The following is a 57,671-nucleotide window of genomic DNA, read 5'->3' as shown; positions in this document are numbered from 1 at the left end:
CCGTCAGCGAAGTTCGTTTCAGTATAGAAGTCTTGCTGTGCCTTCTCCATACTTTCCACCGCAATCGACATTGAGGTATAGATGAGCAAGCCTAAGGCAATGACCATGATACAAGCGAGATAAACTCCCATATTTTCTTTGATATCTCTCCAAGTCTTTCTTCTCAACATTACCATGATATATCCTCAGGACAAAGTGGTTTTTCTATGACTTTGACATCATCCAGTAAGCCGTCTTTTAAATAAAAAACTCGATTCGCCATTTTGGCGATTTCCACGTTATGCGTAATGATCATGACGGTCTTATGGTATTCATGATTTAACTTCTGCAGCGCTTTTAAAACCTGAATCCCTGTTTGAATATCTAAGGCACCCGTCGGCTCATCGCAAAGGAGAAGTTCAGGGTTTTTGACAATGGCCCGAGCTATAGCCACTCGTTGCTGCTGACCACCTGAGAGTTGAGATGGAAAATGATCTGACCAGTCTTCGAGACCGACTTCACGTAAGATGTCTGTGACAGAGAGCGGATTTTGGGCGATTTCCACGGCCAACTTTACATTCTCATAGGCTGTGAGATTGGGCATTAAGTTGTAGTTTTGAAAGACAAAACCCACTTCATTGCGGCGATAGAGAGTAAGTTCTCGGTCATTAATCATATGCAGGGGCTGCCCTTTGTAATAAAGCTCGCCCGATGAAGCCTGGGTCATCCCACCAATAATATTCAGCAACGTGGTCTTCCCAGAACCACTTTGGCCCAATACGACAATAAATTCTCCGTAGAAAATCTGGAAGTTGATTCCCTTTAAGACCTCGATTTCGACTTCACCTGTCCGATAATGTTTGCGGAGATCTTTCCCGTCCATAAGAACGTCCATAATCTCACCTCCTTACACCATACATCCCATACTTTAAAATTTCTAAATACTCGTTATACTCTTCCATAATCTTATCGTAGTTCTGGAATAACTCTTGTTCCTTACCTTTAAAATCATTGAGATATTTTTCTCCAAGTGCGCCTAGAAACAGTATAATGACTTGAATTGCCTTAGAGGGTTCCACTCCACTTCGGAAATCCGAATAATCAATATCCTCAAAGAACATCGGCATAATATCCTTTGAGACTTGGAGATACTTTTTTTCGATCTCAGATCTCAAATCCTGAGGAGACTTTGTAAGTCCTTCCATAAATAATTTGATAATATACGGACGAGCCTGGGTTATCTTCAATTTGATCACTGCTAGTTCACTTAACCTTTGAAAGATATCCCTAGTCTCTGTCAAAGGGTATTTCTTATATTCCGTAATCATTTCCAGAATGCAGTGATCCAAGATATATAAAAATAAATTCTTTTTATTCTTGAAGTAATGAAACAAAATCCCTTTGGAAATCCCTGCTTCCTTAATAATTGAGTTAGTTGAGGCTTTATCATAGCCTTTATCGGCAAATTCATAGATACATACATCTAAAATCTTTTTCTTTTTATCCTCATTTAAGTTTTCAAAGTTATTGTACATAGATGCTCCTTCTAGAACTTCGCTTTAACTATCGTTAGGATCAATGATGACAGGATTATACACTTTTTTTGACCAAGTGGTCAATCGAAAAGAACTTCAAAATCTGTCTCTTAGCAAAGGTGTACTTAAGTCAAGTTATTAGGGCATATATTCTGTTAATAAGTATGTATTATCGGCATGAAATTTCCCGGCTAAAGACACCTTTATGTGGAAATAACTAAATGTTAAATGAAACTAAAGGGGGCTAAATGCTTGAAAGAGATATTTGTATCCGACCGCATCTTTGATTTAGGTCCTGTAAACCTAGTAATTGTATCGCAGTTGGATTCTACTTCAAATGTCATAAAGCTTAAGGTTTACGAACGAGAGCACTACTTTCTAGACCTTAGTCCAACCGATAATCTCGCTCATATCGCTCAATATTCAATTTGCCCGAGTTGTTTTACTCAAGCTGTTCATGAAATTCAGGAACTGTACGCAGGATGGTCTAAAATCGATAAAACCCAGTCCCTGAAAATAATAGGTATTCATAATCAAGATCCCAATACTCTCTTAATTCAATTTTCACACGGTGAACGATATTTTATCTATCAACGATGCCCTAAGGCAAACATAGAAATGGTGCGTGAAGAACTATTTGGTAAGAAACATTACTTACGTCAGCGGTCTTTAAGTTATGACGATGAACAATATCTTATCTCTTTGTTAAGGTTTATGCCTAAAACGAAAAAAGCCATTAGCTTTTATCCTCATAAACCCTCTTCCAGACTAACTCGTGCCCGAAAACATCTCTCTTTAACTCATTCTAGTTAAAGCCTATAATCCATCTTTCAACATAAGTAACTTGCTACGGCTTATTATCTGCCTTTCATATTCCAGATATATGAGCATTGGGCATGAGCAAAGGACGGGGAACCCATTTTGTCCTCGTCCTTTATTTTCACGTTCAAGACTCTAAATTAGAAGGGTTGTTATTATTTATTGAAATTCTGTCATTAATTCTTAATCTGGCTATACGTGTCGATTCCATCTTTAGTGGTAACTTTCAATTCCCCTTGATAGGTTAAATATACGAGGTGAGCTAGGGTCTCCGCCATAGCGAAACGCAGCTCATGATAGCTAAGGTCCTGTCTGAAAACTTGTTTACAGACTTGATAAGCTGTCGCACCACTCCCTACACACTCTTTCATTTCCTGCAATCGTGCTTGGTGATGAGCCTCAAGTTGACTTATTCTCTCTTCGATCGTAGAGAACGGCTTACCATGAGCAGGTAAAGCCAATTTACAGTTTAAGCTCCGGATGCTGTCGATGGCTTTTAAAAAGTTATGCAAAGGGTTAGGATCTGCGCCAGTTTGGGGCCACAAGCTAATATTAGACGAGATTTCGGGCAAAAGGTGGTCCCCTGATAAGAGCACCCCTTGATCGATATTATAAAAGCAGATATGTCCATCCGTATGCCCTGGCGTTAAAATAACTTGGTATTCAAAATCCCCTATGATCACCACTTGACCCGCCTTCAAGGTTGTTAGTTTCGGATGAGGAGATGTATAACGAATTAAGTTATTAACGGAACCAATCGTCTCTCTGACAATCTCATCAGGCATACCATTGTCTCTATACATGATGTCTAGGGCTCTGAGGATATTGTTTTTACTTTTCCAGTAGCGATTTACCCGATCAGCGTCAATTTCTCCAATATAAACTGGGGCGCCGGAATACTCCTGAAGCCATCCTGAGCATCCGTAATGGTCTGGGTGAAAATGCGTTATATAAATTCCTTTAATATCGTAAGGTCTAATAGCATGCTCTTCAAAAAACTGCCGCCACCCCTCAATGGTGGCCTCCCGATTGAGACCTGCATCGATCAGCCACCAGCCTTTAGTTCCTTTTACAGCATGACAATTGACGTGATTCAATCTAAAAGGTAAAGGTAACTTTACTTTATAAATCCCCAGTGGTTCGTAAATCATGATCTCATCACCTTCTTTCTTACAACGTTTGACAGAAAAGTCTAACTACTTATTTCTCCATGACAGGTTAAATACCTTCCATTTTCTAAAATGAATTTGAAATCATTTCTTTCTTAGGGAATTGGGTTAATATTGGATGCTATATTTGACCATCCAATTGGATGTTGTAAGCTAGGAATCTCCCCTCTATAATTAGCTTAAAACTTAGAGGGGGAATTGAGCAATGCAATATACATATGCTGAAAGGGTAAATTACATGGCAAATTCAGCGATTCGCGAACTCCTGAAAATTGCTGAGCAACCGCAGGTTATTTCGTTTGCCGGTGGTCTTCCGGCCGCGGAGTTGTTTCCACTTTCCGAAATCAAGGAATCTTATGCTCAAGTTCTTGGGGCAGGCGACCCTTCTGTCCTCCAATACGGAACTACTGAGGGATATTTGCCCTTACGTGAGGAGATATCCGCCCAAATGCGTGCTAAAGGAATCCAGACTGAAGCAGATAACATCTTTTTGACGAACGGTTCGCAACAAGGATTGGATCTTATTACCAAGTTATTTATTAATCCTGGCGATGTAGTACTCCTGCAGAACCCGAGTTACCTTGGAGCCATCCAAACCTTCCGAAGTTACCAGGCCAATTTCGACACCATTCCTACAAATGAAGCAGGAATTGATGACCTTGCTCTCGAATTATTGATAAAACAGAACCCTCCTAAAATAATTTACCTTGCGCCCACTTATCAGAATCCAACCGGCACCACTCTTACACTTAAAGAACGAAAGGCTGTGCTCCGCATAGCGAGCAAGTACGGTATCCCTATAATAGAAGATGATCCGTACGGCGAACTTCGCTATGATGATGAAGCGTTACCATCTATCAGATCTTGCTCTACTGATAACGAGGTGATTTACCTTGGCACCTTTTCTAAAACCCTGGCCCCTGGGCTTAGACTTGGTTGGATCGTTGCTGAAAAAAGTCTGATAGCCAAACTCGTCGTAGCAAAACAAGGAACTGATTTGCACACTAGTACTCTCTTACAGAGGGCTACCCACTATTACCTAACGCATTTTAACGCGGTTGAACACATCAAAACGATTCGCCAAGCTTATAAATTTCGAAGAGATTATATGCTTACCGAACTTGAGGAAAACTTCTCCGATCAAGCCATATGGACAAAGCCATCTGGAGGTATGTTTATTTGGCTGACTCTCCCAGAAAGATATGACACTGTTAATCTCTTGCCCCATGCATTGGCAGGTAATGTAGCCTTTGTCCCAGGAGCCCATTTCTTTACATACAACGGGAAATACAGTAGCATGAGATTAAATTTTTCAAACCCTGCCCCACAGCAAATAAAACAGGGAATTAAGCTTTTGTCAACGATCGTGGCAGCTTACTAAACTGGGAGTTGACAAGTTTCAGCCCAACTAAATCAAATCTCGTGTCTGATCGTATCTGAATCGCGCACCGTGTATCCGAATCACGCGTTCGTATTCGTCATCGAATTGTAATGTGAGGGAAAGCGAATCATGAAACTACACTTAGACCGTTCCATTAAGACACCGCTTTACTTACAGATTGAGAGCCAGATTCGTCAACTTATTCTAGCTAATGATCTTCCTCCCGGTTTCCGACTCCCTCCTGAGAGAAAGCTAGCCACCTCGTTAGGCGTCAATCGCACCACAGTGGTCAATGCCTACCATGAGTTGGTGGCAGATGGCTTGATTCAGCCACACGTAGGTAAAGGAACTATAGTAAGTCCCCCTCAGCCAGCAAACCCTTCTCTTGGCCATTTTTCTAATGCCAAGGCGATTCAGCCGATATCTTGGCAGAACTTTTATACCAGACAATCCGAACGGATGCATAATCCAGTATTAGCATCCATATTGGATGAAATCGGTGAGAACGATGAGATTTCTTTCGCCTTGGGATCACCAGCCGGTGAATACTATCCGCTAGAGGAATTCAAAGAAATTAGTAAAAAGGTAATGCGTCCTGACAATTGGCGGGCCTTTGAATACGGACCTACTATCGGGCATTATCCTCTGCGCCAATACTTAGCAGATTGGCTTAGTCAGCGGGGCCTACATACTCAAGCCCAAACTATTTTAATCACATCAGGTTCTCAACAGGGACTTGATCTGTTGACTAAAATTTTCTTGGAGCCAGGAGACTACATCGTAATAGAGGAGCCTTCCTTTCTAGGAGCTATAGGGGTTTTTAAGGCAGCAGGCGCCCATATTCTTACTGTACCAGTAGATCAAGAAGGGTTAAAAACAGATGTCTTAGAACAGATCCTCTCACGTCATCGTCCAAAATTCATCTACACCCTTCCTACATTCCAAAATCCATCAGGAACAACTATGAGTCTAGCGCGACGGCATAAACTTCTTGAATTGGCCTATCAATACCATATACCCATCGTAGAAGATGATCCTTACAGCGAACTTTATTATGAGAATGAGCCGCTCCCTTCCCTTAAATCCCTCGATGAGTTTGGGCATGTTATCTATCTTGGGACGTTTTCGAAAATACTGTTTCCCGGCCTTCGCCTCGGCTGGTGTGTAGCGCCTTCCCAAGTGCTAGAACAATTGTCTCTGGCCAAACAGCTTGTTGACCTGCACACCAGTACCATAGCTCAGTGGGTTATGGCAGAATTTTGTAAGCAAGGACTTCTGGACAAACACCTTCCGATCGTCAGAAATCAATATAGGCTGCAACGTGATGCCATGGTGACCGCTTTAACGGAGTTTGCGCCTCAGGGCTTATCTTGGACCATTCCAGAAGGTGGGTATTACTTGTGGTGTGAACTGCCGCCCGATATGAAAGCCGCGGCGCTGCTCACCAGAGCTGCGGATAAGAAAGTAACCTTTGTCCCAGGAAATGCCTTTCACGTCAACTCTGGAGGAAAAGACCGAATTAGACTTTGTTTCGCACGCCATTCTGAAACAACGATTCGAGAAGGGATCTACCGCCTCTGCGAAGCAATTTCGGAGATATTAAATCAGCCTCACCTAAGAGGTACGACTAATCGGCCTCGATTTAGCGAACCTTTGGTATAATTGAAGGTGTCTTCAGCAATGGAAAAAAAACTATCTTCTCTCAATTCTAATATTCATAGCGATCTTAACTTTATCTTTCTTAATTTACAAATCCCAAACTATTAAGAGGACCTATGAGGCTGAAGTGTTGCAAGCCTTAACTCGTGTTGGTACAATAAAAGCTTCAATCTTAAGTGAACGGGATATTAAGCATATGCCTACACCCGTTCAACGATATCTTAACTATGTGGGCGTAGTGGGTAAGGAAAAAGTACAGAATTTCAGAATCAGCTTTGAAGGTGAAATGAAGATGGATCCAAAAAAGGATTGGATCCCGGTTAAAACCGAACAATATAACTTTGTCGATAATCCTGCTAGAATGTTTTTATCAAGGCTAAGATGGTTGGAATCTCTGTAATAGGTCTAGATTCTTATAAGCAGGGAAAAGGTAATATGTTGATAAAATTAGGAGGCTTATTTACCGTGGCCGATGCTTCCGGTCCCGAAATGGATATTGGGGAAGCGGTCACCTTGTTGAATGATATGTGTTTAATGGCTCCTGCTACCCTGATCGATCAAAGAATCCAATGGGAAAGCATTGATTCATTAACAGCTAAGGCGACCTTCAATGATAATGGCTGTATAGTATCAGCAACCTTATATTTTAATACCCTAGGTGAATTAACCAATTTTATCACAGACGATCGGTACATGACCCTCGGTAACACCTATCAAAGGGCACAATGGTCAACTCCAGTCGGAGATTACAAAGATTTTAATGGATTTAAACTTCCAACCTACGGAGAAGGTATATGGCATTTGCCAGAAGGGGATTATTGTTATGCAAAGTTCAACATTAAGGAAGTCGTATATAATTCCAAAAGCCTATATACCGGCTTCTAAGTAATCGTTTCTACAGGGGCATTAAAAACTGTCTTGTAGATAGTGGTTCTTACATTTAGGAATTAAATCTATAGCCCGTTCCCCATAAAGTTTCAATAAATTCTGGATTAGATGGGTCTTTTTCAATCTTTTCTTATTTTTTGAACATGTACAGGTACAGTGGCACTATCTCCGTAATATTCATTTCCCCATCAACATCGTACATAAGTTTCCTTTTACTCATCTAAACGGCCCCCTTTTTTTGTTTACATAATGATTAGAGGGAGTGTTTAAACTCGCTTTAAAGCAATTAAAACTCTATAAAAAAATATTAATTAATCTAAACTTCCATTTTATATGTAGAGAGTTATCAGAACAACCGTCAAGATAATTCCTTCGAGCAGAAGAACAGGACGCAGGGACTTGAAGATGTCCCCTTTGAAGTACTCTCCTGTTACAATAAGGCAAAGATGTGCCGGCGAAAGCATCGACCCAGCAATACCCATAACATAGGCGGTCGTGGCAGTATTAATACTACCGGGTGCTAGAACAGCGATAATGGGAAACGTGATAGCAACAACGCCTTGGGGTGATCCGGTGAGGATTCCGACCATCAAAGCACAGAGCCCAATCATAATGGCGATGGGAAGATTTGTGCCTTGGAAAAGTACGACTATTTCCTGAACCAAGCCTGACACTGTAAGGACGTGTTGAAAAAGCATGATGCTGAGAATTCCCCACAGAAGTTTCTTATCAAAAGAATGGGTCAACATTTTGATGACTTGTTTCCTTTCTAAGCGCAAGATTGCAACCATACCGAAAACGACCAATCCCATGGAAACCGCTGCACTTAATTGGAAGCTGACGACGAGGACGAGATTGGCGATTATCGGGCCAATTGCCAGGAGAACGCAACGTATAGAGCCCGAGGAAGTTTTAAGCGAAGATGCTTCAAAAAGATTGGTTCCCGGCGAATTAGGAACTTCAAGTTTAGTTAGATTATTCAGCTGCTTTTGTGGACGAAATTTCTTCCCGGTTAGAAGGAATATCCAACCAAGGATCAGTGCCAAGAAGGTATATCCTCCCATATGAGTCACTAAGGAACCTAAGGGAATCGATGTAATTTGACTACCGAGGATTAAGGCTGGAACAATGGGGTTTGCATATTCCCAAATATGGCGAAACCAGTAGTTAATGGTCACCTTGTTTTCCGGAGTGAGCGGGTACTTTTGGCTAACGTGCTCGACCATGGGTGCCGAGAACATCGCTCCACCCAGCGAGGGAAGTAGGCCTAAGAAAGCGGGCATGAGGACAAGTAGGACTCGGTCACTGCGCAGCAATGCTTTCATAGAAGTCATAAAACCTTCTATGGTGCCACTCGTCCGCAAAAGATGTTCAAGGCACATGACAAAAAACATTGCTAAGACAACTTCCCAAGTACTAGTTTCCAGCAAGGTGGCCTGAAGTGCAGTAGCTGCCTTATCCCACGTAGGCGAAGCAATTATAAAAATGATAATCGAGCCTGCTAACATAGCATGCCCGATTTGAACGCGCCTCCGAAGAAGCCAAACGACGAGGAACAAGGTGCTTAGGATTTTTGCCATGACGATCATGGATAATCAACATCCCTTCTATAATACTGATGACCTGGAAGTAAATAGGAGCAAGGGCTTCAGTATTCCTCCCGAAGCCCTCGCTCAGTTCAATTACTTAGTTATTCTCCCCCAAGTTGACTAACCCTGCTTCTTCGTCCTAAAAATCCTTAACTATTTAATTCTTATGGACGTAAGATGACTTTTATCGCCGTATCATCTTTATCCACTAAATCAAAGGCTTCTGTAATCTGTTCGAGTTTAAACTCATGGGTGATCAACGATTTTATATCAATCAGCCCTTGCAGGACTGGCCGAAGGGTTTTGGGAGTCCAGACAAATCGTTCACGCCAGGAATGATGAACGAGGCAGGTATTGATAAATTCTAAACCATCGTCATGCCACCGGCTGATATCCAACGTAACCGGTTGGGTAATCCAACTATACCACACAAACTTTCCATTATGCCTAAGCATTTTGGTGCACATATTAATGGATTCTTGGCTGCCTGCCGCCTCCACCACGACATCTGCACCTTTTCCTTTAGTTAACTCAGCAATTAACTGAGTAGCCTCTTGTTGTGTGGAATTTATGACGATATCCGCACCAAGTTTCTTAGCCAGTGCTAATTTACCTTCTAACACATCGACGACAATGACTTTCTCAGCGCCCTTTTGTTTCGCACATTGAGCGATGATCTGACCTGCAAAGCCGCCACCCATAACCACAACAGTATCCCCTAATTGGACACCTGAGTTCATGCCGGAATACATGGCACAGGAGATAGGCTCACCCAAAGCCGCCAAATCTGGTTCTAAACCTTCCGGTACCGGTTGGAGTTCCCATTCTTTTGCTTTAAAGTACTCAGCCAGATTATTATTCCAACCAAAGGCAATAACTTGGTCCCCGACTTTATATTCCCTGACCCTAGAGCCAACTTCTACGACGATACCGCCGCTCTCGTGTCCTAATTTGAAGGGAAACTCAGGCTTTTGTCTAAACTCAGCTGTCTGGGGGGGCATTTGCCCTCTGTAAAAGGTTTTATCCGACCCACAAATTCCAATCAAATGGTTTTTTACTAAAACCTCATCAGGCCCACATTCTAAATTACGCTCGACAAGAAAAATGTCGTACGCTTTATTGAGTAAAGCAGCTTTAGTCGTTATTCCCATTAAATACACTCCTATTTGCAAATTTGGTTTAAGCCAGCATGTCCTCCACATCGAGCACTCTTAAGAAACCCCAATATCCTTGGTTAAGCAGCTGTCCTAATTTGTGATACATTATGCCAGCTTCCTGAACTTCCCCCGCAAATAAGAGACCTGTTAAGCGCCCATCTTCGAGTAAAAGCTTTTGATAGACCCCTGAAGAGGGCTGGCTCAAAATCACTTCTTCCACGCCTGGGCCTCCATCAATTCTGCCCAAGGAAATAATCGGCAGGCCAAAAAGTTGAATGGAGTTCATCGCATGACTGCCTGGATAAGCTGTCCTCGCTCCGGCCATACAAGCCCCGGCGATTTTACCCTGTTGAACTGCTGTCAGCCATAACGCCCTGAGCATTGATTCGCCGGTAAGAAGGCTTTTAGCTTGAGCGATATCCCCTGCGGCATAGATTGTCGGGACACTTGATTGCATGAATTCGTTGACGACAATCCCCTTTTCAAGTTGCACTCCACTTTCAGTCAAAAACTCTAGATTGGGTCTTACTCCAACAGCTATGATCACGAGCTCAGCTTCTAGGAAATGATCAGCTGTTTGAACTCCCTCAACCTTGTTATCTTTAACCTGTACAGATTTAACCTCGGTCCCTAGGAAAACCTGTACCCCATGGTTCGCTAGGGCTTTTAGCAGCATATCTCCAGCAGCTTGATCTAGTTGTCCTGGCATTAGACGGTTCGCCATTTCCACTACACTTACGTTTATGCCGTAGGCATTTAAAGCACGGGCGGCCTGTAAACCCCCGAGACCCCCACCGATGATCACAGCATTTTTAACTTGGGGCAAGAATGAGTTTATCTCCTCGGAATCTGCTTTATTCCAAAGGGAAAATACCCCTTCAATCTTTAGATCAATCCAGCGGGGAATAAAGGGTCGGGAACCTGTAGCAAGCAAAAGCTTATCATAGGAGATTCTCTCGCCGTCCTCTAAGATAACCACGTTCTCCTGCGCCAGGACTTGCTCCAACCTGTGCCCAAGCCGAGTTTCAACGTCATAGTTCTCGTAGAAATCAGCATTTCTAATATAAATATCTTGTTCTTCAAGCTCATTTGTCATATATTCCGGGGTTGTAATTCGGCTATACGGCAGGTTAGCCTCTTGAGCTATCAAGATAATTTTTCCCGTTGGGTCGATGTTGCGGATCTGTTCGATCGCATTTGTCCCCGCAGGGCCATTACCCACTATCACATAAACCAATGGTGTAACCCCCTGTCTATACTTCGTCAAAGCACCATACTTCAGCTAATTCCTCAAGGAGTCTCTGTGCCCTTTTAGGATTAAAGACTCCACACACACACGGAGTGGCCAAATATTCTCCTGCTTCTTGAGCCGTGCGTCTACCCCGTTTGAGATCGAGCAACATTTGCCGAACTAAATGTTGTGAAACCATACCATGCCCACACATAGTCGTAATTTCAAGGAGCTCATCCTCGGGAAGCCTCGTAAGTTTACCGCGAATTCCGACTGAGTATTCAACCGTGTGAGGATCAATCCCCGCTTCCTGACAAGCCTGTTCTACATGCTCAACGATTCCTGAAACAATCACTGAAACTCCGAGGTCTGCTTCTTTAAGTTCTTTTAGAACGTCTCTAAGCTGCCCACGATCCGAAAACACAGCGTGCACGATCGAGGTATCTGCAACATTATTGATGATTTGATCCTTATTGACGAGAAACTTCCCACCGGTTTTCATATCCCCCATATTAACGTGTTCATATTTATCAAGAATTCGTAAAAAGTCCTGTAAAGCATGTCTAGAATTAACTTCATTAAACCCTTTGGCAGTCATAGAAAAAACTATATAATCTTGTTGTAAATTGTCTTCATTTCCGTGTCGATGAAGGGTATGGCTCATTTTTCAACCGCTCCCTTCACGTTCATGTGGCCTAACCCTAAATTGGTTTTTCCGTTGATGGCAAACCATTTATGGTTTTCATTCATAATTCGTTTCGTTGGAACGGAAAAATCCTCATCGACCCTCGCCACTAAATCAATTGAAAAAACCGTATTGATCTCCTCTGCCACCCTTTCCATCGTTTCAAGGACTGGGAGCACCTTATCTAAGGGGATAATCATTTCAATGATGGCGGAAAGCACCTTTTCATTAAGTACCTCAGGGTTCATCTCCCCAGTTGCTTTATCTTTGAGTAACCCTGTCAAAGGATTATTGGGTTCAAACTCTACACCCAATTTTGCTAAGGCTTTGAATACTTTTTCTGCTTCACTCATACGTGCTCCCGTACCTGGACGGCCCATCTCAGCGGCCATTCCGGCGTACCCTCGTTTAAACCGATTCGTAATGTCATTGGTTTTCATTTCTTCTGTACCACGGCCTGGCACGCGAGTTTCCTTATGTTCAGCTAACGGATTACTAAAGGTTCCTCTGATGGAACGTGGCCAACCGTAAAGTGGTTGATGAAGGGCCTCCACTGGACATACCTTGGCCCGGTAGCATATTCCACAATCTACACACTCATCTTCATCTACATAGCAATGGACTTTGGTCCCTTTTCCACTTCGAGTGAAATTAATCACTCCCATAGTGCAAAACGGCCTACACTGTCCACATCCTACGCACTTTTTTGCGTCAATTTGCAAAACTTATCCCTCCTTTCAACTTGACTCTTATGTCAAGCTACCCTTGAATTTCAAAATAGTTAGCCACAGTATCTACTAATACCTTTGGCCCACAATACTCTATGATTTTACCGATTTCCTCTGTAATCTTAACACTACCTGCAACCGGTAATTGTACCCCAGTAAATACCTTAGCTCCCATTTGAGCTAAAGCTAAGGAGATTTGCAAATCTCTGGCACTCGTTAACTCAGGGAAGACCGCTACCGCTTTTTCTCCTCCAGCAACCTTGAGTAATTCGAGGATCTTAGCTGCATCCCCTTCCCCACCCACACTATAGATCAGTGGAGCAGCCTTGCTCTCTAACTCGTCAGCCAGGAGTTTGTTTCCCAGATCCTCTAAATTTAAGATGCCATACTTGGCAAGAGTTACCGCTGAATTCCCATAGGTTAGACATAGAATTTTCTGAGCGCTTAATCTTCCAACAAGTTCCAAAGTGCCTTGATCTTCTGTAAGCTTAAGGTTTGACCCCCCACCAATGACACAGATACCCTTGACCAAGCTTTGATCAAGTAGCTCCTTAATCTTCTGTGGATCAAGGTTACCTACTGCTTCGGCCTTTTCGAGTTGATTGGAAGCCTTTACTTTGTTTAAGTCACGTTGACTATATGCTGCAATGCCCTGCAAGAAGACCTCTCTTAGGGCTTCTTTGCTGGATACCACTGAGGTAACCACAGTATGATAACCTGCGGCAGGGATCCTTGCTTTCCCGAGCCCATCTCCGATGAGATATAAATCTACGAGGCCGGTCAAAATAGCAAATTCAATCGTGCCCTGATTACTGGAAGTATTAAACGCAAAATTCGAAGAAAAATCTCCTGCTAAAATGATGTTCAGGCCATCACTCGCGCCTCGTTGGAACGCTTCCCCCTCAAGTTCTTGGCTTAACTCGAGGGCATTAGCTAGTAACGTAGGGTTCGCACCGTCTAAGCAAACGTTTACGGCTTTTTCTTTAATGACAGCTAACCCAACCATGCGGGACTGACTTCCACACCGGCCATATAGTACCTCTGCCAGATCAGCATTAAAGCCCATTAAGCTAATTTGTTGAGAACCTAGCCTCTTTAAATAACCCATGCTAGACTCCTCAGACTGGGCCTGAGGATATGATAACTCGGCAAACTTTAAGCTTAAACCCATTACAAAGTCGCTTAAGCCTGCCCCATCAACGGACCATTTAGCTGCTTTTGACTGGAGTTGGTCCAAGTCAACTTTGCCGGCTGTGACTTTATGTCTAAGCTCCACTAGCATTTGAGAGCCTGAGGCAACTAAGTCACTATTTTCTCTAGCTTGCCGAGTTAACCAAAGTAGGACGAGCTCATCATTTCCTAAACCGCAAACTGTGCTATTTTCCTCAGGGCGAAACGGATTTAGTCGGCAAGGCCCCTGTAGACACTCATGACAGCTCAGTCCTAATTGGCTAAACCCATCTTGGGGTAACATGCCCTCGTATTTATTCCAGGAAAGTTGAAGTCCCTCATTTTTCGCCTTCAACAAATAATCTCTAGCGGTTGTGTCCATTGTTTTTCTTCGAACTTGACGCATGAATTAAAATCCCTCCTTTATTCAACTCTAAAAGCTTAAACTATAGTGATAAATCTTTACCCTCTTAGGCAAACCCGGACTGCCTTTTTTGCTTTAACTGAAGCGCATAGTCCTCAAGAGAGATTTCCTGTAAAGCCCCTGTCGGGCAGGCCGCTACACAATGGGGTTGCGACATTTGGAAACATTGGTCACATTTATCCGCAGAGTGTTTCTCTTGGGCTGGGGCAATTACTCCATAGGGGCAAACCATAACACACATCCAACAAGAGATACATTGGTTGCCATCGACAAAAACACAGCCACTCTTCTCGTCTCGTTGCATTGCCCCGGTTGAGCATATTTCTAAACATGGGGCATCTTCACAATGCCTGCACTGAATAGGGGCTGAATTTTCCCCATCCCATTCAACATAAACCCTTGGTCTTGGCAGGATTTGTTCTTGGACAGCATCTGCCAAGGATTTGCTTATCGAACTACGTTCGACCGCACATCTTAATTCACAGGTTTTACAGCCCAAACAACGACTTTGGTCCACGAAAATGCGCTTGCGTACGGGATTATCCATAACCATCTTGCACTCCCCCTTTCGAAACATTATTATTAGCCTTCCGTTCCTTAATCTCCTATATATTTTCATTGTTTTCATAGTTTATTGAAAATTACGTATATTGAATAAATTTAATGGTTTTCAGTTGAAATCATATAGAAATAAATTGTTAAATCTGTTAGTATTCAGAGTAACTATCATTAGCACTCCATTTTTAGCCGGAGGATATTATGGGAAAACCACTTCCTTTGCGTGTTCGAGTCTTTATAACCACGGCAATTAGTAGCTTAATACCTCTTCTCCTGGCAGTAAGTATTTTACATTTTAGTTTTATTGATAGCTTTGAGGAGCAGATCGCTAATCAAGCCATGGACATTGCCACACTTGCTGCTCAACGCCATGATGTCATCGCAGGATATTCTTCAAAAACCCCGGTAAATGACCTCCAGATAATTGCAGAAGAAATCCGAAATTATACTCACGCAGCGTTTGTCGTCTTTCTCGATAAAGAAGGTAAACGACATAGTCATCCCAACGAGGCATTAATTGGTTTACCTTTCACAGGAGGGGACGAAGGCCCAGCTTTGCGCGGTCAATCTTATACCTCTAAAGCAATCGGAATATCCGGTCCCTCGATTAGAGCCTTTGCTCCGATCTTTGACGGTTCTCGGCAAATTGGTGCCGTCGCTGTTGGGTATTTTGAACCAGGAATCTCCTTAACACTCTCGAAAATTTACAAAATCTTTTATATTGTCGTTCCACTTAGTCTTTTATTAATTTTGTTGTTTTCGGTTTTGTTAGCCAATAACATTAAAAACTTAATCTTCGGAATGGAGCCCTTAGAAATTGCGACCTTGCTTAAAGAGCGGGACTGTATGCTTCAATCCGTTAAGGAAGGAATTATTGCGATTGACCAAAATTCCGAGATTACAGTCGTTAACCAAGTAGCCCAAAACCTTTTCCCCCCGGGCACAGAGTTTGTAGGACGTCACATTTCTAAACTAATTCCGGACTCCCAACTGACACTTGTTATGAACACTCAACAGCCCTTAGAAGACGAACAGTTATTAATAAATGGCAATATCGTCCTGACCAATCGTCATCCCCTGGTTATTAATAACAAGGTCATGGGAGCCATTGCTACTTTCCGCCCGTTAACTGAAGTTAGCCGTATCGCAGAAGAACTCACAGGGGTAAGAAATATCGTCGGAGCCTTACGAGCGCGAACTCATGAATTTTTGAACAAACTCCATGTTATTTCCGGCTTAATTCAACTGGAAGCCTACGGAGAAGCAAAAAGTTATATTTCCTCGATCACCTTGAAGGAACAGTCGTTAATCAGTTTTCTTATTGACAATATTCAGTGTAGCGCCATCGTTGGACTATTAACCGGTAAAGCTAGTGAAGCCCAAGAAAAACAAATTATTTTGGAAATTGACCGTGAAAGCCTACTCATCACACTGCCTGAGTATTTTGATGAACATGCGATGATTGTGGTTTTGGGAAATCTAATTGAAAATGCCTTTGCTGCAGTTTCTAACCAGTCTCAACGGTTAGTTCGAGTACTTATAAAACAAAGCTCCCATGATATTTGCATCCGAATAGAAGATAGCGGCACTGGAATTCCTATAGAATATAGCCATCGAGTGTTTGAGGCCGGATTCACCTCCAAAGAAAATGGTCAAGGGTTTGGACTTCCGAACTGTAGGAACCGAGTTGACGTGGCAGGAGGAACGATTACCTTTAACACAAACGAAAAAGGAACGATTTTCCTGGTTGTAATTCCTTACCAACTTCCCGAACACGTTGCACAATTACATGCATTTGGCATTTGACCAAAGTTTTGTTACCTGTTGATACTATTACGAAAGGAGTTGTTTTCACTTGGAACCAATTCGGGTGTTTATTGTTGAAGACGATCCTATGGTGGCTAATATCAATAAACGATTCACGGAAAAAATGGCTCCTTTTATAGTCGTTGGGATGAGCAATAACGAAAATGATTCTTTACAACAAATTAAGGAAACCAAACCAGATTTAGTTTTATTGGATATCTTTTTAACGCACGGCAATGGTCTGAATATTCTAAAACGAATCCGGCAACGAAAAATTCCTACGGATATCATTCTAGTGACAGCCGCTAAGGATAGTTCAACCATTCATGAGGCTTTACGCTACGGTGCTGTCGATTATTTGATTAAACCCTTCGATATGGAGCGTCTCCAACAGGCTCTGCAAAGTTATTTAAGGCTGCGAAACATGATGTTGAAAAACTCGAATTTAAGCCAGCATGAACTTGACAAGCTTAATACTCCGGTTGAACTTACTCGCGACATCCTACCCATCACTAAGCCCACTGCCCTGCCTAAAGGTGTTCATCAATTAACCTTAGATCAGATATTGAACTTCCTTAATAAACAAGCGAAATCCCTCTCATGTCAGTCCATCGCGTCAGAACTGAAGATGTCTAAAATTACCGTTTGGCGTTACTTGGAATACCTATTGGAAACAGGGATGGTTCAAGTCGAATTGGAATATGGAACGCTTGGACGTCCGACTAAACTTTACAGCGTAAATTTAGAACTACCTCTTGTTAACCCATAAACAAGCAACCAATCGTTTGGAATTTAAACAAAGCACACCGGTTGCTTTTATTGCCGTTAAAATCTTTGTTTTTGAACGGTCATTTTTTGATACGCAAATTCGGATTTATAAGTTGTTTCTTACATCACCGATGGTAAATAAGTACTAATGATTGGAACATAGGTTATCAACGCTAAAATTCCTAACATGACTGCAATATATACTTTGAGATAAGGGAACGTCTGAACCAAGGGAACATCGCCGACTGAACAAGCTGTCAGTAAAACAGAGGCAACCGGTGGAGTTTGTTGACCAATCCCGAGGTTAATGGTGATGATGATCCCGAAGTGAATCGGATCAATCCCCAATTTGTGAATTAAAGGCATCAAAATCGGAATCAGCATAATGATCGCTGCGGCAGAATGCATGAACATCCCTACGACCAAAAAGAAGACATTAAGGATTGCTAAAACAGCGATTGGATTATTTGTTATGGTTGTCACCCAGGCCGCTAATCCCTGAGGAATTTGCTCACTTGTTAAAAACCAGCCGATCACCGCAGAAGCGGCAATAATAATCATGACAACGGCAGTCTGATTCGCTGCTCTTAGAAGAAGATCCGGTAAATCTTTTAGCTTTAATTCCTTGTATATAAACATACCAATCAAAAATGCAGCGACCGATGCTACAGCGGCCGCTTCGGTCGGGGTAAATATCCCCCCCCAGATTCCGCCCAAAATAATAAAAGGAATTGTGAGAGCCCAGAAGGCTTCTTTAAAGGTCTTTCCAACAGCAGGTAACGAAAAGGTAGAAGCAGCTTCCCAATTATTTTTGGTGGCAAAGTAGTGATTGACGATCGTTAATATAAAAGCAACGATCAACCCTGGAAAAATACCTGCTATAAACAAATCCGATACGCTGACACCCGCCATAACGCCATACAGAATCATAGGAATGCTAGGGGGTAGAATAATAGCCATTGTCGCTGCTACAGACACTAAGGCTGCCGCAAACCCCTTCGTATACCCCTTTTTCTCCATTTCCGGGATCAAGATACCGCCTAGAGCAGCTGCACCAGCCACAGCTGAGCCTGAAATCTCAGCAAAAATCATCGATGTTACAACGGTTACTTGGGCTAAGCCTCCGCGAGCAAAACCAACCAGACTACCCGCGAAACTCACGAGTCTTTGGGATAGATTGACCGCACCCATTAATTCTCCAACAATCATAAATAACGGAATGGCGAGTAGGGGGAAGTTATTAGAACCATCAAACAAAATAATTGGCAACATATCCAAAGGAGCACCCGTCAGGAAAAATAGCGCTACCCCAACAATTGCTAAAGCAAAACCGATCGGCAGTCCTAAAAGAACCAACCCCATAATCCCTCCGATTAGTATAGCTGCAATCATTTGCTATCACCTCTTTTATATAAATTTATCGTATCTGAGAAAAAGCCAAGTATCATAATCAGACTACCTACCGGTAGGACTAAATAAGCGACTCCTTTAGTGATTGGCAGAGATACCGTCTCGGCAGTCATCGCACCCATTGACAAGTTAAAGCCATAAATCACGATAATTGCAAAGAAAACGAGCATAGCCAGATTGAAGATCGTTTGAATAACTAAACCGATCGCTTTCGGAAGCATATCAAACAATGATTCAAAACGTATATGAGATTTTTGATAAACAGCATAAGCAGAACCGAGAAAGGTAATCCAAACTAAAGTAAACCCTGAAAATTCCCCCGTCCATGTTGCAGCATTTTGTAATACAAAACGAGTGAATACTCCCCAAAACACAGCTAACGTTATCGCAGTCATCAGTATGACAAGGGTCCATTTTAATCCAGCTTTAATAATTCGGTCAATTCGACTTAGGAACTGCATTTGATTCTGCCTCCTTTTTAAGTTTTATGAATTTAAGAACTCATGCCCCCTATTCAAAAGCTATCAAGAGAGAATAAAGGGACATGAGTTGTTTCTAAACTTACGATCGATTCTTGATTACTCCTTAGCAGCTTTCACCACTTTATCTACAAAAGCAGGATCAATCGATTGTTTGAGCAGATCAATGACAGGTCCTGTTTTGGCCTGGAAGGATGCTACGTCAGCCGTGTTAACGATCATTCCTTGTGACTTAAATTTTGCTAGAAGCTCACTCTCTACTTTTGATCCGTATTCACGTGTATAATCACCCGCATCAACAGCAGCTTTTCTTAAGAGTTCTTGTTGCTCGGGTTTTAGTTTGTCAAACCACACCTTACTAGCAACTAGATAGGCAGGTGTATAAGTATGATTTGTCAGCGACAGATATTTTTGAACTTCAGCAAAACGTCCGGCTTCAATTTGCACGAATGGATTTTCCTGTCCATCGAAGACCCCCTGTTGTAAAGCAGTAAATACTTCACTGAAATCTGAGGTTGCAGGATTAGCACCAAATTCTTTAAACATTGCCACCCGAAGTTTGCTTTCTGGTACCCGAAGTTTGATTCCTTTTAAATCTTCTGGAGTGTTAATGGGACGTTTATTATTGGTGATGTGGCGGAAACCATTTTCCCAGAAGCCTAAGCCAACCATGCCATATTTCTCAAATAAGGGCTGAAAGTCTTTCGTCCACATTTCTCCGTGAGCAAATTTACTCACTGCAGCAGCGTCTTTAAATAAGAACGGGATATCGAAAACTCCAAACTTAGGATCTATCTGGGCCATGGCGGTTGAAGGAAGAGACATTTGGATTGCTCCAGTCTTATGGGCATCAATGGCGGCTAGGTCTTTCGCCAATTGACCATCAGGAAACACTTGAACCGCTATATCTCCCTTAGAACGTTCCTCAACGAGTTCTTTAAACTTCATTGCCCCTTCATACATGGCTCCACCTTTACTGGATGTCGAGGAAAGCTTTACTGTAACACTCGGTTTTTTAGCAGAATCACTTCCTGCCGTATCTGCAGGCTTAACCGCAGCCGTCGTGCCGCACCCGATGAGTGCAAAAGCAATTACCGACGTGAGTACTAGATTAATTAAGCGATTTTTCTTCATCAATATAATTCCCCTCTCATTCTTTATTGACATTTTTCAACAGGCGCTTAACCACCTTCACCTCCCATGAAAGTTGTTACATCTTAAAAACTAACTATTTAATTTTGAGAGAATGTTCTCATTTCTTCCCTCAAAAAAAATAATATAAGCAAATATTGCAATTTTTGTGCCAATTTAATGACCAGCTTTGCTTTAACCCCTTCGCTATAATCCATTATTCCCTGATCACAGTCCACTGCTTATATGTCCCTGTCCAATTTATTTAAACATTTTAAACAGAATACTATTACGGAAGGGTTTAGCGTATCGCATTATTATGAATCGTCTTACAGTTGAAACAATGTCCTGTTTCTCAGGTAAATACCGTTTCATGATTGAAACAGTATTTACGATACATCCTGGCCCTTTGTCCTCTCGCGATACAGACACTTCAATGAAGTTAAGTTCCTTGTTCTGTCGCGTTAGGGGTAGAAGTACGATTCGTCTTACAGCCCCTGAACTCCTATTTTTTTTCATTGTTTTCATTCTTTTAAAAATATTTTAATAAATTTATTAAATTGTAAAAATTAACTATTTTTTTGATATGTTTTAGCCAATAACTGCACCGGATGTACTACCTGTCCAGCCATACCGTGTTTTTTCAAACCGTAACTTAATTGCATGGTACACGTCGGGCAGCTGGTGGCTACCACCGTAGCTTTGGCAGTTGCGATGTTACTAATCTTCCGTTCAAGTACTTTCATTGATAGATCATGATGCATTATACTGAAGCTACCCGCCGAACCACAACAGCGATCCGCTTCCTTCATTTCTTTGAACTCTACCCCAGGAATGGCCTTTAAAAGTTCCCTTGGTTGTTTAAAGACATTTTGCCCCCGTTTCAAATGGCACGGGTCATGATAGGTTACCGTCACATTGACTGGATTAGGACCTGGCTGAACACCCGTTTTTTCCACCAAAAACTTACTGAGATCATAGACCTTGTTACTTAATTCTTTTGCTTGGTTGTAGTCGTCTGTACCAGGCTCAAAAAGCTTTAAATAGCTTTCCGCTAAAGTAGCCGAACATGACGAACAATCAGTCACAACTGCGTCCACTTGTGCTGATAACAAAATCTTTATGTTGTTTTTGGCCAGTTGTACCGCTGTATCTGTATCCCCATAGGCTAAATGCGGCATACCACAACACTTTACTGCTGGAGTAACCACTTCACAACCGTGTCTGGCTAGTACGTCCACTCCACTTACCGCAACATCCGGATAAATCAAATTCGTCGCACACCCTAAAAAGTAAGCCACACGAAAACGTTTTTCCCCATAGGGCTTAACAACTTCCGGAATCCGTCCGCGAGCTGGTTGTTTTGAGACATCCGGTAATATTTTTGCGCCGACACTCATTTGTTCAGGCAAATGCTCAATTAGTTTCGATCTTGTCAAAACGTCGTTTAACCCCGTCTTTTGATAAAGCTTTACGAGCGAAAAAGAGGCTTGAAGTAGAGCTGGACGAGTCAAGAACCCTCTAAGCACCAACTTCTTAATAATGTTTCTATCTAAAACATCATCAAGGTAATCTCTTACTCCTACCATTATCTCATCCGTAATCACCCCCGACGGGCAATTGACAGCACAAGTTTTGCAAAGTAGGCACCCATAAAGCTTTTCAGACAGTTCCACGGAGGCTGGGATCTTGCCTTCTTGAAGGAGTTTTACCAAGGCCAGTCTCCCACGTGGTGAATCCGGCTCTCTTTTTGACTCGGAAAAGATAGGGCAATTCGCACGACACTCACCACAGCGAACGCATTTCTTAAGTTCCTCAGCAAAATCGATTCGATATGTTGTTTTCATACGCTTACCTCTCAGCCCATATCTTACCAGGATTCATAATTCCTTTAGGATCTATGGCATCCTTGATAATTCTCATGATCTCCAAGGCCTTACCATGTTCTGCCACCATAAATTGAGACCTGGTGAAACCTACCCCATGTTCTCCCGTGGTTGAGCCTTCTAATTCCAAAGCTAGTTGATGGATATCATCTGCTACGCGGTGAGCAGCTTGCACCTCTTCTGGTTTTAAGGGATCAATAATGGGCGCTGTATGCATATTTCCGTCGCCAATATGACCATAAATAACAACAAGGGTGTTATGCTTTGCCCCGATCTCCTTAATTCTTCGGAGCGCCTCAGGGACTTTAGCCATTGGAAAACAAACATCTTCACCACAAAAGATTCTTGTGGCCCCCTCTTTAACACGCGCTGAAGCAGCACCGATGACTGCACGTCCTTGCCAAAGCTTCGCCATACGCTGGGCGTCCGTGGCCCATTCCACCGAGCTTGCCCGTTTTTCCGCAATCTCTTTGACTTGCTGTCCCTCAAAGTCAACGGCTGCCTTGCTGCCATTAATTTCGAAAAATAAGGCAGCCTCTGCCTCTGGAAGTTTTAAATCCGGTTGAAATTTATTAGCCGCTTTAATCCCAGAGTCATCCAATATCTCAATACCCGATGGAATAATCCCATTCTTAAACACTTCCAACACGGTTGCCGCTGCATCATCCAAGCTGGAAAACAGGGTCAGCAAAATTCCCCTTACCGGAGGTTTTGGTAGAACTTTCAGTCTAACCTGAGTAATAACCCCTAGAGTGCCCTCTGACCCAACGTAAAGGCTCGTGAGGTTTATCCCAGAAACGCTTTTTAGTGCTCTGGAGTGTAAACCTCCAGTCTTCATGACTTCCCCATCTGGCAAGACAACTTCTAGACCCAGTACGTACTGACCCGTATTGCCAAACTTGACTGCTCTCAACCCACTGGCATTGTTCCCAACCATACCGCCGATCGTCGCCATTTTTGAGCTACCTGGGTCAGGGGGGAAAAACAGCCCATAGGGTGAAAGGGCAACATTAAGGTCTGCGTGCACAATCCCCGGTCTGACTACGACTTGCATGTTACTCTCATCGATTTCCACGATATCCGTCCAGCCCGAAAGATCGAGGACAATACCACCCTTAACAGGTACACTCCCCCCTGTCTGACCGGACCCTGCGCCTCTGGGCGTAACCGGTATATTATGTTGATAAGCATAGCGCATGATGCTTTGGACTTCCTCAGTATTCATGGGACAGACTACGACATCCGGATAAAATTCATTTAATTGGGATAAGAAAGAACTGTCATAAGTATAGGTATACCGTTCAAGTTTACTGGAGATCACTTTTTCTGGACCTAGCAACGCCTGCATATCGTTGACGAGTTGATTTTTCTCTGACATATTTTCACCCCTTCTCCTTAGTACTTGATTTGTATAATCGGTTAGCTACCGAAAACTATAATTTAGATTACCCCTTTTACAGCGGCCTGGGCTACAGTTCGAGGAGATGCTAAGTAGATGCTAGCCTTAGTCGAACCAATTCGGCCAGGAGTATTCTTAATCGTGGTTGTAATAGCAACATCTCCCTCAGTCAAGACTCCAAAATGTTTGCCAGGGCATGGGCCACAACCTGGTGACATGATAATTGCGCCACGATCTCTTATTAAGATACTTAATCCCTTGTTATCCATCTCTTTGGCGACTTCTCGTGAAGCAGGGGTAATAATAAAGGTAACATTGGGGTGTACTGATTGCTCCCTTAGAACTTCAGCGATAACTTCCATATCTTCTAACCTTCCGGACGAGCACCCTCCAGCGATGGCTACTGTCACGGTTGTGCCTTCAAGCTCGTGTACAAATCTAACCTCAGTGGGAGATGGCGGGACGGCGATCATCGCTTCTATTTCTTGCGCAAAAAGGGTAAAACTTGGACGAACCTCTTCCTCTAAAGGAACTACAAAAGCTGTCACTGCTCCGGTTTCAGGAAGAAAGTTGCAAATAGTCATACGCCCCGCATCGCTCAATCCATTTATTAATGACCCCGATAAGGCTATTGCCTTGCCATTAATCTGATCACCCAATTTCCAACTAAGGTAAAGCGCCACATCCCTCGGTAAAACTCCCGGACTTAATTCTCCATCCAATTGAACGGACAGCACATTGGGTACTTTTAGTCTTAATTTCCCGGTTGTCATTACAGGGATCAACTCTTCAGGTGTTAGTGCAAAAGCGATGGCTCCAAAAGCACCTGCCGTTGCGACATGACCGTCTGCCCCGGCAATCATCATACCTGGACAAAGAGCAAGTCTTTCCGCCACAACCTGATGTAACACCCCTTCGCCTTGATTATAAAGTGTACAACCTTGAGCCTTGGAAAACGCTGCAAATTCTCTTTGAAAAGCACGGTCTTGAGGGGTCGGAGCTGGAAAAGCATGATCCACCGTAAAAACAACTTTCCGCCCGTCAAGCACTCTTTCTTCTGGATTCCATAGTTTAAGCAACTTAGGACCGGTACCATCGTGAGCCAGCACTAAATTAATATCTACCTCAATATCCTGTCCTTGCGAGATTTCCAGCACTCCCGCACTGTGAGCTAGACTTTTATAGAAATAATCCATCAAAAAACCTAACACCTGCTTTCCGGAATTAGTTCGAATCAAATATCCCTACTTCACCGATCGCATAGTTAAAACATGCTAATAAATGTACAAAACGGATTTTAAAACAACTCTTGTTTATGAAGTAAGTTAATAAAATCAACTTCTAAATTAGTACCCTCTCCGAATAGGGGCTCTAAAGGAACGAATCCGAAACCATTAGCTTTATCCCCTAGAACTTCATCACCTACCCCTAAGGCCATGACCTTTCCAGAACTCTTCAACCCTTTAGTAACATCCGTAACACCAAATAGACTATTGTCTAAGACGACAACCATATCAGGTTTCGTATTGTTAGATGATCTCACTCGGATCGGTTGATTTGAAATCCTTAAAATTGAATACATGGGCGCACCTGGGCGATAGGCAGCAAATGAGTCAAACACTTGGACATTTTTCCCCTGACTCAAGGCATGTTTGGCAAGAGCTCGAACCAATTTACCGACAGGTTGACCAAAGCGACCATGAAAGCGAATCTCTGTCATTATTTTCACTCCCCTCTTCCATAGTGCCTGTTCACTCCAGCCTGTATGCCTTGAATCGCTTCCTGAGTCAAATTCTTAAACCGGCCTTGGGGCAGCAGATAATCTTGTACTGGAATAAAGATGGGCTCAACAGTGCGAGTACGCTTACCTTCATCCACTTCGTAAAGTTCAAATAGGCCACTTTCTACGGCTAAACGTGCAAATTCAATGGTTTTCTCCGCTGGAATTTGCCAACCGCGATGACAGGGTGCCAAGATATGAATATAGGAAAAGCCAGGTTTTTCGGCTGCTTTTTTAAATTTCGCGATAAGATCCAACGGATAGGCAATTGAGGCACTTGCCACATAGTCTATTTCATGGGCTTCCATAATCGCTAGCATATTTTTTTTCTTAATCATTTTTCCTTTGGACATGTTACTCGTCTTGGCAAACATGGGGGTCTGACTACCCGTTTGCCCTCCCGTATTCATGTACATCTCATTGTCATAACAGACGTGCATCATGTGTTCGTTACGTTCCGCTGCTCCCGTCAGAGCTTGGAACCCGATATCCGCTGTACCCGCATCCCCTGCCCAAGAAACCACGTTAACATCTTCGATACCCTGCGCATCTAAGGCTGCCCTGATACCGGAAGATACTGCTGGGGCTATTTCAAACAGCGTATGGTAAAAGGGAATCTGCCAAGTTGTCTTAAGATTTGAACCGCCCATTGTCGCCATGCAAGATGCTGGAATTGTAATAATCGTTCTGGAACCTAAAGCCTTCATTGCTTGCCTTCCAGCAACGGCTGCGCCACAGCCCCCACAACCCGCATGTCCTTGACCAAATAATTCCTCTTTCGGCAAATCTGCGATGGATAGAGCCATGTTTAATCCCTCCTTATAACCCGAACCACTCGGAAGCGGTTGCCTGTTTTTCAGTTTTCTCTGAAAGTTCAAGAACTTTCTTGATTTCCACGGTCGTTACATCTCGGCCACCTAGCCCAAGAATATAACTATTAATGCGTACGTCTTGCCCGTATAAGGCTGATCTCACCTCGGTACCTAACGCCCCACCGAGACCGTAGACAATATTTTTATCCCCTATGGTAATCAGTTGAACCTTCTTCAGGGCTTGTCGGAGCGCTTCGGCTGGGAAGGGACGCCATGCCCGTACTTTTACTAACCCGACTTTTTGACCTTGACTCCGCAGTTCATCGACGACGATCCGAGCATCACTAATCATCGACCCCATTGCAACAAAGGCGTGCTCTGCATCCTCCATTTGATACGTATCGATCAACCCGGACCAATCTCGGCCAAATTCCTGAGCATACTCCCTGGAAACACTGCCGATGACGGTTAGTGCTTGCTCCATGGCCTCATTTTGGCGGAACTTATAATCCATATAAAATTCAGGACTGGCAACCGTATTGACTGCCTGTGGGTTCTCAACATCAAGAGTCCTGACTCGAGTTAAAGGCAAAAATTGATCTATTTTCTCCTGATTGGGGATTTCCACTTCTTCTAAGGTATGAGATTGAATATACCCTTCATAATTCACCATCACTGGTAGACGAACTGTTTCGGCAATTTTAAAGGCTTGGAGCATATTATCCAGTACTTCTTGATTATTCTCACAAAAAAGATGAATCCAACCGCTTGCTCCTTGGGAAATTGCATCCCCTTGTTCTGGGAAACGACTATGAGGTGCAGAAAGTGCTCGATTGGCAACTGCCATTACCACAGGTTGACGAAGTCCTGCAGTATGATAAACAACCTCCGTCATATAGAGCAATCCTTGAGAATTCGTCACTGTAAACGTTCGACTACCTGCCAGACTGGCACCCAGTGCCGCTGCTAAAGCACTATGATCCGATTCAACTCGTACAAAACGGGTATTCAAATCCCCATCATCAATAAACTTACTAATCCTCTCCATTGCCGGAAAAGCCGGTGTAATCGGGTAATACGCCAGTACCTCAATACGGGCGAGCTTTGCCCCATAGGCTGCTGCCTCACTACCTGTTAACAATGTTGTACTCATTCATTTCCCCCCTTAACGGAAAACGCCCTGAACCCCAGAATACTCAGGGATCATTTGGATGGCATTCTCTTTACATTCATTGGCACAAATTCCGCACCCTTTACACAAACTTAAGTTTAAAACTAATTTACCCTCTTGCTGGACTATGGCCCCATCCGGGCAAAATAATGTGCAATCTAAGCACATATTGCAGTTTTCTAAAATTTCCGGATATTGAATACGCCAAGTTATTCCTGTTGGTGTGTCGACTAGGCTTCCTGCCTTCGCCGTAGGGACCACTGGAAGATTTTTAACCACTGCCTTTCCCTCCTTTACTTTTGTATTTGAAGAATATTGCAATTTTTGTGCCAATAAAGAAACAAAAAAGAGCCGAAGCTCTTTGAACGAATCATATTCCATCTTTTAGTGGGTGTAATTACTTTTCTTGTACTATTTTTATTTAATTTTAAGTTACTATGCCTTTCAGAATCGTCTGAACCAAAATTATCGTTCATATATTGAAACATTAATTCCTGACATATGAAACGTTTTGTTTCGATATTATGACATATCCTCTGCTTCTTGCATTTTGCGCCATAGAGTAGTCCGACTTATTCCTAAACGACGAGCGGTTTCAGTTTTATTTCCCCCACATTCCTTAAGGGCCTTCTGAATTGAACGAATTTCCGCTAACTCAACTTCGCCGCGTAACCTCTCTTCCCGTTCGGGTATGATGACAGTTTGCTTCTGGTCCAGGCCAAGCGCCCGGGCTGTATCATCCTCAGAAATTTCTCTCCCGCCAGTCAACATGACCAACCGCTCCATGGCATTGCGCAATTCACGTATGTTTCCTGGCCATGGATACTCTAAGAGGACCTGTTCCGCTTCTCCAGAAAGCCTACCCATACTTCGTTTCATCTTTCGACTAAACTCGTCCAAGAAGTGACGGGCAATTAGTAAAATATCATTGCCACGTTCAGCAAGCTTTGGTACCACTAAAGACAAAACATTGAGGCGATAAAACAAGTCTTCTCGGAAACTTGCCTTTTCAACCATCTCTTTAAGATCTCGGTGTGTAGCAGCAACTAAGCGAACGTTCACAGGCAAAATGCTATTATCCCCCAAACGCATGATCTCGCCTTCTTCTAGGACCCGAAGTAAGCGAGCTTGTAGTGAGGGTGCCATTTCCCCAACCTCGTCGAGGAATAGAGTTCCTCCATGAGCGATCTCGAATACCCCTGCCTTGCCACCTTTGCGGGCCCCTGTGAAGGCTCCCTCGACATAACCAAAAAGTTCACTTTCCAAAAGGTTCTCAGGTAAAGCTGCGCAGTTTATGGCCACGAACGATTCACACCGTCGCGGGCTGGCATTGTGAATTGCTTGAGCAAATAGTTCTTTTCCAGTTCCAGTTCTACCATGCAAGAGGACTGTAGAATCTACTTGGGCATACTCACGAGCCCATTTTACGGCATCTTTAATCACTTGACTATGCCCTAAGATATGACTAAAACTATGTTTTGCGACATGGCCCCTGTCGGCTAAGGTTCGTCGTACCTTATGTTCTAGACTCTGTAACCTGTCTACGGACTGAAAGGTAGTAACGACTCCCTCAACTTTTTCGTCCACCTTGATAGGGATATGGTTAGCCACAACCTTAGCCCGACTTATCTCCATAATCTCTCCGACTTCGGCTTTGCCCGTTTCTAAAACATTCTGACTGTGGGACTTGGGCAGCACGTCTATAACCAGCCGTCCAATGGCTTTTTCCGCATTCCATCCTGTAAGTTTCTCTGCGACTGGATTAAAAACGCTAATTCTCCCCTCCTCATCTAGGGCAATGATACCGTCATAAGTAAAGTCTAAAATTGCTTTTAGTTGTTCAACACGGCGTTTTTCTAGTTTACGTACTGCCAAGACACGCTTAGCCTCCGCTAGGGCACGCTGAACTGCCTCACGGCCAGACCTAATTACCACCGCCTGCATGCCCAGTTTTTTAGCCGCATTTGCCATAGCGATTTTACCGATCACAACTTGCACATTAGCCGCCTTCAGAGCAGCTACCCCTTTAAGAATATCCTCTTTTTGATCTGCTAAGGTATACTTTACGAAACTCTCTCCGATAATCTCTTCGAAACTAGCTATTTCTTGAATCATATCATTAACATCGACAATGCCAATTGGGCTGCCGAGATTTTTAGCCTGCAAATAAGCTTCTAAGATATCTAATCCACCAATAAGTACATCGATGACAGGGAGAGTAACCCCAGACTCTCTAATCATCCATGCTGTGACTCCCCGGCTAACAAGGACGTGATACCCCTGCCCCTCGGCCTCTAAGGCAAGTTTCACCCCTTCCTCCATGCGGGCGACCTTAATATCGATTTCAGTCGCCTTTTCCTGACGACTAACTTCATTAACTAAACTAGCTAACTCTTGTAATGGTGCGATAAATAAGATCTCGGCCATTCCTACGCCCCCCGGTTTCGTGTTTTCCTCATTGATCGATCAACCTGGCAAATTGTCTTAGTATTTCGCTCCATACTTGTTCATGTGAACCTTATCAAACCCTAAAACTCCATCCAAATGGGGTGGCTTGAACTCATCAGGGTATCCAATCGAAATAATAGATACTACTTTTAGGTTCTCAGGAATACCCAGGATCCTCTGCACATATTGTTCTGCTGTTTCAGTTTCCGTGGCCTGCCGTTCCCGGATTTGGATCCAGCAGGACCCCAATCCTAACGACTCTGCCGTCAGATGAAGAATGGTAGCTGCAATAGAAGCATCCTCAACCCAAACATCACTTTTCGTAGGATCTGCCAAGATAACAATACCCAAAGCAGCATCCTTTAAAAACCCTGCTCCTTTTTTACTAGACGCTAAGAGCGATAAAACTTCGATATCATCGACTACAACGAATTGCCACGGTTGAAAGCCTCGAGAAGATGGGCTTAATAGCGCCGCTTTGATAAGCAGTTGTACAGTACCAGAATCTAACTTCGTAGTTTTGTATTTTCGAATGCTTCTGCGTTTATAAAGAAGATTTAACATTGTTTCTTCCTCCAATCAAATTCAATTTCAAGAATAAGCCTGAACTTTTTAAACATAGTTTAGGCCTTCCTGGTTGTGTCTTAATATTATGTAAGCTTAGATTATACTCTTTCGATTATTTTTCAAGTCCCTAAATTTTATGTTGATAAAAAGAATCGCAAAAATGTTGCTAAACTTGAGTTAATAAGTCGATTTCCTAATAGTTTAATGTGATAATATATCTATCGAGACGGACAGGCGGTCAACAATTTTGAAAAACAAAACTATTTTGGTTGTGGATGATGATAAAAACATTTGTGAACTTCTGAATCTTTACCTTTCTGACGCTGGATTTTAAATGATGCGGCTTCATTGTAACAATTGAACTATGTTTTAACCCCCGCAACACGTTGTGCTACGGGGGTTGTTTTGTTTTGTTAGCGTAGCATCTTTAGGCTCAAATCCTGCCATTAGGAACTATTTCCAGAATATTTGTATCTACCCAATCAAGTAGTTCATTGACATTATTCACAGTCAATCCTGTATTAGCCTTGATTCTTTTAACAAGGACAATCTCTAACCCCAATTCTAAGGCTGCCGAGATTTTAGTATCTGTCCCGCCGGCCGACCCACTGTCTCGAGTGAAAAGAATTTCTGCTCCATAAAATTTAAAGAATACTCTATTTACCTCTTTGGAAAATTGCCCTTGCATCGCAACAATATCCCTCGGTGGAATGCCCATATCTTGGCACTTTTGCACTAAACGTCCTTCCGGCAAAACCCTGACAACTAAACGAGTAAAGCGGGCAAAGGGACTTTGCACAATACTTTCCAGTTGGTGACTTCCAGTCGTGACAAAAACCGTTACAGGCCTACCTTTCACTTGAAACAAAGCATTTACCCGTTGCTCTAATCGGAGCAACGCTTCTTCCCAACTAACTACTGGATAAATTAAAGAGCTGGCAGGTAGTATAGTCTCAGGTCTTTCTAACCTAAGATAAGGAACGCTCCGTTGTTCACACCATTGGCGCAAAGGGGCAAATTTCACACTGCTGGAAGGAGGACTGGCATCAATGATTAAAAAAGGAATCTGCAAAAACCCCTTTTCCGTCCAAGTTAGTATTCGTTTAAACTCAATCCCCCTGTTGCTAAGACACTCACTGATCTCACGTGCCGCCGCTGTTTCTCCTAAAAGCATAATCATTCCCGTTAACACCCCCATAGCTTCCTATTAAGTTTTAACCGAAGTTTCGCTCTTTGCCATAATACTATTGAACAAATCTTCCCTAGTTTTCGGCAAAGGGGTAGACGGAGGTAGCCATCCTTTTTGCACCAACTCACTATGCATTTCTATCAGCCATGGAAGTGTCAAATCAGCACGTTTCACATTCTCCGGGCGCATAAATAGTTCGCCAGGTGCTCCGTGAGCCATGATCTCTCCATTGTACATTATTGCTATCCGGTCTGACCAGGAATAGGCTAAATCGACATCATGAGTGGATAGGATTATCGTTTTACCCTCAATGCTCAAATTTTCCAGAAGTTGCATGAACTCTTGGGAGTGACGAGGATCCAGCCCGGCGGTTGGTTCATCAAAAATTATGACCTCTGGTTCCATGGCCAGAACTCCCGCGATAGAAACTCTTTTTTTCTGACCATAACTTAGTAAGTGAGTTGGCTTATCTTCAAGATCTGTGGTTTCTGTATCTGTCAGGGCTTGTTTTACTCTCTCTGCCACTTTTTCTTCCGAAAGACCAAGATTGAGAGGACCAAACGAGATATCTTGGTACACACTAGCGGAAAACAACTGACTATCCGGATCTTGAAAGACGATTCCCACTTTTTTGCGCAATTCTATAAGTGCCTTGCCTTTATAGGAGATATCTTCTCCTTGGTACTTTATAAACCCTGAGTTAGGGCGAAAGATTCCGTTAAATTGCATAAACAACGTAGATTTTCCAGCTCCGTTTGATCCCAGAATTGCTAACTTTTCTCCTTTTTCAACTTGTAAATTCACTTTGCGCAAAGCATTTGTGCCATCCTGATAAGAATACTCTAAATTAACTGCTTCAAGTATGAGCTCTGACAAACGTATTACCTCCAAAGCAAATTTAATAAGATCAAAGGGATCTCGAACCCTGTTATAATAAGATAATTTCTGAGGCTAACGGGACGTTTCTTGGTAAGCACTTTAATCTCACCCGTGTAACACCGCGCTGCCATGGAATTGTAAAGTTCTTGGGATTTTACAAAAACTTTCCCTAACAGCGCAGAAAAGAGCCGACTTAAAGAACGGTAAGAACCTTTCATAGATACATAACCTGAACGAGAAAACTGAGCTCGGCGAATCGTGGTGGCTGTATCCATAAAGACAAAGATAAAGCGATAAATTAGCACCATTAATTCGGTAATAATCACAGGGACTTTCATCTTGTTAAGTACTGTGATTATTTCAGTCATGGGTGTGGTTAAGGCTAGAAAGTAAAGACAGGAAACAGCCCCTAACGATCTTAGAAAGAGATGCACTGCGGTAATCAAATCTGGGTAGCGTGTTCCTACCGTTACGCTATTAATCGTTTGAGCTAGCCAAAATCCCGAAGGGTTGGTCGAAATTGAAAACGCGATCGTCAAAACGCTTATCAGGAGAAAAGATAGAGGAACAAGCATGAGTTTAACAAAAACCCGGGGAGGGATGCCTGCTTTGCAGACAATCCCTCCAGTCATTAATGCTAACACGATAAGAGGGGTGATTACTGTAGGAGACGTTAGGCACACTACCATAGTAATCATCGCGAATAGAGACTTTTCCACAGGGTGAACTGTTTTCAAATTATTACTATAGGCATAACAATCAATGCTTATCATGCTTGATCCTTCTTGCTTGCACTATGTTTACCCTTAGCATAGCCTAAATAATAAAAGACGAATCCGCTTCCGAGGGCTGCCTGCAGGGCAAACAAGATAGATTCAACTTCTCCGCTCGGCGGTTCCCACAAGGGTTTGAACCAAGGCTTATAATTGGCATCGATCGTGCTTATCGCTTTTTCTGCTCGATCATCTGCTCCAGCGAATTCGCCATTGCGTACCAGAAAAAGGGGAGCAAAGGCCAGGACCGCTACAATTACAATTAATATACCATTCTTAGCCATTGGTTTCATGCTTTCACCCCCTGTTTTCTGGTGGGCAACTCTTTCCCAGTAAATACGCCTAAAAATCCTAACTCTTTTTGACTGTATGCACTCAGGATATTAATAACCAACACGGTGAGGATACCTTCACTAATAGCTAAGGGTAGCTGAGTGAAGGCAAATATGCCCATAAATTTTAGTGCAGAAGCCATTACGCCTCCTGAAGCCGCGGGAAAGGCTAGTCCTAACTGAAAGGATGTTGTAATGTAGGTCATTAGATCCCCTAAAGTAGCTGATAGAAAAACAGATAGCCACAAGGGAGCCCCCAATTTCTGACACCCTTTATAGATACCGTAAGAGACAAGCGGCCCCACAATCCCCATGGAAAATGTATTTGCTCCTAGGGTCGTTATTCCACCATGAGCGAGTAGAAGGGCTTGAAAGATCAAGACAATCATTCCCAAGACGGTCATCGCTGTAGGTCCGAACAGAATGGTACCTAGACCTACGCCTGTTGGGTGCGAACAACTACCTGTTACGGACGGAATTTTCATAGCAGACAGAACAAAAGCAAACGCTCCGGCCATACCGAGCAGCATCTTTAAGCTAGGGTGGAGCGTAACTGTTTTTTTAATGGAATGTACCCCGGCAATAACAAACGGAAGCATAGCAATCCACCAGAAGGCTGCCCAGTTAAAAGGCAAGAATCCCTCCATAATATGCATACCATAAGCATTATTGGGGAAGACGATATAGACAGCTAAAACGTAGGCTATTAATAAACTGATATTCTTCAGATTACGAAGATCCATAATATTAACAACTCCTTTTCATATCAAACACCAAACCTAAATGATTAATTAACTATCTTTGATAATTACTATTGGAAGTACAAAAAGTTCAAACTATATAATTAATACCATAATATCTCGGCCGCCATTACTCCACTCCTTATATTCTTGCTCCTCCTCTCCTATCCATAAAAATAAAGAGATAACCTCACATCACTCCTCTTAAAGACAGCAATGCATTGGTTATCTCGGACGGTGCGTTCTCTTCCGCTTTCAAGTCGCATTCACATTTTTGAAAACAGATCCCGCTTGAACAAGACATTTACCCTGCAGGTAGTTTCCCTCGGGAAACCTTTTATGTACTAGTCAGAAAGTATAACTTCGTTACATACTGCAAGAAGACTAATACGTGCGAAGACAGTGTCTTCGTCTGGAAGCATAAGTGCAACTATGGCGACCGCCTTCGCTAAGGCTAACAAGACTGCTAATTCGTGCGAAGACAGTGTCTTCGGGCGCTAGCCAAGTTTTCTAATACACTTAAAAATATATAAAAGCCCTTCATAATAATGAAGGGCTGAAATAACAAAATTCCTGCCACCCATTCATCGTGAGTAAAGCATGTGAGCAATCAGGTCTCCTGGCTCAGGTTCATCATTTCTGCCTCCTTCCCAAGTCCCCTCAGTGGATATGGCAGAAACTCCCCGTTACAGTGGCGGGACCGCGCCGGATTCACACCGGCTTCCCTGTTTTGATTTTTCTGCTAAGAAAAATCATTGCTCAACTATTTGATTTTAAAACAAATTTAACACTAAAGCTCCTCACAGTCAAGCAAGACTTTCCGAGGTAGCTCAGCAATCACACTTAAGTCTATTCAACCTCCTGAATAATTGGCAAAATAACAGGTCTTCGTCGTGTTTTCTCGTAAAAATGTTTACTTAATGTATCTCGAATTTGATTTTTTAAGACAGCCCATTCTGTGACGCGATTCTCGCGACACCGAGCCATTGTTTGTCTAATTTTTTGTTTAGCTTCGTCTAACATCGTCTCAGACTCACGCACATAGACAAATCCGCGTGTTACGACATCGGGTCCTGCAACAATGGCTCCGCTTGCACGGCTGATCGTTAAGACTACAATCAGAATACCATCCTGGGAAAGCTGCTTTCGATCCCTAAGCACAATGTTTCCAACGTCTCCAACCCCTAAACCATCAATTAAGACCTTACCTGCCATAACCTTGCCACCTAAAGAGGCACCATGGCGGGTAAATTCGATGATTCCTCCGTTTTCAGTAATGAATATATTTTCCCGAGGAATACCCAGTTGTTCCGCGAGTTGGGCATGTTTGATCAACATTCGATATTCTCCGTGCACTGGCATAAAATACTGCGGTCGAACCATACTCAACATTAATTTTTGTTCTTCCTGGCTCGCGTGACCAGAAACGTGCATTCCTTCTGCTGATTCATAGATCACATTCGCACCCAACTTAAATAGTTGATCCACTGTTTTGGCCACGGATTTTTCATTACCTGGAATTGGGCTCGCTGAGATAATCACCGTATCACCTGGTTGAATTGCCACATGTCGATGGTCATGATTGGCCATGCGGGTTAGTGCGGACATCGGTTCTCCCTGACTCCCCGTCGTCAAAATACAGGCTTGATTCCCCGGTAAACTGATAATTTCGTCGATATCTATAAGGGTCCCTTCTGGAATATCCAGATATCCAAGTTCCTCGGCGATCCCAACAATATTTACCATACTTCGACCCACTACCGCTACCTTGCGGTTAGTCTCAACAGCAGCCGTGATTGCTTGTTGGAGACGATATACGTTTGAAGCAAAACTGGCAAGAATGACTCGATCTTTTGCATTACGAAAGGCTTCATTGATCATTTCTCCAACATGACTTTCAGACGGTGTAAATCCTGCTCTTTCCACATTCGTACTATCTGAAAGGAGGCATAATACCCCTTTGTCACCTAGTTCTGAAAATTTATGAATATCCAGAATCTCCCCAGATACTGGAGTATGGTCGAGTTTAAAATCTCCAGTTACAACAATAGTTCCTAAAGGCGAGTGAATGGCAATGGCTACTGCATCCGGTATACTATGGTTGACACGAATAAATTCGATTCTAAAAACTCCCAGTTTTATGACATCGCGTGGTTGCACTACAGTTGCATTGATATTGTTGAGATTATTTTCTTTCATCTTGGACTGAATAATTCCTAAGGTTAAGCGTGTTCCAAAGAGAGGCACATTTAAATCCCTCAACAAATAGGGTAAAGCACCGATATGGTCTTCGTGTCCATGGGTCAGCAATACGCCCAATAGCATTTCTTTGTTTTCAATCAAGTAGGAGTAGTCAGGTATAACAATATCAATACCGAGCATGTCATCATCTGGAAATGCTAATCCGGCATCAACTAGCACCATCTGATTATCATAGCGGATTACTGTCATATTCTTTCCGATTTCTCCCAGTCCGCCTAATGGAATAATTTGTAGTTTATGCTCTTTCGGCAAATAAATCCCTCCTGTTTTATTCTATCTCTCGCATTGTGCCTAAAAAGCTAAGGGGATTTCCGAGATTTCTTTCGAAGCCCAAAATAAATAAAGACAACAAAAAGACGCAAAATAACATAACGAACACAATGACGCCCAGCATTCGTCAGTATTTCGGTTATCATCTATGAAACTAGCCGCACAATAAAGATAATATATTATAGCGCGAAAAACGAGGGCTTGCAAGTTACTTCATCTTCTCTAACCTTCTCAAAAAACAGCTACGTAGCTGTTTTTTGACATGGACTATGTATATACTCTCAAAATTCGGGAACTATAGCATTAATGTTGTTTAGAAAACTTGGCTAGGCCATAGGCGCAGGCAATAGCCTTAGTCGCACTTATGTTCCCAGAAAGTATATATCGATATGTTATGCTTTCTGACCAGTACTAGAAAGGTGGTTAAAAATATGACCAATGTTGTTTGTTCTGCAATCAAATGTAGCCATAACGAGGATGGACATTGCCAACTTGAGACCCTAAGTGTTACTTCCAGTTTGATGGACCGTGAAGCAGAATGCGCTTTCTACGAACCCGGAAATAAATAATTGGGCGGTTTTTTAAGGCTAAAGACTTCGCAATAAAGTCATCACCCTCCAAGGTGATGACTTTAAATTATTTAATGGCAGGAATTTAAAAACAAGTAGAGAATGTTTTCTAAATATACAAACTATTATAGTCCACTATTTCTACCTAAGCTAAGGAAGAAGGGTGATCAAATGCTAAACTCTAAAGAAGACCTTACCCTTGAACAAGCCCAAGCACTCTTAGAGGACTTTGCAGTGCGTTGGTTAGCACACGATGGGCTTTGGTTCCAAGCCATTGAGCAAAAACGAGGACTTGACGAAGCTGTCGAGCTTGATATTGAAGCTTGGCGAAAGTTTACTGTCATTGAGGCCAAACGCATTATGAAGTTCCTTAATTTACCTAAAGATGGAGGGCTTGACGCCTTGGAACGAGCCCTGAAGTTTCGACTTTATGCCTTTATAAATGTGCAAGAATCCTCAAGGCCTGATGATCATACTTTGATTTTCCATATGAAAGATTGTCGTGTTCAATCCGCCCGAAAAAGGAAGAACATGCCTGACCATCCTTGTAAACCTGTTGGTGAAGTTGAATACTCTTTATTCGCTTCTACGATTGACCCTCGGATTAAGACGAAGTGCATTGCGTGTCCACCAGATCCCCACCCTGAAGAATTCTATTGTGGCTGGCAGTTTACTCTCGTCGAAGATTAACTCCTCTAAATTTTTCCTCCAAATTGCTTACTTCCCTTTGTAGCCATACACAGACCCCCTATGACAGATGTTTCATTCTACCATAGGGGGTCTGTTGTTCATTGTCCAATTTTCAGGGTTCAGTTCACGTTTGAACAGAGGTTTTTTTACAATATTAATCTTGATAAAACTTATACGATTGGATGATTTGTTTTTTCGGAGGCAACCTTTAATTCTGTTATTACTGAAGCTTGTTTTTTATTATAACTTACTTGTGTCTGCTTGTGATCGTTCATAAGCTTTTCAAGAAACTTGATTTCTTCGTTTGTGGCATCAACTAAAGGTAGACGAACCCCACCAACCTTAATCCCGACCCTATTCATAATGGCTTTAATCGGTACTGGGTTGGAGGTAATAAAGATACCTTTGAAAATTGGATACAGTTCAAGATGAGATTTTGTTGCTTGAGCTGTGTCTCCAGCAAACCAAGCGTCCACCATGTGTTTCATCTCATCTCCAATAAAATGAGCTGCCACACTAACGATCCCACTACACCCCAAGGCTAACATGGGTAAGGTCATGGAGTCATCCCCACTGTAAACCGCAAAATCGGGAGGCAACATTCTTTTTAGCTCACTAACCTGATCGAGTGAGCCGGCTGCTTCTTTTAAGGAGGTGATGTTAGGGATTTCAGCTAACCTTTTAACTGTCTCTGGCATTAAATTGGCTGAGGTCCTGCCTGGAACATTATAGAGCATCAAGGGCAGAGATGTTGCCTCAGCGATCGCTTTAAAGTGCTGATACAACCCCTCCTGAGAAGGTTTATTGTAATAGGGTACCACAGCCATTAAACCATCTACACCCGTTGTAGAAGCCTTATGGGCGAGCGTAATACTGGAACTGGTCGAATTGGATCCGATCCCTGCAATTACGATGGCGGTAGAACCCAGAGCCCCTTTTATTACTTTAAAAAGTTCAATTTTTTCTTGATCTGTTACCGTTGGAGATTCTCCCGTAGTTCCACAAACCACAACCCCATCTGAGCCATGGTCCACTAAATACTGTGCTAAGCGTATCGCTTCCTGATAATCAACCTCTAACGCTTCATTCATGGGAGTCACCATGGCTGTCAAGATTCTTCCAAAAGACATCTTTCTCATCCTTTCTTCCCACTTCTTTTTTACGGTTAGACATCTAATTTAAATTTTTTGTGTAAGGCTTGAACTGCTGCTACCATGTTCACATTATGAACTAATACCCAAATTGTGGTATGTGAATCAGCCGATTGTAAGATAGTCACCCCTGCATCAGAAAGTGCTTCTACCATATCTGCCATAACTCCTGGTACACCAGCTATTCCGGCTCCTACAATGGAAACCTTTGCGCAACTATGAATAACGTCCGGTTGAAAACCCATATTTTGTAAGATCCCAATTGCTTTAGCTGCGACCTCATCTGAAACCGTATAAAGGACTGCTTCTGGTTGTACACTGATGAAATCAACGCTTATATCCGCTAGGGCCATTGCTCTAAAGATTCGTTTATCCGTTAGATGAATGTCAGGATCATTGACCGTTAAAATCCGAAGTTGAGTTACACTTGGCGTATGGGCAATTCCCGCGATAATTCGATCAGAGGTAATATCCGTACCAATTTCACGATCGGGATGTAGGTTAGTGACTAAGGTTCCTGGTGCATCTGAAAAGGTCGATTTAATTCTCAGTGGAATATTTCGCTGCATGGCAATCTCTACAGCACGCGGGTGTATAACCTTAGCTCCTTGATAAGCCAACTGACATATTTCATTATAAGTGACCGTATCTAAAATCCGGGCATCTTCCACGATTCGAGGATCTGCGGTCATAATTCCTTCGACATCTGTGTAAATATCGATGGTTTCTGCTTCGAGGGCAACCCCAAGTGCCGAAGCAGTGGTATCACTTCCCCCGCGCCCGAGGGTGGTAATCTGGCCACTTTCCGTAATTCCTTGAAATCCAGTCACTACGACTACTTTACCTTCGGCCAGTTGCTCGAGTATCTCGCCTGGTTCAACCCTAACAATTCGGGCATCTCCAAAATCATTATTCGTAATAATTCCGGCTTGCCCTCCTGTGAAGAGGACTGCTTTATGTCCCAGGCTATTTAAGGTACTTACCAAGACGGTCCCTGAAATTACTTCTCCACAACTCATCAATAGATCTAACTCGCGTTTTGGCAAGTCTGGATTTATACCTTTTACCATATTCAGAAACGTATCCGTTGCGTAGGGATCTCCGGAACGGCCAATGGCTGAAACGACAACCACCGGAGAATATCCACTATGAATGGCCTCCGAAACTTTGGAAGCCACCTGAGCTCTTCGCTCTTCAGTAGCTAGGGAGGTTCCGCCAAACTTCTGGACTAATATTCGCAACTCCAACCCCCCTTTTCGTGGTTCGATATTCGTGGTTCGAACCTCGACCTCTAACTTCTAATTTCTAAGTTCTAAGTTCTAATCTCTAACTTCTTCTGGATCTAGTTCTAAGTTTACTTCTAAGCCTTAAACCTAGAACTTTAGAGTCATTAAATCTGAGCCTCTAGCATGTTCGTGGTCGATATTCGATATTCGTGCTTCGAATGCTTACCATGTTTTAACTACTATACTCGATCTTCGAACTACGTACCACGAACATTGAACCACGATTAAAGTAATAGTTCAGCAATTTGCACGGCGTTCGTGGCGGCTCCTTTACGTATTTGATCTCCAGCCACCCATAAATTAAATCCCTGAGGGATGGAAAAGTCTTTACGCAAGCGACCTACATAAACTTCGTCCGTATCTGCACTAAACCAAGGCATGGGATATTGGTCCTTTCCTGGATCATCTATGACGATAATACCGGCAGCCTTACTCATGGCCTCCCGTATTTCTGAAACACTGACTAAGCGATCTGTTTCCACGTTGATGGACTCTGAATGACTACGGAAAACTGGAACCCGTACCGTTGTGGCAGTAATCGCCATGTTGGGTACGTGAAATATCTTTTGTGTCTCCTTAACCATCTTCCACTCTTCTTTGGTATAGTCTCCCTCTTGAAATACATCAATCCGTGGAACAAGGTTAAAGGCTATTTGATAGGGAAAAACAGAGGATTTAAGTTCTTCTCCCTTAGCCCAAGCCTTAACCTGGTTTTCCAGTTCCTCAATTCCTTCGCGTCCCGCTCCAGACACGGCTTGATAAGTAGAAACAACCACCCGGCGAATTCCAGCTAAATCAGATATAGGTTTAAGGGCAACTGCCATAATAATCGTGGAGCAATTGGGATTAGCTATAATCCCTTTGTGCCATTTGACATCTTCGGGATTGACTTCAGGTACGACAAGCGGCACTTCCGGGTCAAGCCGAAAAGCGCTACTGTTATCAATCACCACAGCCCCGCTATCCACAGCAGAACGGGCATACTCGGTACTCGCTGATCCACCGGCAAAGAGCGCAATGTCTATTCCCTTAAAACTCTCGTGAGTCGTCTCATGAACCTCCAGTTCCTGTCCCTGCCATGTCATGCGTTTCCCTATAGAACGCTTAGATGCTAACAACCTTAGTTCATTGACCGGAAACTTTCGCTCAGCAAGAATTTTAAGAAACTCTTGTCCTACTGCGCCAGTGGCGCCAACAATTGCTACATTAGACATTGCTTATGTTCCTCCTTAAATTTGTCTGGAATCAGTCCTTGTGGCAAAGGCGCCTATAAAGAAAACTTGGCTGGCGCCCACGGAGACAATGTCTTCGCACGGATTATCCCTTCTTGCAGACACCGTCTTCGCACGTGTTAACCAGCTTGCAGCCTTAGTTGCACTTATGCTTCAGACGAAGACACTGTCTTCGCACGTATTAGCCTTCTTGCAGTATACAACGAAGTTATACTTTCTGAGTAGTACGAAATGGCAAGGCACCTTAAGCCGCTACATGTCAAATCCTGTAATCCACAAGGACTGGTTGAATTTGTTTTCCCTCACACGCCATGAGAATAGTTTCTGGAACTCGCTCCATATGTGCCACTAAAGAATTCGCCTTAACGACCGGATTATCTTGACCAAAGGGTACCAAGTACACATTTTTTGTAACTAGTAAGGTCCCAATATTACGAGCATTTAAGCCGAGCCCATCGTTGGTCGAAATCGCCAAGACGACAGGTTTCTGATTGCGAAGATGGGATTTTGCTGCCATGAGCACTGGGGTATCTATGATTCCATTCGCTAATTTTGCAAGGGTATTTCCTGTACATGGAGCAATAACCACACAATCAAACATTTTTTTGGGCCCAACCGGCTCCGCCTCAGGAATTGTATGAATCAATTTCTTATGCGTGATCTCCTGAAATTGATGCTTCCAATCTTCTGCTTTTCCAAATCGTGTATCCATGCTATCAACGGAATAAGAAATAATTGGCGTCACTTCAGCGCCTTCCGCCACTAAACGTTTCATAACTTGTATAATTTCATGAATTGTACAGTGCGATCCTGTAATAGCAAATCCGATTTTTAGCCCCTCAAACTTCATCCTTCACACCTCCACTTTACAAGTAGTGTTCACTGTGGTCAAGTGACGAAGAATAAGTTGCGGATAAATTTGAGCAAGAATACGTCCAGCGGTTTTTGGAGCTACAAGACCAGGGAGACCTGGAGCCAAAAGAGCTTTAATGCCCAGCATTTGCGCATATTCAAAATCTGTCCCCCCCGGAATCGATGCCAAATCCACGATTACTGCGTCCCGCGCGACCTTTTGTAACATCATGCGATCTAAGACTTGATGAGGTACCGTGTTAAAGATAATTTCCGCCTTATCAATCTCATCCTCAAGATCGAGGAAATTTACGGCATGAAGTCCCATCTCTGCTGCTCGCGCCAAATCAGCAGGCTTTCTAGCGACCCCGGTCACATTTGCTCCAATTCCTTGTAACATGCGTGACAGAGTCCATCCACACCGCCCTAATCCTATGACGAAGCTTTGGCTGCCGTGGATTGTAATCTTTGTAGCCTCCATCGCCATTTGGATCGCTCCTTCTGCCGAAGGAATAGAGTTAAGAATAGCCAGTTCATTTAGGCTACCAGTCTCCACTAATTGAATACCCAAATTTTCTGCTATTGCCCTCAAGGCTGGACGCGCAAAACCAATGATCAGCGGCACTCGCAGTGGAATTGATTCCAGAACTTTTTTGTTTAATACGATAGGTGAAGCAGAATATTTGGCTTTGACAGCTCCACGTTCATCTGTGCCGAACATCGGAAAAAGCAACGCATCCACTTGGCCGACTGCCTCTTCAAGCGATGGCACAAGAGTCATTCCCAAAATGGGAGGAGCTTTTTCGAATCCGACCCCGATTATGTAGGCCCCCTGTTTCTGAAGTTCGGAAATTAAATAGATTTCCCGCTCGTCTCCTCCGATTACCGCTAAACGAATTCCGTTCAGACCCGCACTCATTTATTTGCCCCCTTTGAGACAGTGTCCTATTGACTACTATCCATTATATGAGGGTATGCAGGCTGCGGTTACGCTCAAAATAATCTAATCGAGGAAATTATCGAGTCCTATGACGAGATTCGTTAATCCTGCCGCTTTACGTATACTTAAAATAATCCCTGGCATGTAGGTTTCTCTCGAGAAGGCATCATGTCTGATAGTTAGAGCTTGCCCTAATCCTCCAAATAGAACTTCCTGATGGGCAATTAAACCAGGCAAACGTACTGAGTGGATGTGAATTCCACCCAAGTCAGCACCTCGAGCTCCAGGGAGTTTTTCGTATTCATTGGGGTGTCCCTGAACCATAGGTTCACGGACTTCTAAAATTCCCTCCGCTGTTTTCAACGCAGTTCCCGATGGAGCATCTAGTTTTTGATCATGATGCATTTCAATGATATCTACATTAGGAAAGTATTTAGCCGCTTCCCTAGCAAATCGCATCATTAAAATTGCCCCAATTGAGAAATTAGGCGCAATGAATGCTCCCACCCCTTCCTTTTTTACTAAGGTCCGGATTTCTCCAATTTCTGCTTCATCTAAACCAGTTGTCCCAACAACGGGAACTACACCAGCCATAATGGCCAATTTGGAATTTTTTAAGACGGATTGCGGATTTGTAAAATCCACCAAAACATCAGCCCTAGACGAACGCAAGGTTTCAAGATCAAGAGGACCCGTGATATCCACACCGACACGCTGAGCACCAATAGCAAACCCAACATCCATTCCCTGATGCCTCGTATCTGAAGCCCCAACCAGAAGGAGATCGTCTTCTTTGATTAGTGAGCGGATCAGTTCCTGACCCATTTTCCCACTTGCTCCAGCCACGAAAACTCGAATTTTCTTCACTAAAAAACCCTCCTGTGATGATAAGGCAAAAACCCCGTTGCAAAATGCAATGCGGGGTTACAGCTTTTCCATATATTTTATTGGGTATCCTCTCCGCTGTCAAATTGAATTTTTCAGCGCATCCTTTCAGATCGGCTCTGTAGATCGATAATAATGACCTCCGACCCTATCTTTTTAATGGTTTGCCATGGAATTACTAGAGTTTCTCGTTCTCTATCCCCCCTTGATCCCCAAAAGCCTGAAAATCCACCCCGAGACGTAAGAATAATCGATTCAACAGAACCGTTTAACGAAATATCCAAATCCGCATCACCCACTAAGCCTAGCTTTGCCCCATCATACAAATTTATAATTTCTTTACCAGCAAGATCACTTAAAAGCATTCTATCCTCTCCCTATTTCCGCAATCTCGTCCAAACTCTTAATCCGAAGGGTTGTAGAATCGCCAGTAATAAGGAAAAAGCTGCTAGTGGCTCAACAAAAAACACGGATTTGCTCCACCAATCCTCAGGTATTTTCAAGAAGGAGAATAAGAGTTCCAGGGAAAGGTAAATTCCCCCCGCCGTGCCTACTAATTGGCTTAAGACAGTTGCCAGTTGATTTGATGTAGGCTGAGATGATCGCCACATCATCCTGTACTTTCGTTCCCGTACCGAAAGAACAACCCCAATGGTCAAAAGCATAACTCCAAGGGCTTGCATCGACACTCCCCCTCATGGGGATTGTATGAAAAGACAAACCCGCATAGAACATTAAATCCTAATAATTCTTTAGGAAAGTTTTTTACTGTAGGGTTCGTTTATATTCCCGTCGAGCCAAACCCACCTACACCACGCGCTGTTTCCTGAAGTTCTGCAACGTCTTCAAATATCGCCCGGAAAATCGGCATAAACACCATTTGAGCGATTCTATCCCCCGGTTTAATCATAACAGACTCGTTTCCAAGGTTCTGGATCAAAACCTTAATTTCTCCACGATAATCCGAATCGATCACACCCACACCGTTGGTTAATCCAATGCCGTACCGACTCGCTAGACCGCTTCGCGCAAAGACAAGCGCCACAACAGACGGATTGGGGAGCTCAATAGCGACTCCAGTCGGAATTTTAACATTTTCGCCGGGGCTCAATGTGATTGGCTCCCCTAGATCCGCGCTAAGATCAACCCCTGCCGAAGCAGCCGTTGCATAGGTAGGAAGAGCCAACGAGTTGTTACTCACTTTTTTTATTTTAACCGTTAATAAGTCTGACACATAAATTCCCCCTTGACCCAAAACGAGATTCGAGATTCAAACCGAACCTCGAACCTCAAACAGGCTTACTCTTTCCATCCTATTTTCTCTAATAGATCGGACAATACGACTTCATGTCCTGTCGGGCCCAACGTCATGATACTGATTTTATCCTTTTGCCAAAGGCGGCCTATGACACGCAAAACATCGTCTAAGGTTACCTTTTCGAGCTTTCCAACCACCTCTTCTGGGGATAATACGCGGTTATAGGTCAGTTCTGTCTTGCCTAGTCGACTCATTCTACTACTTACCGCTTCTAAACCTAGATATAGGCTACCTTTAATTTGTGCTTTTGTTCTCTCTAATTCATCTGAGCTAATTCCTTTTTGCCTAATATCATTTAATTCCTTAAGAATACACTCGATGACTTCTGTCGTATTCTTGGGACTTGTACCCGCATAGACTGCAAATAATCCAGTATCCACATACGTGGAATGATAGGAGTATACAGAATAAGCTAGTCCACGCTGTTCTCGAATCTCTTGAAATAAACGGGAGCTTAGTCCTCCTCCTAAAATATTATTAAAAATATGCATGGCATAAATGTCCTCATCATCTTGGCCAAGTCCTGGTACTCCCAAGAGAATATGCATCTGTTCTGTCTCTTTCGGTTGATACCGTTCTACTTTCTGACCCGTGGGAGTTCCCTCAAGGACACGACGACCCCCTCTTTGAAATGTTCCAAATTGGGAGGATAGTTTTTTTACAACTTCCTCATGCTTGATTTTACCCGCCACAGCAATCACGATATTATCGGGGGCATAATGTTCAGTGAGGAAAAGCATGATTTTCTCTCGACTGAGAGACCGAATGCTCTCCTCTGTCCCTAAGATGGGTTTCCCTAACGGATGATCATTCCAGACATGTTCAGAAAAAACATCATGAATGAGTTCATCCGGGGAATCTTCATACATTTTTATTTCTTCAATTACTACGTTCTTTTCTTTTTCGATTTCCTTTTCATCAAAGAGCGAGCAAAAAAACATATCGCTTAAAACGTCAATGGCTAAGTCAAGGTCCTCATCCAGAATTTTCGCGTAATAACAAGTATATTCTTTCGTCGTAAAAGCATTTAACTGCCCGCCAACAGCCTCAAGGGACTCCGCTAAAACTCGAGCACTTCGATGTTCCGTACCTTTGAAAAACATATGTTCAATAAAGTGTGAGATTCCTTCATAACCTTCACGTTCATCCCGGGAACCCGCTCCTACCCAAATCCCAAAGGCGGCTGATCGCACATGTTCAATTTCTTCCGTAATGATCCTGACTCCATTCGGCAACAGCGTTTTTTGATACAAAAAATTCACTCCCTCTTATTTCCCTAAGCTGAAAGGAAATAAACGAATTAAGGACCGATTTTTAACTACTTCATTTTCACTAAACAATGGCACACTGTTTAATTTCTGTTCCCCAAACCATACCTCTAAACGTCCCAAGCGTTCTCCTGCTCGGACTGGCAGATTTGTGGCTTTTTCCCATACGACACGAGTTTGAAGCTTGTCACGTTCAACTTTCGATACGCTGACATCGATGGGCTCTTTAATGAACACAGGTACAGGTTTAACGACACTGGGGAATTCGTTAATAAGTTCTCCAACATTAGTCAACCGAACGGTTTCAGTGTACTCAAAACCCCACTCCAAAAGTTTCTTGGCATCTCCAAAGCGATCCGGGGCATTCAGAACAACGACTAAGAGTTGACGTCCCTCTTTCGTCGCGGAGGCAACAAGACATTTTCCCGCTGCAGTCGTTGTACCGGTTTTAACACCGTCTGCAAAAGGGTAGTTCCAGAGTAATTTATTCGTATTTCTCAAATCCATGAGCACGTCAGGCTCAATAAAATGGATCTCTGTTTCCTTGAGGCGGGTAATGGAAAGAAACTGCGGGATTTGCAAGCCATAGCGCGCCATTAAGGCCAGATCATAGGCGGTAGAATAATGTTCTTTACGAGGTAAGCCGTTAGTATTTACGAAGTTGGTATTTTGGGCCCCTAGGGCTAAAGCCTTCCAATTCATCCATTTAAGAAACTGCTCTTCACTTCCTGCGATATGTTCAGCAATTGCCACGCACGCATCATTCCCTGAACGAACCATGGCCCCAGTAATAAGTTCATAAAGATTAATTTTTTCTCCAGGATCAAGATTCAAAGTTGATTCTCCGACAGCCGCTGCTTTCGAACTGACAGTTACAATTTCATCTGGCCGTCCTAACTCTAATCCTAAAATAGCAGTCATAATCTTAGTCGTGCTGGCAGGAGGTCGACGTTTGTGAGCTTGCTTGCCAAACAGAATATCCCCTGTAGCGACATCCATTAGGACAGCTGCATCAGCTGTTATTCTTGGAACTACACCTAAAACTTCGGCAGGTTTTTTTACGGATTTTGAAACTGATTTTTGAACTGTTTTTAGTGACTTTTGAGAAGATTTTTGAACAGAGCTTGAGCTTTGAGCACCATAGACAGGGTTCACGGATAGTAAACTTATCATTATTATGCAAAGAAAGACACGGTACCCAGCACGCGTCCACTTCAACCTGATCATTTAACCACCTCGACTTTTTAATTTGTCATGAGGTAGTATCTCCGCTCTGGTCATATGTTATTAGTTCGTCAAGAGATTGGAAAATATATCCCTGTAAGGCTAATTGCTTGAGAATAACAGGCAAGGCACGAACAGTATTGGCTTTGGGATGCATTAAAATAATGGCACCAGACTTGTTCGGTTTGATTCCAAAACGCATGACTGGATTAATAATACGTTGTGCGATGATTTCAGGTGTACTGTCTGCACGCCAATCCACAGTATCCAAGGTCCAGAGAATAGTCTTATAGTTTAATCCTTTGGCGGCGCTTAGTCCTGAAGCACCTTTTTCGCCATAGGGTGGTGCATATAAATGCGTTTTTCGTCCAATAATTCCTTCGATGATGTTTTCTGTTTTTTGAATTTCTTCTTGATTTGCTTTTACGGAAAGTTGATCAGGATGAGGATGAGAATAGCCATGGTTCTCAATTTGGTGGCCGCGACCGAAGATCATTTTCAGAAAGTCTGGGTGCTTCTTAGCCCAACGACCTGTTACAAAGAAGGTTGCACGTGCGTTACCCTCATCCAACTCGTCTAAAATGGCTGGAATGAATTCTTCGCCCCAATCCACGTTAATTGTTAAAGCCATGACCAACCGATCCGTTTTGACCTGCTCGATAGGTTTGGAAGCTGAGATATTGGACCCTATTATCCAACGCTCTGTTATGATACCCAAAAGTAGCAGAAAGAAAATCCCGACTAACGAGAGGATTCGTCGCGAGATTTTTAAGTTAATGAACATATGCGTCCCCCCTTCCTTAACATTTATGCGGATAGGGGAACTCACAGACTGATCATCAATTATTATGTTGATCATTGATTCTGATACAGTACCTTTAGACGTAAACCATTATTGTGGTTTAGGCATGGTTGGATTTTTTGGCATGGCTTCCTTACGTGAAAGATTTAAGCGACCTTGTTTGTCAATGGCCGTCGCTTTAACCGTGATTTCATCCCCGACTTTAACGATATCTTCTACTTTTTCAACACGTTCATGAGCTAATTGAGAAATATGAACCAGGCCTTCCTTACCTGTCAGTCCCAAGACCCCTGGGATGACTTCTACAAACGCTCCAAAATCCATAACCCTCGTGACTTTCCCTTGATAGATTTTACCGACTTCCACTTCCTGAGTTAAGGCTTGGATAATCTTTAAGGCTTTTTCCCCACCTTCGCCTCCAACCGAAGAAATAAAGACACGGCCATCATCTTCGATGTCAATTTTGACGCCCGTTTCCTCAACTATCTTTTTAATTGTTTTTCCACCAGGTCCAATTACATCGCGGATTTTATCAGGATGGATCGAGGCCGTGATAATTCTTGGAGCATAGGTTGAAAGTTCTGGACGAGGTTTGTCCAAAATAGCCACCATTTTACCTAGAATAAAAAGGCGACCTGCTTTAGCTTGGGTTAAAGCCCTCAGCAAAATTTCCCGGGACACACCCATAATTTTGATATCCATTTGCAAGGCGGTTATCCCTTTGCTAGTTCCTGCCACTTTAAAATCCATATCTCCGAAATGGTCTTCCAAACCCTGGATGTCTGTCAGGATCGCTAAATGCTCCCCTTCCTTAACAAGTCCCATGGCAATGCCTGCTACAGGAGCCGAAATTGGCACGCCTGCATCCATTAGGGAAAGGGTACTTCCACAAACAGAAGCCATTGAACTAGAGCCATTGGATTCCAACACCTCAGAAACGAGACGGATGGTATAAGGAAACTCATTTTCATCGGGAAGGACTGGGAGCAACGCTCTTTCGGCGAGTGCACCATGTCCGATTTCTCTTCGTCCTGGTCCCCGCATTGGCCGAGTTTCCCCTACACTATAGGGTGGAAAATTATAGTGATGTATATAACGTTTAGACCTTTCTAAGCCCAAACCGTCCAAAATTTGTTCATCTCTTGCCGCTCCAAGCGTCGCCACAGTCAAAACTTGGGTTTGACCTCGTGTGAATAATCCTGTCCCATGTGTACGCGGGAGAATTCCTACTTCAATACTGATCGGACGAACTTCATCGACTGCTCGCCCATCGGGACGAATCTGCTCATCCGTGATCAATTTACGAACAATTTGATGCACAATGTCTTCAAGTACCGATTTTATAGCTTTTGAATCATCGGGGAATTCTGCTTCGAAGTGACTCAAGGCTTCAGCCTTTACTTCGTCAATAGCACTCTCTCGTGCCTTCTTCTCTTCTACACGAACAGCCGTATCTAATTTATCATAGGCGAAGGCTTTAACCGCTTCTACGATCGTTTCTTTGGTTCTAACAATCTTAACTTCGCGTTTTTCTTTAGCCAAGCCAAGCGCCAAAGCTTCCTCACGATAGTTTGCAATAAATCTGGCAATTTTTTTGATTTCTGCATGTCCAAACATAATTGCTTCTAAGATTTGATCCTCTGGCACTTCGTGAGCACTGGCTTCCACCATCATAATAGCTTCCTCTGTTCCGGCGACAGTTAGAAGCATTTGACTTTTACCTGCTTGTTCTATAGTCGGATTAATTATATATTCATCCTCAATGAGTCCAACGGTTACTGCCGCAATAGGACCTTCGAAGGGAATATCTGAGATGGTTAAAGCTGCTGAAGCTGCATTAATGGCAGTAATATCTGTTGCACTATCTTGATCGACAGACATAACTGTGGCTACCACCTGAACTTCATTCCGAAATCCTTCCGGGAACAATGGTCGTATTGGACGGTCAATTAAACGTGCTGATAAGGTGGCTTTCTCACTAGCTCTTCCCTCACGTTTAATAAATCCACCCGGAATTTTACCCGCAGCGTACATTCTTTCTTCAAATTCCACGGTCAAGGGAAAGAAATCAATTCCCTCCCGGGCTACGGCACTAGCAGTAGCGAATGCTGTCACTACTGTATCTCCGTAACGAAGAAAAACTGCACCTCCCGCTTGTTTACCAAGTTTACCAGTTTGGAAAGTCATGGTTCTCTCACCAACTGAGAGTGACTTTTCGAGTATTTCCTGTTTCACAATGGAACCTCCTTAAACTTTCAATCCTTCTTAACTTGTTTCCTCTTCGACATATTGTTATTATTTCCTGCAATTTGCATAAATAAAACTAAATCAAGAATAATCGCCTAAAACGAAGTTCGAGGCTCGATGTTCGAGGCTCGAACTTTGAAATAGAGGACCGGATACTTAAAATCAGGCTCCGGAAATAGTCTATTTCTCGCATCTCGAACTTCGAACTTCGAACTTCGCATAAAATGGAAGGAAGCGGATCTATGTGATCCGCTTCCTTCCATTTTTGCGATTACTTCCGTAGTCCAAGCACACTAATAATATTCCGATAACGGTCAAAATTAACATTTTTTAGATAGGTTAATAATGCCCGTCTTGAACCAACCATTTTCAAAAGCCCACGACGTGAGTGGTGGTCTTTCTTATGCGTCTTAAAGTGTTCTGTCAAATAGGTAATTCGTTCAGTTAAAAGTGCAATTTGTACTTCAGGGGACCCAGTGTCACCTTCGTGTTGGGCGTGTTTCAGAATAATCTCTTGCTTTCTCTCAGGTGTCATCATGATAAGTTTCCTCCATTTTTTTATTCATTCCCTACTGCCCAGGATAACGTTGGAGACTTCGTTAAGCCGAGTCAGTGGGTTGAGTTAGTATCTAAAATAGTATACATTGTAACGACGTTTTTGTAAAGTTGATTAATTTGTGCGATCATTATTGAGAAAAACTTGGGCTTTAATTCGGTCTTTATTTAACTGAGTCAAGAGTTCATCGACACCCTTAAATTTCCGTTCATCTCGCAAACGCTCCTCTATCAGGACCGTTATCTCTTTCCCGTATAAATCTCCATCAAAATCGAGAAAATGAACCTCGACTACAGTATCATAGAGATCGTGAAAGGTTGGTTTCATGCCAATGTTCATCATCCCTGACACGCTTTTCCCGTCCAAATAAGCTCTAACTGCATAGACTCCTCTTTTTGGAATTAGATAGTCATCTGGCGTGAGAATATTTGCTGTCGGATAACCGATCTGACGACCTCGTTCTTCCCCATGGATAACGGTCCCACGTAGGCGTGGTGGACGTCCCAGTAGCGCCGTAGCTAATCTAATATCCCCCTGTAGTAAGGCCTTGCGAATACTACTCGAAGAGATCACCTGACCGTCTAACATTTGAGCCTGAAGTACACTCACTCCAAATCCATGTTTCTGTCCCAAAACCTGAATTAACTCGGAGTTCCCTCTACCTTGATCACCAAAGGAGTAATTAAAGCCAACCACAACATGTATTACCCCTAAGGGTAACAGAATCTTCTCGACAAATTGTTCTGGAGACGTCTTCGCTGTTTCTCTCGTAAACGGTAAAAGGTAGACCGTATGAACCCCAATCTCCTCCAAATACTGCAAGCGCTCTTGGTTTGTAGACAAGAGTTTAATTCCCCGTTCGGGAAATAATACCTTGAGCGGATGAGGCTCAAAAATTAAAACATCTAGGTTTACACCCAAACTCATTGCTTGACTTAATCCTTGTTCAAGCAAGCGACGATGTCCGAGATGTACTCCATCGAAATTACCTAAGGCTAAAACACACGGCTCTCTTTCCATAGGTAAACTAGTTCGAACTTGCACCGCTTTGACCCTCCTAATTATCAAGAACTTGGCTAGCGCCCGAAGACACTGTCTTCGCACGTGTTAACCTTCTTCCAAGCGCTGGCCATGATTAGTATCATCCAAAAACCTTATGTGGATAAAGTCCTTCTTCTCGCCAGATCCCTATTCCAATCAATTCGCCATTTTCTATAACCTGAACATAAGATTCATTTCCTATGCTAAGCGACTTGACTAATTCTCTCTTGGTTGGCAGACCGTGCCGGAAAGCGTTCCCACGCACCGCGGACAAAACAACTTGAGGCAGATCAATTCCTGCGGTTAAAGGAAGTAAAAAAGTATAGTTACCGTTATTCGCAGCCTCTTCTATCTCTTCTAGTGACCAACTTTCTTGGATCTTAAACGGGCCAGAGCGGATGCGTACTAAATAGGACATATGTGCCCCACAACCCAAAGCCTGTCCCAGATCATGACTTATTGTCCGTATGTATGTCCCTTTTGAGCATTCAATCTCTAAAATTGCCCGTGGAAACTCACCCTCATACCATTTTTTCAGCTTTAATTGGTAGATAGACACTTCACGCGGCGTTCTCTCAACAGCTAGCCCTTGGCGTGCATATTCGTAGAGATGTTTTCCTTCTTTACGAACTGCCGAATACATCGGAGGGAGCTGAGCTATTTTACCCACGAAACTTGGTATAACCCGCTCTAAATCACTTTGTCTCACCTCAGGAGAAGTTCTTTTTATCACTTTCCCGAAAGCATCCTGCGTCTCTGTCGTTATTCCAAAGGTAACTTCTGCAATATACGTCTTTCCTTGCTCAGTAATGTATTCTGCTAGACGGGTTCCCTTCCCAACACAAAGGGGCAATACGCCTGCTACACCAGGATCGAGCGTTCCGGTGTGGCCAACCTTCTTGACTTTCAAGAGTTTTCGCATCCAAACTACAACATCTGAAGAGGTCATTCCTGGTGGTTTAAGGACGTTAATAACTCCTTCCATTCCTTAAACCCTCCTCAATCGCCGTAATGATGTTTAGTTTGGCCTCAGCCATGGAGATTCTAAAAGTACAACCTGCAGCACGCTTGTGCCCTCCTCCACCAAACTTTGCAGCAATCTCGTTGACATTCAGCCAGAGGTTAGAACGAAGGCCCACCTTAATTTCTTGTGGTCCCACTTCTTTCAGCAAAACAGCCACCTCAACACCCGCAACGTTGCGAGCATGATTCACTAGTCCCTCACTCAATTCCTGCTGAGCCCTGCTTTTTTGAAAGTCTTCCAAGCTTAAGGTCATAAGGGCTAGTTGCCCCTCCGCATACATTTCCAAACTATTCAGGGCACATTGCAGTAATTTAAGTTGGGCAAGGGGATTTTGACCAAAAAGGTGATGGTGGATGTTGAGGATATCGATACCATTATCTAAGAGGTCAGCAGTCAGACGATGCGTCTGAGCAGTTGTGCTGCTGTACTGATAGCAACCAGAGTCCGTCACGATCGCTGTGTAGAGATTCGTAGCTATGTCCTCATCAATAGCTACGCCAAGTTGATAAATAAGAGTTAAGGCGATTTCTCCAACAGCGCTTGCTTGGGCATCGATCCAGTTGACGTGACCAAAGAGCTGATTTGAGATGTGATGATCTAAGTTGAGTATCGTACTTTCTGCAGAGAGGTCCGTTTTCGAGAGATTAACACGCTGGAGATCAGTACAATCCACAAACATTAGGATTTGGGGTTGGGGTATCGGTAGCTTCTGACTTACCCTAGAAGAGCCCGGTAAAAACTGCAAATTATTTGGAATCAAATCCGGGTTGTAAAAGGTCACTTCTTTACCCAACTTCTCCAACGCTAGGCCTATGGCTAACATAGATCCGATACAATCCCCATCGGGTGATACATGGGAGAAAAGCGCCACCTTTGGCGCTTTTCTTAACACTTTAATCATCTCATCCATTTGACAATTATCATTCATGGGATTCTTCCTTACTCGTATCGTCAGATACTCCAACGTCGTGTAATAACTTAGCTATATGTGCGCCATGTTGAATAGATGGATCGTTTTTAAAAACAATGGAGGGTACATGTCGAAGGCGTACGCGCTTTCCGATTTCACTTCGTACGAACCCCGCCGCCCGATTCAAGGCCTCCAAGCTAAGTTTTCCTTCTTCTTCTGTGCCCAGAACGCTAACGTATACTTTGGCATGGGATAAATCATCTGCGACATCCACACTAGTCAATGTGACAAATCCGATCCGAGGATCTTTTAACTCCACCCTAATAAGTTGGGAAATTTCTTCTTTGAGCGTTTCTGCTAAACGATTGGGCCGATGTTTAGACATACCAATACCTCCAGGGCTGATTTACTACAAAGTGCGCTTAACTTCTTCCATGATAAACGCTTCAATGATGTCTCCTTCTTTAAGGTCATTGAATTTCTCGATACCTATACCACATTCATAACCTTCAGCAACCTCTTTAACATCATCCTTAAAGCGTCGTAGAGACTCCATGACGCCGTCATGAATGACAATGCTATCTCGAATAACTCTTACCTTAGCTGAACGGATGATCTTTCCTTCCGTTACCATACATCCGGCAATCGTTCCCGCCTTTGGCACTTTAAAGACCTGACGGACTTCAACTTTACCTAATACAACCTCTTTAAAGGTAGGATCAAGGAGTCCCGTCATAGCAGCTTTAACATCTTCAATGGCATCGTAAATGACTCGATAAAGACGTAGGTCAACGCCTTCGAGTTCAGCCGTCGCTTTCGCATTAGCATCCGGTCGAACGTTAAAGCCAATAATGATGGCGCTTGAAGCTGACGCCAACATAATGTCGTTTTTGTTAATGGCACCGACTCCACCATGGATTGGGTTGACGCGTACTTCGCCTGTTGAAAGCCGTAGTAGCGACTGACGCAATGCTTCGACTGATCCTTGTACATCTGCTTTAATAATAATGTTGAGCTCTTTAATTTCACCTTCTTTGATCTTGTCAAAAAGGTCTTCTAAGCTAACTTTAACAACCGTCTTTTTAGATTCTTCCACTTTGCGCACTGCAGTTCGTGCGGCGGTAATATGGCGCGCCAATTTTTCATCCGCAACTACATAGAATAATTCTCCTGCCTCAGGCACTTCGGATAAACCTTGAACTTCAACTGGCATGGATGGACCCGCTTTTTTAACCCGTCGCCCTTTATCATCCACCATAGCCTTAATCCGTCCATAGGCACAGCCCGCTACTGCAACATCTCCAATATTGAGAGTGCCTTTAGAAACAAGAACGGTTGCGATGGGTCCCTTGCCCTTATCCAATTCTGCCTCAATGACGGTTCCAGCAGCCGACCGATTCGGATTTGCTTTGTAATCACGAACTTCTGCGACCAGTAATATCATCTCGAGAAGTTGTTCGATGCCCATATTACTTTTTGCGGATACAGGAACGGCAATAGTATCTCCGCCCCATTCTTCAACGACAAGACCATACTCTGTCAGTTCTTGTTTTACTTTTTCCGGAGTTGCATTCTCTTTATCGATCTTATTAATGGCAACAATGATCGGAACTTCAGCCGCTTTGGCGTGGTTGATTGCTTCGATGGTTTGAGGCATAACCCCATCATCTGCTGCCACTACCAAAACCGCGATATCCGTAACTTGAGCTCCACGAGCACGCATTGAGGTAAATGCTTCATGTCCAGGTGTATCTAAAAACGTAATCTTTTGATTGTTGATTTCAACTTGGTACGCACCAATATGCTGAGTAATACCACCTGCTTCTGAAGCAGTCACATGTGTGGTCCGGATCGCATCCAAAAGGGAGGTTTTACCATGGTCAACGTGTCCCATTACCGTTACAACAGGTGGGCGGAAGACGAGATCTTTCGGGTCATCCTCGATCTCTGTGATGACAGCCATTGATTTTTCTGCTTTTACTTCTACTGTAACCCCTAATTCAGCAGCTAAAATTGTGGCAGTCTCTGAGTCTAACTCCTGATTAATGGTAGCCATAACCCCCAGATTCATCAGGTGTTTGATCAGTTCTCCTGCCTTACGGCTCATCTTACTAGCTAAATCCTGAACTGATATTGATTCTTGAATAACAATGTGTTTCGGGGTCGTATCCCTAACTTCCTTTTTAGGATGCTTTTGGAAGCGTCTATGGGGTGAACGAATCGCATTTTCTCTTTCTTTCTCTACCTCGCGTTTACGTTCATAGGCTTTATCTTGGGCTTTCTTATTTGCTGGTAACTGTCTTTTAGCTTGCTCTGTAATCGTCGGAGTTGACGGAGCGCCTACCCCAGCGCGCTGAGCTGTTCCTGGACGCGAGCCCTGTTGCTGTCCTTGAAATCCTGGACGGGGACCTTGTGATTGTCCTTGGTATCCTGGACGGGGAGCTTGCGATTGTCCTTGATATCCTGGACGAGGACCCTGCGGTTGTCCTTGATATCCTGGACGAGGACCTTGCGGTTGTCCCTGATATCCTGGACGAGGACCTTGCGGCTGTCCTTGATACCCTGGGCGAGGACCTTGAGGCTGTCCCTGATATCCAGGACG

At 43.2% G+C, this 57,671-nt stretch carries 57 protein-coding genes, 1 pseudogene and 1 riboswitch (1 of these 59 running past the window's edge); of the genes and pseudogenes, 9 read left to right on the top strand and 49 right to left on the bottom strand.

From position 1 onward, the window contains the following. The 3 genes from UF75_RS06045 to UF75_RS06035 form a co-directional block, all read right to left on the bottom strand. Nucleotides 1–176 carry part of the coding region annotated (locus UF75_RS06045; RefSeq protein WP_045573703.1) for an ABC transporter permease on the bottom strand (this coding region is incomplete at its 3' end). The annotated region extends 2,168 nt beyond the left edge of the window, so 176 of the 2,344 annotated nt are shown. Next, the gene (locus UF75_RS06040; RefSeq protein WP_045573702.1) at nt 170–874 is read right to left on the bottom strand and encodes an ABC transporter ATP-binding protein; all 705 of its coding nucleotides are present in this window, start codon (nt 872–874) and stop codon (nt 170–172) included. The genes UF75_RS06040 and UF75_RS06045, both read right to left, overlap by 7 nt. A gap of 4 nt (nt 875–878) precedes the next feature. After that, the gene (locus tag UF75_RS06035; protein ID WP_045573701.1) at nt 879–1,514 is read right to left on the bottom strand and encodes a TetR/AcrR family transcriptional regulator; all 636 of its coding nucleotides are present in this window, start codon (nt 1,512–1,514) and stop codon (nt 879–881) included. Nucleotides 1,515–1,766: 252 nt separating this feature from the next. On the opposite strand from UF75_RS06035, the gene UF75_RS06030 reads away from it, so the two are divergent. Next, a complete protein-coding gene (locus UF75_RS06030) occupies nt 1,767–2,327 on the top strand; it encodes a hypothetical protein (protein ID WP_242860135.1) in 561 nt (186 codons plus the stop codon). Between the two features lie 182 nt (nt 2,328–2,509). Here the strand turns inward: UF75_RS06030 and UF75_RS06025 are convergent, their stop codons facing one another. Further along, nucleotides 2,510–3,484 carry an MBL fold metallo-hydrolase gene (locus tag UF75_RS06025; protein WP_045573699.1) on the bottom strand — a complete coding sequence of 325 codons (975 nt, stop codon included), beginning with the start codon at nt 3,482–3,484 and terminating at the stop codon, nt 2,510–2,512. 223 nt (nt 3,485–3,707) lie between these two features. On the opposite strand from UF75_RS06025, the gene UF75_RS06020 reads away from it, so the two are divergent. The 4 genes from UF75_RS06020 (at nt 3,708) to UF75_RS29890 (ending at nt 7,427) form a co-directional block, all read left to right on the top strand. Beyond that, nucleotides 3,708–4,883 (top strand): PLP-dependent aminotransferase family protein, encoded by a 1,176-nt coding sequence (locus tag UF75_RS06020; protein WP_045573698.1) that lies wholly within the window; start codon nt 3,708–3,710, stop codon nt 4,881–4,883. Nucleotides 4,884–5,012: 129 nt separating this feature from the next. Next, nucleotides 5,013–6,545, top strand: a complete 1,533-nt coding sequence (locus UF75_RS06015) for a PLP-dependent aminotransferase family protein (RefSeq protein ID WP_045573697.1) — start codon at nt 5,013–5,015, stop codon at nt 6,543–6,545. 124 nt (nt 6,546–6,669) lie between these two features. Next, nucleotides 6,670–6,942, top strand: coding sequence for a DUF6544 family protein (locus UF75_RS29895; RefSeq protein ID WP_242860134.1), 273 nt, complete (start codon nt 6,670–6,672; stop codon nt 6,940–6,942). Further along, nucleotides 6,924–7,427: a DUF6544 family protein gene (locus tag UF75_RS29890; protein WP_348983030.1), complete on the top strand. Its 504-nt coding sequence runs from the start codon at nt 6,924–6,926 to the stop codon at nt 7,425–7,427. The genes UF75_RS29895 and UF75_RS29890 overlap by 19 nt, the downstream gene beginning before the upstream one ends. Nucleotides 7,428–7,482: 55 nt before the next feature. On the opposite strand, the pseudogene UF75_RS29885 reads toward UF75_RS29890, so the two are convergent. The 8 genes and pseudogenes from UF75_RS29885 to UF75_RS05975 all read right to left on the bottom strand — a co-directional run. Further along, nucleotides 7,483–7,618, bottom strand: a pseudogene (locus tag UF75_RS29885) (helix-turn-helix domain-containing protein); the annotation flags it as partial. Between the two features lie 141 nt (nt 7,619–7,759). Further along, a complete protein-coding gene (locus UF75_RS06005; RefSeq protein WP_045573696.1) occupies nt 7,760–9,019 on the bottom strand; it encodes a DUF401 family protein in 1,260 nt (419 codons plus the stop codon). A 164-nt stretch (nt 9,020–9,183) separates the two neighbouring features. Beyond that, complete coding sequence (locus UF75_RS06000) at nt 9,184–10,170, bottom strand: zinc-binding dehydrogenase (protein WP_045573695.1); 987 nt, start codon at nt 10,168–10,170, stop codon at nt 9,184–9,186. 28 nt (nt 10,171–10,198) lie between these two features. After that, on the bottom strand, nt 10,199–11,404 hold the full coding sequence (locus UF75_RS05995) for an FAD-dependent oxidoreductase (protein ID WP_242860136.1): 1,206 nt from the start codon (nt 11,402–11,404) through the stop codon (nt 10,199–10,201). Between the two features lie 25 nt (nt 11,405–11,429). Then, the gene (locus UF75_RS05990) at nt 11,430–12,071 is read right to left on the bottom strand and encodes a hypothetical protein (protein WP_045573694.1); all 642 of its coding nucleotides are present in this window, start codon (nt 12,069–12,071) and stop codon (nt 11,430–11,432) included. Next, the gene (locus UF75_RS05985) at nt 12,068–12,814 is read right to left on the bottom strand and encodes a 4Fe-4S binding protein (protein ID WP_045573693.1); all 747 of its coding nucleotides are present in this window, start codon (nt 12,812–12,814) and stop codon (nt 12,068–12,070) included. The genes UF75_RS05990 and UF75_RS05985 overlap by 4 nt, the downstream gene beginning before the upstream one ends. 37 nt (nt 12,815–12,851) lie before the next feature. Continuing rightward, the gene (locus tag UF75_RS05980) at nt 12,852–14,396 is read right to left on the bottom strand and encodes a hypothetical protein (protein WP_045573692.1); all 1,545 of its coding nucleotides are present in this window, start codon (nt 14,394–14,396) and stop codon (nt 12,852–12,854) included. 64 nt (nt 14,397–14,460) lie between these two features. Then, nucleotides 14,461–14,967, bottom strand: a complete 507-nt coding sequence (locus tag UF75_RS05975) for a 4Fe-4S dicluster domain-containing protein (protein ID WP_242860132.1) — start codon at nt 14,965–14,967, stop codon at nt 14,461–14,463. Nucleotides 14,968–15,173: 206 nt separating this feature from the next. Here UF75_RS05975 and UF75_RS05970 point away from each other — a divergent pair, with 206 nt between their 5' ends. Then, nucleotides 15,174–16,778 carry a sensor histidine kinase gene (locus UF75_RS05970; protein ID WP_045573691.1) on the top strand — a complete coding sequence of 535 codons (1,605 nt, stop codon included), beginning with the start codon at nt 15,174–15,176 and terminating at the stop codon, nt 16,776–16,778. 49 nt (nt 16,779–16,827) lie between these two features. Then, entirely contained in the window at nt 16,828–17,547 is a 720-nt protein-coding gene (locus UF75_RS05965) for a response regulator (RefSeq protein WP_052693038.1), read from the top strand. 119 nt (nt 17,548–17,666) lie between these two features. Here the strand turns inward: UF75_RS05965 and UF75_RS05960 are convergent, their stop codons facing one another. The 18 genes from UF75_RS05960 to UF75_RS05875 form a co-directional block, all read right to left on the bottom strand. After that, nucleotides 17,667–18,938, bottom strand: a complete 1,272-nt coding sequence (locus UF75_RS05960; protein ID WP_045573690.1) for a TRAP transporter large permease — start codon at nt 18,936–18,938, stop codon at nt 17,667–17,669. Further along, nucleotides 18,935–19,417 carry a TRAP transporter small permease gene (locus tag UF75_RS05955; protein WP_045573689.1) on the bottom strand — a complete coding sequence of 161 codons (483 nt, stop codon included), beginning with the start codon at nt 19,415–19,417 and terminating at the stop codon, nt 18,935–18,937. The genes UF75_RS05960 and UF75_RS05955 overlap by 4 nt, the downstream gene beginning before the upstream one ends. 117 nt (nt 19,418–19,534) lie before the next feature. Further along, nucleotides 19,535–20,569, bottom strand: coding sequence for a TRAP transporter substrate-binding protein (locus tag UF75_RS05950; protein WP_045573688.1), 1,035 nt, complete (start codon nt 20,567–20,569; stop codon nt 19,535–19,537). Between the two features lie 566 nt (nt 20,570–21,135). Continuing rightward, nucleotides 21,136–22,413 carry a (Fe-S)-binding protein gene (locus UF75_RS05945; RefSeq protein WP_045573687.1) on the bottom strand — a complete coding sequence of 426 codons (1,278 nt, stop codon included), beginning with the start codon at nt 22,411–22,413 and terminating at the stop codon, nt 21,136–21,138. A gap of 4 nt (nt 22,414–22,417) precedes the next feature. Further along, on the bottom strand, nt 22,418–23,830 hold the full coding sequence (locus tag UF75_RS05940; RefSeq protein WP_045573686.1) for an FAD-binding oxidoreductase: 1,413 nt from the start codon (nt 23,828–23,830) through the stop codon (nt 22,418–22,420). Nucleotides 23,831–23,892: 62 nt separating this feature from the next. Further along, complete coding sequence (locus UF75_RS05935) at nt 23,893–25,089, bottom strand: aconitase family protein (RefSeq protein ID WP_242860131.1); 1,197 nt, start codon at nt 25,087–25,089, stop codon at nt 23,893–23,895. A gap of 59 nt (nt 25,090–25,148) precedes the next feature. Then, the gene (locus tag UF75_RS05930) at nt 25,149–25,571 is read right to left on the bottom strand and encodes a 2-oxoacid:acceptor oxidoreductase family protein (protein WP_045573685.1); all 423 of its coding nucleotides are present in this window, start codon (nt 25,569–25,571) and stop codon (nt 25,149–25,151) included. 5 nt (nt 25,572–25,576) lie between these two features. Further along, complete coding sequence (locus tag UF75_RS05925) at nt 25,577–26,437, bottom strand: thiamine pyrophosphate-dependent enzyme (RefSeq protein WP_045573684.1); 861 nt, start codon at nt 26,435–26,437, stop codon at nt 25,577–25,579. 13 nt (nt 26,438–26,450) lie between these two features. Beyond that, nucleotides 26,451–27,596, bottom strand: coding sequence for a transketolase C-terminal domain-containing protein (locus UF75_RS05920; protein WP_045573683.1), 1,146 nt, complete (start codon nt 27,594–27,596; stop codon nt 26,451–26,453). A gap of 12 nt (nt 27,597–27,608) precedes the next feature. Continuing rightward, entirely contained in the window at nt 27,609–27,893 is a 285-nt protein-coding gene (locus tag UF75_RS05915; protein WP_045573682.1) for a 4Fe-4S binding protein, read from the bottom strand. Between the two features lie 243 nt (nt 27,894–28,136). Further along, nucleotides 28,137–30,041 (bottom strand): sigma-54-dependent Fis family transcriptional regulator, encoded by a 1,905-nt coding sequence (locus tag UF75_RS05910; protein WP_045573681.1) that lies wholly within the window; start codon nt 30,039–30,041, stop codon nt 28,137–28,139. A gap of 57 nt (nt 30,042–30,098) precedes the next feature. Further along, the gene (locus UF75_RS05905) at nt 30,099–30,626 is read right to left on the bottom strand and encodes a nitroreductase family protein (RefSeq protein WP_045573680.1); all 528 of its coding nucleotides are present in this window, start codon (nt 30,624–30,626) and stop codon (nt 30,099–30,101) included. 436 nt (nt 30,627–31,062) lie between these two features. Further along, entirely contained in the window at nt 31,063–31,809 is a 747-nt protein-coding gene (locus UF75_RS05900) for a precorrin-6A/cobalt-precorrin-6A reductase (protein ID WP_045573705.1), read from the bottom strand. Between the two features lie 27 nt (nt 31,810–31,836). Further along, the gene (locus tag UF75_RS05895; protein ID WP_045573679.1) at nt 31,837–32,694 is read right to left on the bottom strand and encodes an ATP-binding cassette domain-containing protein; all 858 of its coding nucleotides are present in this window, start codon (nt 32,692–32,694) and stop codon (nt 31,837–31,839) included. A 5-nt stretch (nt 32,695–32,699) separates the two neighbouring features. Then, nucleotides 32,700–33,470, bottom strand: coding sequence for a cobalt ECF transporter T component CbiQ (gene cbiQ / locus UF75_RS05890; RefSeq protein ID WP_045573678.1), 771 nt, complete (start codon nt 33,468–33,470; stop codon nt 32,700–32,702). Beyond that, a complete protein-coding gene (locus UF75_RS05885) occupies nt 33,467–33,763 on the bottom strand; it encodes an energy-coupling factor ABC transporter substrate-binding protein (RefSeq protein ID WP_045573677.1) in 297 nt (98 codons plus the stop codon). Before UF75_RS05885 ends, cbiQ begins: the two co-directional genes overlap by 4 nt. Beyond that, a complete protein-coding gene (locus UF75_RS05880; protein WP_156146258.1) occupies nt 33,760–34,545 on the bottom strand; it encodes an energy-coupling factor ABC transporter permease in 786 nt (261 codons plus the stop codon). The genes UF75_RS05885 and UF75_RS05880 overlap by 4 nt, the downstream gene beginning before the upstream one ends. Nucleotides 34,546–35,133: 588 nt before the next feature. Further along, nucleotides 35,134–35,316: riboswitch (cobalamin riboswitch) on the bottom strand. Nucleotides 35,317–35,391: 75 nt separating this feature from the next. Next, nucleotides 35,392–37,056, bottom strand: a complete 1,665-nt coding sequence (locus UF75_RS05875) for a ribonuclease J (RefSeq protein ID WP_045573676.1) — start codon at nt 37,054–37,056, stop codon at nt 35,392–35,394. A 449-nt stretch (nt 37,057–37,505) separates the two neighbouring features. Here UF75_RS05875 and UF75_RS28045 point away from each other — a divergent pair, with 449 nt between their 5' ends. Together UF75_RS28045 and UF75_RS05870 are read left to right on the top strand one after the other, a co-directional pair. Beyond that, nucleotides 37,506–37,643, top strand: coding sequence for a DUF1540 domain-containing protein (locus tag UF75_RS28045; protein ID WP_156146256.1), 138 nt, complete (start codon nt 37,506–37,508; stop codon nt 37,641–37,643). A 171-nt stretch (nt 37,644–37,814) separates the two neighbouring features. Continuing rightward, the gene (locus UF75_RS05870) at nt 37,815–38,333 is read left to right on the top strand and encodes a DUF6125 family protein (RefSeq protein WP_045573675.1); all 519 of its coding nucleotides are present in this window, start codon (nt 37,815–37,817) and stop codon (nt 38,331–38,333) included. Between the two features lie 170 nt (nt 38,334–38,503). Here the strand turns inward: UF75_RS05870 and dapA are convergent, their stop codons facing one another. The 19 genes from dapA to infB form a co-directional block, all read right to left on the bottom strand. Further along, complete coding sequence (gene dapA / locus UF75_RS05865; protein ID WP_045573674.1) at nt 38,504–39,463, bottom strand: 4-hydroxy-tetrahydrodipicolinate synthase; 960 nt, start codon at nt 39,461–39,463, stop codon at nt 38,504–38,506. Between the two features lie 35 nt (nt 39,464–39,498). After that, entirely contained in the window at nt 39,499–40,725 is a 1,227-nt protein-coding gene (gene dapG, locus UF75_RS05860) for an aspartate kinase (protein WP_045573673.1), read from the bottom strand. Nucleotides 40,726–40,994: 269 nt separating this feature from the next. Further along, nucleotides 40,995–41,984, bottom strand: a complete 990-nt coding sequence (locus tag UF75_RS05855) for an aspartate-semialdehyde dehydrogenase (RefSeq protein ID WP_045573672.1) — start codon at nt 41,982–41,984, stop codon at nt 40,995–40,997. Between the two features lie 277 nt (nt 41,985–42,261). Then, on the bottom strand, nt 42,262–42,852 hold the full coding sequence (locus UF75_RS05850) for a dipicolinate synthase subunit B (protein WP_045573671.1): 591 nt from the start codon (nt 42,850–42,852) through the stop codon (nt 42,262–42,264). Nucleotides 42,853–42,855: 3 nt separating this feature from the next. Continuing rightward, nucleotides 42,856–43,773, bottom strand: a complete 918-nt coding sequence (gene dpsA / locus UF75_RS05845) for a dipicolinate synthase subunit DpsA (RefSeq protein ID WP_045573670.1) — start codon at nt 43,771–43,773, stop codon at nt 42,856–42,858. An 84-nt stretch (nt 43,774–43,857) separates the two neighbouring features. After that, nucleotides 43,858–44,661 (bottom strand): 4-hydroxy-tetrahydrodipicolinate reductase, encoded by an 804-nt coding sequence (dapB, locus tag UF75_RS05840; RefSeq protein WP_045573669.1) that lies wholly within the window; start codon nt 44,659–44,661, stop codon nt 43,858–43,860. Nucleotides 44,662–44,774: 113 nt separating this feature from the next. Next, on the bottom strand, nt 44,775–45,044 hold the full coding sequence (locus UF75_RS05835) for a YlmC/YmxH family sporulation protein (RefSeq protein ID WP_045573668.1): 270 nt from the start codon (nt 45,042–45,044) through the stop codon (nt 44,775–44,777). A gap of 12 nt (nt 45,045–45,056) precedes the next feature. After that, on the bottom strand, nt 45,057–45,362 hold the full coding sequence (locus UF75_RS05830; RefSeq protein WP_045573667.1) for a hypothetical protein: 306 nt from the start codon (nt 45,360–45,362) through the stop codon (nt 45,057–45,059). Nucleotides 45,363–45,460: 98 nt separating this feature from the next. After that, nucleotides 45,461–45,913 (bottom strand): dUTP diphosphatase, encoded by a 453-nt coding sequence (gene dut, locus UF75_RS05825; protein WP_045573666.1) that lies wholly within the window; start codon nt 45,911–45,913, stop codon nt 45,461–45,463. 65 nt (nt 45,914–45,978) lie between these two features. Further along, nucleotides 45,979–47,250, bottom strand: a complete 1,272-nt coding sequence (locus UF75_RS05820) for a pitrilysin family protein (protein WP_045573665.1) — start codon at nt 47,248–47,250, stop codon at nt 45,979–45,981. A gap of 15 nt (nt 47,251–47,265) precedes the next feature. Then, a complete protein-coding gene (locus tag UF75_RS05815; RefSeq protein WP_045573664.1) occupies nt 47,266–48,492 on the bottom strand; it encodes a D-alanyl-D-alanine carboxypeptidase family protein in 1,227 nt (408 codons plus the stop codon). Between the two features lie 25 nt (nt 48,493–48,517). Continuing rightward, complete coding sequence (locus tag UF75_RS05810; protein WP_045573663.1) at nt 48,518–49,273, bottom strand: polysaccharide deacetylase family protein; 756 nt, start codon at nt 49,271–49,273, stop codon at nt 48,518–48,520. 108 nt (nt 49,274–49,381) lie between these two features. After that, complete coding sequence (locus tag UF75_RS05805; RefSeq protein ID WP_045573662.1) at nt 49,382–51,526, bottom strand: polyribonucleotide nucleotidyltransferase; 2,145 nt, start codon at nt 51,524–51,526, stop codon at nt 49,382–49,384. 283 nt (nt 51,527–51,809) lie between these two features. Then, nucleotides 51,810–52,079, bottom strand: a complete 270-nt coding sequence (rpsO, locus tag UF75_RS05800) for a 30S ribosomal protein S15 (protein WP_045573661.1) — start codon at nt 52,077–52,079, stop codon at nt 51,810–51,812. 129 nt (nt 52,080–52,208) lie between these two features. Beyond that, nucleotides 52,209–53,138 carry a bifunctional riboflavin kinase/FAD synthetase gene (locus UF75_RS05795; protein WP_045573660.1) on the bottom strand — a complete coding sequence of 310 codons (930 nt, stop codon included), beginning with the start codon at nt 53,136–53,138 and terminating at the stop codon, nt 52,209–52,211. Nucleotides 53,139–53,235: 97 nt separating this feature from the next. Beyond that, nucleotides 53,236–54,120, bottom strand: a complete 885-nt coding sequence (truB, locus tag UF75_RS05790) for a tRNA pseudouridine(55) synthase TruB (protein WP_045573659.1) — start codon at nt 54,118–54,120, stop codon at nt 53,236–53,238. Then, nucleotides 54,104–55,087: a bifunctional oligoribonuclease/PAP phosphatase NrnA gene (locus tag UF75_RS05785; protein WP_045573658.1), complete on the bottom strand. Its 984-nt coding sequence runs from the start codon at nt 55,085–55,087 to the stop codon at nt 54,104–54,106. The genes truB and UF75_RS05785 overlap by 17 nt, the downstream gene beginning before the upstream one ends. Then, on the bottom strand, nt 55,080–55,454 hold the full coding sequence (gene rbfA, locus UF75_RS05780) for a 30S ribosome-binding factor RbfA (protein ID WP_045573657.1): 375 nt from the start codon (nt 55,452–55,454) through the stop codon (nt 55,080–55,082). The genes UF75_RS05785 and rbfA overlap by 8 nt, the downstream gene beginning before the upstream one ends. Before the next feature lie 24 nt (nt 55,455–55,478). Then, a partial coding sequence (gene infB, locus UF75_RS05775; RefSeq protein WP_045573656.1) for a translation initiation factor IF-2 occupies nt 55,479–57,671 on the bottom strand: 2,193 nt, incomplete at its 5' end.

Origin of the sequence: Desulfosporosinus sp. I2, assembly GCF_000960765.1 — a bacterium.
GTDB lineage: Bacteria > Bacillota > Desulfitobacteriia > Desulfitobacteriales > Desulfitobacteriaceae > Desulfosporosinus.
The sequence above is the reverse complement of the archived record's forward strand: the minus strand, read 5'-3'. Positions and strand labels throughout refer to the sequence as shown.

Bases quoted from the DNA above. Each gene is read 5' to 3' on its own strand.
- UF75_RS06040 (WP_045573702.1), bottom strand. From the start codon at position 874: ATGGACGTTCTTATGGACGGGAAAGATCTCCGCAAACATTATCGGACA.
- UF75_RS06035 (WP_045573701.1), bottom strand. From the start codon at position 1,514: ATGTACAATAACTTTGAAAACTTAAATGAGGATAAAAAGAAAAAGATT.
- UF75_RS06025 (WP_045573699.1), bottom strand. From the start codon at position 3,484: ATGATTTACGAACCACTGGGGATTTATAAAGTAAAGTTACCTTTACCT.
- UF75_RS06020 (WP_045573698.1), top strand. From the start codon at position 3,708: ATGCAATATACATATGCTGAAAGGGTAAATTACATGGCAAATTCAGCG.
- UF75_RS06015 (WP_045573697.1), top strand. From the start codon at position 5,013: ATGAAACTACACTTAGACCGTTCCATTAAGACACCGCTTTACTTACAG.
- UF75_RS29890 (WP_348983030.1), top strand. From the start codon at position 6,924: ATGGTTGGAATCTCTGTAATAGGTCTAGATTCTTATAAGCAGGGAAAA.
- UF75_RS06005 (WP_045573696.1), bottom strand. From the start codon at position 9,019: ATGATCGTCATGGCAAAAATCCTAAGCACCTTGTTCCTCGTCGTTTGG.
- UF75_RS06000 (WP_045573695.1), bottom strand. From the start codon at position 10,170: ATGGGAATAACGACTAAAGCTGCTTTACTCAATAAAGCGTACGACATT.
- UF75_RS05990 (WP_045573694.1), bottom strand. From the start codon at position 12,071: ATGAGCCATACCCTTCATCGACACGGAAATGAAGACAATTTACAACAA.
- UF75_RS05980 (WP_045573692.1), bottom strand. From the start codon at position 14,396: ATGCGTCAAGTTCGAAGAAAAACAATGGACACAACCGCTAGAGATTAT.
- UF75_RS05975 (WP_242860132.1), bottom strand. From the start codon at position 14,967: ATGGTTATGGATAATCCCGTACGCAAGCGCATTTTCGTGGACCAAAGT.
- UF75_RS05970 (WP_045573691.1), top strand. From the start codon at position 15,174: ATGGGAAAACCACTTCCTTTGCGTGTTCGAGTCTTTATAACCACGGCA.
- UF75_RS05960 (WP_045573690.1), bottom strand. From the start codon at position 18,938: ATGATTGCAGCTATACTAATCGGAGGGATTATGGGGTTGGTTCTTTTA.
- UF75_RS05955 (WP_045573689.1), bottom strand. From the start codon at position 19,417: ATGCAGTTCCTAAGTCGAATTGACCGAATTATTAAAGCTGGATTAAAA.
- UF75_RS05950 (WP_045573688.1), bottom strand. From the start codon at position 20,569: ATGAAGAAAAATCGCTTAATTAATCTAGTACTCACGTCGGTAATTGCT.
- UF75_RS05945 (WP_045573687.1), bottom strand. From the start codon at position 22,413: ATGAAAACAACATATCGAATCGATTTTGCTGAGGAACTTAAGAAATGC.
- UF75_RS05940 (WP_045573686.1), bottom strand. From the start codon at position 23,830: ATGTCAGAGAAAAATCAACTCGTCAACGATATGCAGGCGTTGCTAGGT.
- UF75_RS05930 (WP_045573685.1), bottom strand. From the start codon at position 25,571: ATGACAGAGATTCGCTTTCATGGTCGCTTTGGTCAACCTGTCGGTAAA.
- UF75_RS05925 (WP_045573684.1), bottom strand. From the start codon at position 26,437: ATGGCTCTATCCATCGCAGATTTGCCGAAAGAGGAATTATTTGGTCAA.
- UF75_RS05920 (WP_045573683.1), bottom strand. From the start codon at position 27,596: ATGAGTACAACATTGTTAACAGGTAGTGAGGCAGCAGCCTATGGGGCA.
- UF75_RS05910 (WP_045573681.1), bottom strand. From the start codon at position 30,041: ATGGCCGAGATCTTATTTATCGCACCATTACAAGAGTTAGCTAGTTTA.
- UF75_RS05905 (WP_045573680.1), bottom strand. From the start codon at position 30,626: ATGTTAAATCTTCTTTATAAACGCAGAAGCATTCGAAAATACAAAACT.
- UF75_RS05900 (WP_045573705.1), bottom strand. From the start codon at position 31,809: ATGATTATGCTTTTAGGAGAAACAGCGGCGGCACGTGAGATCAGTGAG.
- cbiQ (WP_045573678.1), bottom strand. From the start codon at position 33,470: ATGATAAGCATTGATTGTTATGCCTATAGTAATAATTTGAAAACAGTT.
- UF75_RS05885 (WP_045573677.1), bottom strand. From the start codon at position 33,763: ATGAAACCAATGGCTAAGAATGGTATATTAATTGTAATTGTAGCGGTC.
- UF75_RS05880 (WP_156146258.1), bottom strand. From the start codon at position 34,545: ATGGATCTTCGTAATCTGAAGAATATCAGTTTATTAATAGCCTACGTT.
- UF75_RS28045 (WP_156146256.1), top strand. From the start codon at position 37,506: ATGACCAATGTTGTTTGTTCTGCAATCAAATGTAGCCATAACGAGGAT.
- UF75_RS05870 (WP_045573675.1), top strand. From the start codon at position 37,815: ATGCTAAACTCTAAAGAAGACCTTACCCTTGAACAAGCCCAAGCACTC.
- dapA (WP_045573674.1), bottom strand. From the start codon at position 39,463: ATGTCTTTTGGAAGAATCTTGACAGCCATGGTGACTCCCATGAATGAA.
- UF75_RS05855 (WP_045573672.1), bottom strand. From the start codon at position 41,984: ATGTCTAATGTAGCAATTGTTGGCGCCACTGGCGCAGTAGGACAAGAG.
- UF75_RS05850 (WP_045573671.1), bottom strand. From the start codon at position 42,852: ATGAAGTTTGAGGGGCTAAAAATCGGATTTGCTATTACAGGATCGCAC.
- dpsA (WP_045573670.1), bottom strand. From the start codon at position 43,773: ATGAGTGCGGGTCTGAACGGAATTCGTTTAGCGGTAATCGGAGGAGAC.
- UF75_RS05835 (WP_045573668.1), bottom strand. From the start codon at position 45,044: ATGCTTTTAAGTGATCTTGCTGGTAAAGAAATTATAAATTTGTATGAT.
- UF75_RS05830 (WP_045573667.1), bottom strand. From the start codon at position 45,362: ATGCAAGCCCTTGGAGTTATGCTTTTGACCATTGGGGTTGTTCTTTCG.
- UF75_RS05815 (WP_045573664.1), bottom strand. From the start codon at position 48,492: ATGATCAGGTTGAAGTGGACGCGTGCTGGGTACCGTGTCTTTCTTTGC.
- UF75_RS05810 (WP_045573663.1), bottom strand. From the start codon at position 49,273: ATGTTCATTAACTTAAAAATCTCGCGACGAATCCTCTCGTTAGTCGGG.
- truB (WP_045573659.1), bottom strand. From the start codon at position 54,120: ATGGAAGGAGTTATTAACGTCCTTAAACCACCAGGAATGACCTCTTCA.
- UF75_RS05785 (WP_045573658.1), bottom strand. From the start codon at position 55,087: ATGAATGATAATTGTCAAATGGATGAGATGATTAAAGTGTTAAGAAAA.
- rbfA (WP_045573657.1), bottom strand. From the start codon at position 55,454: ATGTCTAAACATCGGCCCAATCGTTTAGCAGAAACGCTCAAAGAAGAA.